Origin of the sequence: Oceanicella sp. SM1341 (assembly GCF_003448965.1) — a bacterium.
Taxonomy (GTDB): Bacteria; Pseudomonadota; Alphaproteobacteria; order Rhodobacterales; family Rhodobacteraceae; genus Paroceanicella.
On the sequence record NZ_QRGC01000036.1, the window covers coordinates 1 to 43,982 of the forward strand.

38 protein-coding genes are annotated in these 43,982 nt (G+C 62.9%); 18 read left to right on the forward strand and 20 right to left on the reverse strand.

What is annotated here, in order from left to right:
- Nucleotides 1-73: 73 nt before the first annotated feature.
- From D3P35_RS22865 to D3P35_RS22875, 3 genes are all read right to left on the reverse strand, one after another.
- Nucleotides 74-238, reverse strand: a complete 165-nt coding sequence (locus tag D3P35_RS22865; protein ID WP_198670767.1) for a hypothetical protein — start codon at nt 236-238, stop codon at nt 74-76.
- A gap of 93 nt (nt 239-331) precedes the next feature.
- Nucleotides 332-1,516 carry a fatty acid desaturase gene (locus tag D3P35_RS22870; protein ID WP_118138260.1) on the reverse strand — a complete coding sequence of 395 codons (1,185 nt, stop codon included), beginning with the start codon at nt 1,514-1,516 and terminating at the stop codon, nt 332-334.
- 31 nt (nt 1,517-1,547) lie between these two features.
- Nucleotides 1,548-1,790 carry a hypothetical protein gene (locus D3P35_RS22875; protein WP_118138261.1) on the reverse strand — a complete coding sequence of 81 codons (243 nt, stop codon included), beginning with the start codon at nt 1,788-1,790 and terminating at the stop codon, nt 1,548-1,550.
- 151 nt (nt 1,791-1,941) lie between these two features.
- Between D3P35_RS22875 and D3P35_RS22880 the strand changes: the two genes are divergently transcribed.
- Nucleotides 1,942-2,676, forward strand: a complete 735-nt coding sequence (locus tag D3P35_RS22880) for a Crp/Fnr family transcriptional regulator (protein WP_118138262.1) — start codon at nt 1,942-1,944, stop codon at nt 2,674-2,676.
- A gap of 156 nt (nt 2,677-2,832) precedes the next feature.
- Here the strand turns inward: D3P35_RS22880 and D3P35_RS22885 are convergent, their stop codons facing one another.
- The 9 genes from D3P35_RS22885 to D3P35_RS22920 form a co-directional block, all read right to left on the reverse strand.
- Nucleotides 2,833-4,614: an SLC13 family permease gene (locus tag D3P35_RS22885; protein ID WP_118138263.1), complete on the reverse strand. Its 1,782-nt coding sequence runs from the start codon at nt 4,612-4,614 to the stop codon at nt 2,833-2,835.
- Nucleotides 4,615-4,747: 133 nt separating this feature from the next.
- A complete protein-coding gene (locus tag D3P35_RS22890) occupies nt 4,748-5,620 on the reverse strand; it encodes a transglutaminase family protein (RefSeq protein ID WP_118138264.1) in 873 nt (290 codons plus the stop codon).
- 72 nt (nt 5,621-5,692) lie between these two features.
- Nucleotides 5,693-14,317 (reverse strand): GH36-type glycosyl hydrolase domain-containing protein, encoded by an 8,625-nt coding sequence (locus D3P35_RS22895; RefSeq protein ID WP_232830608.1) that lies wholly within the window; start codon nt 14,315-14,317, stop codon nt 5,693-5,695.
- 96 nt (nt 14,318-14,413) lie between these two features.
- Nucleotides 14,414-14,545 (reverse strand): hypothetical protein, encoded by a 132-nt coding sequence (locus D3P35_RS26905; protein WP_255418378.1) that lies wholly within the window; start codon nt 14,543-14,545, stop codon nt 14,414-14,416.
- A gap of 324 nt (nt 14,546-14,869) precedes the next feature.
- Nucleotides 14,870-15,529, reverse strand: coding sequence for a nucleotidyl transferase AbiEii/AbiGii toxin family protein (locus tag D3P35_RS22900; protein ID WP_232830609.1), 660 nt, complete (start codon nt 15,527-15,529; stop codon nt 14,870-14,872).
- Nucleotides 15,522-16,115: a DUF6088 family protein gene (locus D3P35_RS22905; protein WP_118138266.1), complete on the reverse strand. Its 594-nt coding sequence runs from the start codon at nt 16,113-16,115 to the stop codon at nt 15,522-15,524. The genes D3P35_RS22900 and D3P35_RS22905 overlap by 8 nt, the downstream gene beginning before the upstream one ends.
- Nucleotides 16,116-16,250: 135 nt before the next feature.
- Nucleotides 16,251-16,514: a pyocin activator PrtN family protein gene (locus tag D3P35_RS22910; RefSeq protein WP_118138287.1), complete on the reverse strand. Its 264-nt coding sequence runs from the start codon at nt 16,512-16,514 to the stop codon at nt 16,251-16,253.
- A 328-nt stretch (nt 16,515-16,842) separates the two neighbouring features.
- Nucleotides 16,843-17,460 carry a plasmid pRiA4b ORF-3 family protein gene (locus D3P35_RS22915; RefSeq protein WP_118138267.1) on the reverse strand — a complete coding sequence of 206 codons (618 nt, stop codon included), beginning with the start codon at nt 17,458-17,460 and terminating at the stop codon, nt 16,843-16,845.
- Between the two features lie 14 nt (nt 17,461-17,474).
- On the reverse strand, nt 17,475-17,792 hold the full coding sequence (locus D3P35_RS22920) for an H-NS family nucleoid-associated regulatory protein (protein ID WP_118138268.1): 318 nt from the start codon (nt 17,790-17,792) through the stop codon (nt 17,475-17,477).
- 361 nt (nt 17,793-18,153) lie between these two features.
- On the opposite strand from D3P35_RS22920, the gene D3P35_RS22925 reads away from it, so the two are divergent.
- The 9 genes from D3P35_RS22925 to D3P35_RS22965 all read left to right on the forward strand — a co-directional run bounded on the left by D3P35_RS22925 (nt 18,154) and on the right by D3P35_RS22965 (nt 25,187).
- On the forward strand, nt 18,154-19,116 hold the full coding sequence (locus D3P35_RS22925; protein ID WP_118138269.1) for an ArdC family protein: 963 nt from the start codon (nt 18,154-18,156) through the stop codon (nt 19,114-19,116).
- Nucleotides 19,113-19,508 (forward strand): DUF2958 domain-containing protein, encoded by a 396-nt coding sequence (locus D3P35_RS22930; protein ID WP_116222357.1) that lies wholly within the window; start codon nt 19,113-19,115, stop codon nt 19,506-19,508. The genes D3P35_RS22925 and D3P35_RS22930 overlap by 4 nt, the downstream gene beginning before the upstream one ends.
- A 110-nt stretch (nt 19,509-19,618) precedes the next feature.
- Nucleotides 19,619-20,107 carry a DNA repair protein RadC gene (gene radC / locus D3P35_RS22935; protein ID WP_118138270.1) on the forward strand — a complete coding sequence of 163 codons (489 nt, stop codon included), beginning with the start codon at nt 19,619-19,621 and terminating at the stop codon, nt 20,105-20,107.
- A gap of 116 nt (nt 20,108-20,223) precedes the next feature.
- Nucleotides 20,224-22,338: a ParB/RepB/Spo0J family partition protein gene (locus tag D3P35_RS22940; protein ID WP_118138271.1), complete on the forward strand. Its 2,115-nt coding sequence runs from the start codon at nt 20,224-20,226 to the stop codon at nt 22,336-22,338.
- 97 nt (nt 22,339-22,435) lie between these two features.
- On the forward strand, nt 22,436-22,765 hold the full coding sequence (locus D3P35_RS22945; RefSeq protein ID WP_118138272.1) for a hypothetical protein: 330 nt from the start codon (nt 22,436-22,438) through the stop codon (nt 22,763-22,765).
- A 392-nt stretch (nt 22,766-23,157) separates the two neighbouring features.
- Nucleotides 23,158-23,322, forward strand: coding sequence for a hypothetical protein (locus D3P35_RS22950; protein WP_156876264.1), 165 nt, complete (start codon nt 23,158-23,160; stop codon nt 23,320-23,322).
- 197 nt (nt 23,323-23,519) lie between these two features.
- Nucleotides 23,520-24,068 (forward strand): hypothetical protein, encoded by a 549-nt coding sequence (locus D3P35_RS22955; protein WP_198670768.1) that lies wholly within the window; start codon nt 23,520-23,522, stop codon nt 24,066-24,068.
- A gap of 65 nt (nt 24,069-24,133) precedes the next feature.
- Entirely contained in the window at nt 24,134-24,550 is a 417-nt protein-coding gene (locus D3P35_RS22960) for a hypothetical protein (RefSeq protein WP_076625042.1), read from the forward strand.
- Nucleotides 24,543-25,187 carry an antitoxin of toxin-antitoxin stability system gene (locus tag D3P35_RS22965; RefSeq protein ID WP_118138273.1) on the forward strand — a complete coding sequence of 215 codons (645 nt, stop codon included), beginning with the start codon at nt 24,543-24,545 and terminating at the stop codon, nt 25,185-25,187. The genes D3P35_RS22960 and D3P35_RS22965 overlap by 8 nt, the downstream gene beginning before the upstream one ends.
- An 11-nt stretch (nt 25,188-25,198) precedes the next feature.
- Here D3P35_RS22965 and D3P35_RS22970 read toward each other — a convergent pair whose 3' ends face one another.
- Nucleotides 25,199-26,743, reverse strand: coding sequence for a Fic family protein (locus tag D3P35_RS22970; RefSeq protein ID WP_118138274.1), 1,545 nt, complete (start codon nt 26,741-26,743; stop codon nt 25,199-25,201).
- A 235-nt stretch (nt 26,744-26,978) separates the two neighbouring features.
- Here D3P35_RS22970 and D3P35_RS22975 point away from each other — a divergent pair, with 235 nt between their 5' ends.
- The 3 genes from D3P35_RS22975 (at nt 26,979) to D3P35_RS22985 (ending at nt 33,580) form a co-directional block, all read left to right on the forward strand.
- Nucleotides 26,979-31,301, forward strand: coding sequence for a strawberry notch-like NTP hydrolase domain-containing protein (locus D3P35_RS22975; RefSeq protein ID WP_118138275.1), 4,323 nt, complete (start codon nt 26,979-26,981; stop codon nt 31,299-31,301).
- Complete coding sequence (locus D3P35_RS22980) at nt 31,301-32,347, forward strand: toprim domain-containing protein (RefSeq protein WP_118138276.1); 1,047 nt, start codon at nt 31,301-31,303, stop codon at nt 32,345-32,347. The genes D3P35_RS22975 and D3P35_RS22980 overlap by 1 nt, the downstream gene beginning before the upstream one ends.
- A 306-nt stretch (nt 32,348-32,653) precedes the next feature.
- Nucleotides 32,654-33,580: a DUF2493 domain-containing protein gene (locus D3P35_RS22985; protein ID WP_118138277.1), complete on the forward strand. Its 927-nt coding sequence runs from the start codon at nt 32,654-32,656 to the stop codon at nt 33,578-33,580.
- Nucleotides 33,581-33,878: 298 nt separating this feature from the next.
- On the opposite strand, the gene D3P35_RS26345 is transcribed toward D3P35_RS22985, so the two are convergent.
- The 4 genes from D3P35_RS26345 to D3P35_RS23000 all read right to left on the reverse strand — a co-directional run bounded on the left by D3P35_RS26345 (nt 33,879) and on the right by D3P35_RS23000 (nt 37,048).
- A complete protein-coding gene (locus D3P35_RS26345) occupies nt 33,879-34,451 on the reverse strand; it encodes a hypothetical protein (RefSeq protein ID WP_157982274.1) in 573 nt (190 codons plus the stop codon).
- 350 nt (nt 34,452-34,801) lie between these two features.
- Nucleotides 34,802-35,599, reverse strand: a complete 798-nt coding sequence (locus tag D3P35_RS26350; RefSeq protein WP_157982275.1) for a HipA family kinase — start codon at nt 35,597-35,599, stop codon at nt 34,802-34,804.
- 139 nt (nt 35,600-35,738) lie between these two features.
- Nucleotides 35,739-36,665: an ImmA/IrrE family metallo-endopeptidase gene (locus D3P35_RS22995; RefSeq protein WP_118138279.1), complete on the reverse strand. Its 927-nt coding sequence runs from the start codon at nt 36,663-36,665 to the stop codon at nt 35,739-35,741.
- A gap of 2 nt (nt 36,666-36,667) precedes the next feature.
- Complete coding sequence (locus D3P35_RS23000; RefSeq protein WP_118138280.1) at nt 36,668-37,048, reverse strand: helix-turn-helix domain-containing protein; 381 nt, start codon at nt 37,046-37,048, stop codon at nt 36,668-36,670.
- A 155-nt stretch (nt 37,049-37,203) separates the two neighbouring features.
- On the opposite strand from D3P35_RS23000, the gene D3P35_RS23005 reads away from it, so the two are divergent.
- The 3 genes from D3P35_RS23005 (at nt 37,204) to D3P35_RS27050 (ending at nt 40,039) form a co-directional block, all read left to right on the forward strand.
- Nucleotides 37,204-38,313 carry a multiubiquitin domain-containing protein gene (locus tag D3P35_RS23005; RefSeq protein WP_118138281.1) on the forward strand — a complete coding sequence of 370 codons (1,110 nt, stop codon included), beginning with the start codon at nt 37,204-37,206 and terminating at the stop codon, nt 38,311-38,313.
- Nucleotides 38,310-39,704 carry a ThiF family adenylyltransferase gene (locus D3P35_RS23010; protein ID WP_118138282.1) on the forward strand — a complete coding sequence of 465 codons (1,395 nt, stop codon included), beginning with the start codon at nt 38,310-38,312 and terminating at the stop codon, nt 39,702-39,704. Before D3P35_RS23005 ends, D3P35_RS23010 begins: the two co-directional genes overlap by 4 nt.
- Before the next feature lie 152 nt (nt 39,705-39,856).
- Nucleotides 39,857-40,039 carry a DUF6527 family protein gene (locus tag D3P35_RS27050; protein WP_370032355.1) on the forward strand — a complete coding sequence of 61 codons (183 nt, stop codon included), beginning with the start codon at nt 39,857-39,859 and terminating at the stop codon, nt 40,037-40,039.
- 153 nt (nt 40,040-40,192) lie between these two features.
- On the opposite strand, the gene D3P35_RS23020 is transcribed toward D3P35_RS27050, so the two are convergent.
- The 3 genes from D3P35_RS23020 to D3P35_RS23030 all read right to left on the reverse strand — a co-directional run bounded on the left by D3P35_RS23020 (nt 40,193) and on the right by D3P35_RS23030 (nt 42,348).
- Nucleotides 40,193-40,837, reverse strand: a complete 645-nt coding sequence (locus D3P35_RS23020; RefSeq protein WP_118138283.1) for a hypothetical protein — start codon at nt 40,835-40,837, stop codon at nt 40,193-40,195.
- Complete coding sequence (locus tag D3P35_RS23025; RefSeq protein WP_118138284.1) at nt 40,837-41,400, reverse strand: DarT ssDNA thymidine ADP-ribosyltransferase family protein; 564 nt, start codon at nt 41,398-41,400, stop codon at nt 40,837-40,839. The genes D3P35_RS23020 and D3P35_RS23025 overlap by 1 nt, the downstream gene beginning before the upstream one ends.
- Nucleotides 41,401-41,751: 351 nt before the next feature.
- On the reverse strand, nt 41,752-42,348 hold the full coding sequence (locus D3P35_RS23030; RefSeq protein WP_157982276.1) for a 2'-5' RNA ligase family protein: 597 nt from the start codon (nt 42,346-42,348) through the stop codon (nt 41,752-41,754).
- Nucleotides 42,349-42,445: 97 nt separating this feature from the next.
- Here D3P35_RS23030 and D3P35_RS23035 point away from each other — a divergent pair, with 97 nt between their 5' ends.
- Both D3P35_RS23035 and D3P35_RS23040 read left to right on the forward strand, forming a co-directional pair.
- Entirely contained in the window at nt 42,446-42,883 is a 438-nt protein-coding gene (locus D3P35_RS23035) for a hypothetical protein (RefSeq protein ID WP_118138286.1), read from the forward strand.
- Between the two features lie 554 nt (nt 42,884-43,437).
- Nucleotides 43,438-43,761 (forward strand): DUF736 domain-containing protein, encoded by a 324-nt coding sequence (locus tag D3P35_RS23040; RefSeq protein ID WP_009573768.1) that lies wholly within the window; start codon nt 43,438-43,440, stop codon nt 43,759-43,761.
- Nucleotides 43,762-43,982: the final 221 nt, after the last annotated feature.

Here is a 43,982-nt window from a genome sequence, read left to right on the forward strand (position 1 = left end):
GCACCGGATCGACGAACTCCTGCCGTGGAACTTCAAGCCGTCAAGCTGAACTCCGGTGGGGCGCAGACGCCGCTTACAGAAAAACGCGGTGCCAAGGCGAATTCGCCAGTCCCAACGCCAGCAACACCGCCAGGAAAAGAAGGGCACCCGCTGCCGCCTCGATTTTCAGAAAGCGTGCGAAGGGGCGCGCAAGCGTATCGGCGGCCTCATGGGGCAGAGATGCAAGTTTGTCGATCATTGGACCGATTTTCCTTTTCACCCTCGGAGGGACAGTGCCGCCGCACACGCAACCAGGGTCTGTTTCCTTGTCCCTCAGCCAAATCGCACAGTCTCAGGCGGAAAGTGCCCGAGCCTCCGCGAACGACAAAAGTCTATGGCGTTGCTCGTCCCAGAGGTGGAGGCGCGCGCAGCGGAAGCTCTCCCGAAGTGTTATGCGCTTGGTCTGCGCCAGGACATCGTGATCCCGGATAACCTCGTCCAGACGGTAGAAGGGAATGCGGCTGGCCAGATGATGCACATGGTGAACGCCGATGTTTGCGCTGATCCAGCGCAGGATACCGGGCAGCGCATAGTGTGAACTTCCGTGCAGGGCCGCGTCCTGAATGTTCCAGTCCCCGTCGTGCTGCCAGCTTGTATCTTCGAACTGATGCTGCACGTAAAAGAACCACATGCCGGTGACCGCTGCCAGAAACATCGTCGGGAGGAACACGAACAGCAGAACATCCCAGCCGCCCAGCCAGATGATCGTCATCAGTGAAAGGCCAATGGCGAGGTTTGTGCCCATCGCGCTCAGCCAGTACCGCCAGCCGGATCGCATCAGGTGCACGGGCAGGCGGTTTTGCAGGAAGAATGTATAGAACGGCACCACGCCGAACAGGAACAACGGATTGCGGATCAGCCGATAGCCTGCCCGGCCAACTCGGCTCATGTCCTGATATTCGCTGACCGTCAGGATCGGCATGTCTCCGACGCCCCGATGGTCCAGATTTCCGGTCGTGGCGTGGTGGAGCGCGTGCGTCTTGCGCCAGACATCGTAGGGAGTCAGAGTGAGAACGCCGATCACCCGCCCGATCCAGTCGCAGAGGCGCCGGCTGCGGAACAGCGACCCGTGGCCGCAATCATGCTGGAACATGAACAGACGGACGAGAAAGGCCGCATTCGCTAGCGCCAGAATGATTGCCAACGCGGTGCTGATCGACAGCGCCCACCAGGCGACAGCCCAGAGCGCCACGAATGGCGCGAGTGTAATTGTGAGTTCGAAAACGCTACGCGACGGGATAGGTTGTCGATACGCCGCCAGAGTTCGTGTCCAGTCCGATGGGGTGAACTGCGACTGCTTCGATGCGCGGTCGGTCTCGGCGGAAGAATGGCCAGCACTTTTCACCGCGTCCGCGTGTGATCCGGCATCCTGTAGGTCGGGTCCGGAGTTGCCATGTTCGCCTCTTTTGTTCGCCGTAGCGTCCTGTCGGCCACGCCGTTGAGGCTGCGTGTTGTCTGAGCGGGACGAAAACGTCATGGGTGATGCAGATCCTCTACGATTGAATGTATCATGCTGGTGGTCGGTACACTGAATTGCCCTGAGTGATGATCTGATTGATCAGGGCTGCCGCGGCCCGGTGGATTTCCGCGTCAGGCTCAGTGTCGATGGTGTTCTCGTGGGTGGACGCAGCGTCGCGGAGCACGCCAACGATCTCATTCTCCGGCAGCAATCCGTGATCATTCATGGCCAGCAGAAGCGACTCACAGATCGACAGGGCGGCCAGTCCTGCAGCGTCGTTCGACGTAGACATCCGGTATGTTCCTTTCATCGCGTCACAATCTGACGGTGAAGCGTGCCTGATGTGTTCTCCCTTCTTGCATGAAATGCTCTATGCTGGACTGATCGAGAGCAGTCCATGAGCCGATCTCGACATATCCTTCGCAACCTAAAGGGAAAGGGTCATGACACCGGCCACCACAAGCCCTCTCACCCGAAAGCTCTCGGCATTTGTCGCTTTGTCGGAGCCCGAACTTGCCGTGCTTGCGCGTCTGCACGGGCGTCGGCGGTCCTTTGTTGCCGGGCGAGACATGGCTCATCAGGGACAATCGGATCAGGCCGCCTACATCCTGTCTGCGGGCTGGGTCTGCTCCTACAAGATCCAGCCGGATGGAACGCGGCAGATCGTCGATTTTCAGGTGCCTGGCGATTTTCTGGGATTGCGAAGCGTACTCTTGCGCACCTCGGACCATGGTTTCGAGCCAATCGTGGCCATACAGGCAGCCGAAGTCTTGACGGGCGATCTGCTCGAGGTTTTTGCGCAGACACCGCGGCTCGCGATGGCAATCCTTTGGGCGGCGTCCCGGGATGAAGCGATGGTGGTTGAACATCTTGTCGGGATTGGGCGGCGGGACGCGGGGGCACGGATGGCGCATTTCCTGCTGGAGTTGGGATCGCGGCTGGCTCTGGTGGGCATGGGGAGCAAGGAGGGGTACGACTGCCCGCTCACGCAATATCACCTTGCCGACGCACTTGGATTGAGCGCGGTCCATGTGAACCGTGTATTGCGGCAATTGCGTGAACGCGGTCTGGTGACTTTCCGCGATGGTCACGTGACATTTCACGACTACAGCGGGCTGGCGGAGCTTGCCGGGTTCGATCCGGCGTATCTGGATCAGACCGGGCCGCTTTTGAAATGACAGAGTCGCCCTCAGTCTTCAGCAAGCGTCTCAGGAGGTTGCGACAGACGCCGGAATGCGACTCAAGCGCGTGTTTGGCGGCGTCGAGTTCCAGGTTCATCTCGGCTTCTTGCCCTGCTGTCTAGTAATCCAGGAGCAGGCCATTCAGCGGCTGTCTTAGAAGGGAAAGAACACCGGAATTGTCAGAACTGCGGCGGCTCCCACGATGATGTTCATTGGAAGGCCGATCTTGATGAAGTCCGTGAACTTGTAGTTGCCCGCACCATAGACCAGTGTGTTGGTCTGATAGCCGATCGGGGTCGCGAAGCTTGCGCTCGCTCCGAACATGACTGCGACAACGAAGGGGCGCGGATCAACCCCGATCTGGACCGCCAGTCCGATCGCCAGAGGGGTCACGACGACCGCGACCGCACTGTTGGTGACCGCCTCCGTCAAGGTCGAAGCGAGCAGATAGACCGCGGCCAGGGCGATGATCGGGGGCATGTCCGCAAGCGGTGGGGCAACGGCACCGACGATCAAGGCAATCGCGCCCGAGTGCTGCAGCCCCGCACCGACCACCAGCATCGAGAAGATCAGAACGAGCACGCCCGCGTCGATGGAACTCCAGGCCTCATCGTTGTCGATGCAGCGCAGGACGAGGATGAAGGCCACGGCGACGAGGGAAACAAGGCTGATATCCGCCGCGCCGATAGCGGCCAGGGCCACCACCGCAAACAGCGCCGTAAGCGTGAGCGGGGCCTTGCCGCGTCGGAAGGGGCGCCCTCCGGCCATCGTGACGCCAGCCAGGTCCCCGGCCTCGATCAGGCGCTCGTAGCTTTCGTCGGTTCCCTCCAGTAGCAGTTTGTCCGCAGGTCTGAGGAGCGTGGTCGAGAGGTCGGGGCCGAGGCTTTCCCCATGGCGATGTGCCCCCAGGACACGCATGCCATACCTGAACCCGATGGTCAGTTGCGCGATCCGTACACCGCGGCTGCGATGCGAGAGCGTGACGATCGCCTCCGCGACTGTTGTTTCGGCACTATCCCCGGCTGTCGGCCCCTGACGCAGTCCGACATCCCATCCTTTCTTGTTTCTCAACGTCAGCAGTTCGGAGGTGCGGATAACCGCGATCAGCCGGTCACCAGCGGCAAGGATGTGATCGAGCACGTCGTCACGCCTAACCTCTGCACCGGAACGTATTCCGACCACCGTCACACCCGGGCGGGTCAGATCATCGATATCCCCCAAGGAGTGACTCAGCCCCCAGAAATCATCCTTTGGGCGCAACTCGGTCAGGAAATCCGCCTCACCTGCCGCACCCAGATCCGTCTGATCCTTGCGGTTGGGAAGCAGAAGCGGTCCGAGTAGCAGCAAGGTCAATCCGCCGGTGGCCGCGGCTACCAGACCGACCGGTGTGATTTCCAGAATCGAGAAGGGCGTCAGCCCGATCTCTCTCGCAACGCCATCTACCAGCAGATTGGTCGAGGTTCCGATCAACGTGCAAGTCCCGCCGAGCACCGCCATGTAAGAGAGCGGGATCAACAGACGCGTCGCTGCGAGGCCGAGGCTTTGGGCTAGTCTTATGGCGACCGGGATCAGCACGAGGACGACAGGTGTGTTGTTCATGAGCGCCGAGGCCACGAGGGTCGAAGCCAGAAACACGCCGGTAGCCGCAATGGGGCGCTGGCCGGCGGCGGCGATGACCCGGTTTGCCAACGCATCGAGCAACCCGGTGCGGACGAGGGCGCCGCTGAGGATAAACATCGCGGCGATGGTGATCGGTGCGGGATTTGAAAAAACCGATAGAACAGTGTCTTGCGGCACCAGTCCAAAAACGACAAACAACGCCGCGACCGCTGCGGCCGTCACCTCGGGGGCGAACCGCTCGTAGAGGAAGCCCGCGAAGAGAACCAGAAGAAGCGCGAGCGCAAGATAAGGCTCAAAGGGGTACAGGTGTGTCATTCCGGGGTCTCCAGTGCATTGACGGCGGAGAGGTCCTGACGTCGCGCAATATGTGGTCTTTCGTTCTCGCTCTGCCTCGAAGACTGGCGCAGGGCCCTCCTCGATCGGTCGCCGCGGACCGGGGTCGCGGTGATCAGTATTCGATGACCGCGTGGTGCACCTCGACGGTCATGCATCGCTGGGTGTTTCCCCGCCCCGTGAAGCTCCCGGTGACCGGGACGACCTGATGAATGCCGCGGGCGACCGCGACGGGAATGAGATTCTTTGATCCGACGCTCTGATTCGTAGGGTCGAACGCGACCCAGCCGGCACCGGGAATGAAGACTTCGGCCCAGGCATGGGTGGAACCCGCCCCTTCCGACCCGACAAGGCGCGTTTCGGGATCGAAGAGGTAGCCGGAAACGATGCGCCCCCCCAAACTGAGCGTGCGCGCGGCTTCGGCAAACAACACCGCAAAGTCACGGCATGAGCCCCAACCGCGGGAAAGTGTTTCCAGCGGCGACTGTGTCCCTTCCATCTCTCGCCCCTGATATGCGATCTGCGTCGACACCCCGTTGGCTATATCCTTGAGCAGAGACAGCGTATCCGTGGGGCGTTGAAGGACGAAGCCCTCGACCCATCTGGAAAACTTGCCGTCAGGGTCGGGATATTGTGGTGCCGTCAGGGCGCCGAGGTCGGCCCAATCGTCGCCTGAATAAAGGAAGGGAAAGCTGATTGCCTCCGCCGCTATGGCGAATACCGGCCAGACCGCGGCGGTCAGATCGACCGTGGCACGGCTTTCGATGATCAGATGGTCGCTCGGCTGATTAAACTGTGCCGTGGCGACCGCATTGCCCGCAACGTCATGGGCCCAGGTGATATCGGCATGGGGCGTGAGGGTGATCTCATGCGACACCAGCCGCAGGTCCCGGGCTTCGCGCGGGCGCAGCATCATCCGATGAGGTCCAAGCAGAACGGGTTCGCCGTAGCGGTATTCGGTCTTGTGATAGGTCGTCAGCGTGGTCACGTTAGGTGCCTTTCGGCTGCAATGCGGTCACCCGGCGTCGGGTCGCTTGAGTGGCGTCGGTTGGACAGGCGGTCAATCCGGCGGGATCGGGAGCGCAGAGCTGTCGATTCCGGCTGCCGTCTCGGTCGACACAAGGCGGCCGAGAGTCAGGTTCAGGTCGTGAGACCCGCCGTCGAGGGGCAGGAACACCACCGGCCCGGCCGTGATGGGGTGGCCATCCAGCGTGGCTCTCGGATGATCCGCTCTCTCGATCCGGATCCTGCACGACGTGCCCGCCACCCTCAGCGTCATGGAAAATCCCGGCCAGTCGGGTGGCATGGTGGGGGCGATCCGCAGACGGTCTCCGTCCTGGGTCACGCCGAGGATGCCTTCGATGGCCGCGCGGTGCATCCACGCGGCCGAGCCCGTGTACCAGCTCCAGCCGCCGCGTCCGATATGCGGTGCAACGGAATAGACATCGGCGGCCACGGCGTAGGGTTCCGTCCTGTAGCGCTGTACGCCCTCGGGGGTCCGGGCGTGATTGATCGGATTGAGTATCGCGAAGAGCTCCGCAGCGCGCGCTCCATCTCCCAGTCGCGCCCAGGCCAGAATGGCCCACATCGCGGCATGGCTGTATTGCCCGCCATTCTCGCGCAGCCCCGGCGGATAGCCGGCGATGTAGCCCGGATCCTGCGAGCCCGAGTCGGGACCGATCCCGAAGGGCGGCGTGAACAGCCGCGCCAGATCGTTTTCGCGATCGACCAGCAGGCTGTCGACGGACTCCATCGCGCGCCGCGCGCGGTCGGGATCTGCCTGTCCGGACAACACCGCCCAGCTTTGCGGGATCGAGTCGATGCAACAGGCCGGGGAGCCGGCCGCTCCCAGCCATGTTCCGTCATCGAAGGTCGCGCGGCGGTACCAGTCCCCATCCCAGGTATGGGTCTCCATGGAGAGGCGCAGCGTTTCGGCCTGCTCGCGCCAGCGCCGTGCCCGGGCCGGATCGCGCTTTTCCGCAAGCGGCACGAAGGCGCCAAGCGTCTGCAGCAGCAGCCAGCCCAGCCAGACGCTTTCGCCGCGGCCGGCGGCGCCGACGCGGTTCATCCCGTCGTTCCAGTCGCCGCTGCCGATCAGCGGCAGACCGTGCTCCCCGGTCAGGCTGAGTGCGCGGTCCAGCCCCAGGGCGCAATGATCGAACAGCGCCGCACCGTGGCCCGCATCGTCGGGCAGGAAGAACGCGTCGTGCTCGGTCTCTCCGAGGCGATGCCCTTCGAGGAAGGGCACCTGTTCGTCCAGTATTGCCCTGTCGCCCGTACTCGTCACATAGGCGGCGACAGCATGGCCGAGCCAAACGCAATCGTCGGAAATGCGCGTCCGTACCCCCTGGCCGGAATGCGGCAGCCACCAGTGCTGCACGTCGCCTTCCGGGAACTGGCGGGCGGCGACCCGCAACAGATGCGCGCGGGTGCGGTCGGGGCGCGTCAGCATGAAGGCCATGTTGTCCTGCAGCTGGTCGCGGAACCCGTAGGCGCCGCTTGCCTGGTAGAAGGCCGCGCGCGCCTCGATCCGGCAGGCGAGCGCCTGATAAGGCAGCCAGCCGTTGACCATGATATCCATCGCCCGGTCCGGCGTCTCGATCCGGAGATCGCCCAGCGTGTCGTCCCAATAGGTCTGTACCGCGGCCAATTCGGCCTGCATGTCGGCGGACCACAGCCTTTTCAGAAGCGGGACGACCGCCGCCGCGTCTGCGCATTGGCCGAGAAGATGGACGAGCTCAATGCTCTCGCCAGGGGCCAGGGTCAGGGTCTTCATCATCGCGAGGCAGGGATCGAGCCCCGCTCCGACCCGCCCCGACATGACGGCGCCCCGGCGTAGTGCAGCGGGATCGGCATGGCTGCCGCACGAGCCCAGAAATTCGGTGCGATCTCCTGTCCATGCCTCGGCCGGACCGGAAGGCGCGTTGAGCGCCGCGAACATCACCCGGCCGGGAAAGGTAGTGTTCCATGGATTCTGGACCAGAAGCGCGCCAGTTTCCGGCTCGTGCGAGGTCACGAGGAACGGGGCCGAGGCGGCGCGCGATTGACCCATGACGGGTTCGCTATAGGTGACGACGCTCAACCTCCGGGGCTGCGTCCCTGTATTGCGCAGGAACAGCCGCGAGACCCTGACCGGATCGGCGCGCGGCACGAACTGGACCAGTTCGCAGTCGATGCCATTCGCCTGATGCTCGAACCGGCTGTAGCCGAAGCCGTGGCGTACTATGTGCGGACCGGCCCCTGCAGAAAGCGGCAAAGGGCGCGCAGTCGGTGAAAACAACACGCCGCTGTCGTCGTCTCGGATATAGATTGCCTCGCCCGGAGGGTCTGCCACAGCATCATTGGACCAAGGCGTTAGCTGGTTGTCGCGGCTGTTCTCGGCCCAGGTAGAACCGCTGCCGCTGGCCGACACCTGGAATCCGAAGTCCGGATTGGCGATCACGTTGATCCATGGGGCAGGCGTACTGTCTGGTGGGCCAAGGCGGATGACATATTCTCGTCCCTCCCGGTCGAACCCGCCTGTGCCATTGTAGAACTCGAGGTGCGGGCGGTCGGATAGCGGCCTGGCCTCGTCCCGCTGCGGGGCGGTTCTGTCACGTCTGTTCGCGCGCAGTCGGAGCGCATTGGCGGGTTGCGGGGCGGGGCCAATCTGTCGCATGTCTGCGATCATGGTGTCAGCTGTAACAGGATCGGCAAGAAGGGCGTCGAGCTGTTCGCCGATCATGCCGCGCCGTGCCAGCATCACCACCCGCGCCGCAGCCAGGAGAAGCGCCCGCGTATCTGGTGCGATCAGGTCGGAGCGCAGCGCAAACACGGCGCCCCGAGCCGGTCGCGTGTCGTCGCCGGGACGGGAATGGCTGCTGCGCAAGGTGATGTCTATGGCGGTCTGCAGATCCTTGACATAGGAGGCCGGGTGCTCGTTGAGGATCACCAGATCGACCGCAAGCTGCCTTCCCAGCCAGTACTCATGGGCCTGTAGCAAGGCACGAACCTGTCCGATATCGGCGGGATCGTCGATGCGCAGCACCACGATCGGCAAATCGCCGGAAATCGCGAGCGGCCAAAGGCCGGATTGACGTCCGGCGCCCCGTAACAAGGTGGCAGACGGCAGGCGGAAACGGCGATCATGATAGAGGACAGGGGCGGCGAGGCGTTGGAAGTCGGCGGCTTCGGTCGGCGAGATGCCTAGATGGCGCAGTTGCACCTGAGCCTGGGTCCAGGCCAGGGTCCGTGCGCGGTCATAGGCGCTGCGGTCGTGGTGCCGGTCGATCAGATCCATCAGCGCTTCGCGGCTGTCGGCGGCCACCATCCAGACCAGGATCCGTGCGGTGCGCCCAGGCGCGATCAGGAGCCGGTTGCGCAGTGCGAAAACCGGATCCAACACCGTTCCCGTGGTCCCGGCGAGAGGCGCCGGATCGGTTATGGCGCGCGGCTGGGCCTGGTCATGATCGCGGCCGAAAGCGCTGTTGCGATCACTGTCATATTGCAGCGGCGCGACGGTCGTCCCCTCGACCACGGAGAACTGCGCCACCCAGATTTCCGGTTCCTCCGGGCTGCGCCGCCTGCGCCACGCAATCAACGCGCCGTATTCGGGCAGGAACTCGGTCTGAACGAACATCCGCGAGAAGGCCGGGTGCGCCTGTTCGGAGGCCGGATCCGCCAGCGTCAGTTCGACGTAGGACGTTACATCCAGTTCCCGGGGTTTGCGCCCGCCATTGGTCACCGACAGGCGTCGCACCTCCGCATCCGCCTCGCCCGAGACGAGAACATCCAGCACCGTTTCGAGCTGGCCTGTCCGGGCGGTGAAAGTCGCGTGATCCTCGAAGAACTGCACGTCCTGCGCGTCGGCAGTATCCGGCGCGCCAGGTCCGAACCTCTGGTCAGAGCCGTCCGAGAGATTCCGGATGTGGAGGATGGCGCCATGCGGATCCCGGGTCGCGTCCTCGCGCCAGCGGGTGAGCGCAATATCGCCCCAGCGGCTGTAACTCCCGCCCGTGGCGGTCAGTATAACCGCGTAGCGTCCATTCGACATGAGATGAGTGACCGCGGGGCCGCCCGGGGGGCCGGCAATCCGGCGGCCCCGGTCCGCTTCGGACGGCGTCGGACCGCCGGGCCTGGCGTCCTCAAGCGGCGGCAAGGCGCGGTCGATATCGCGCGGCAGCCGTTCCTGGAGCAGCAGTTCGCTGGCATGGATCATCGGTTCATGGTGGAACCTCTGGCGCATCAGGCCGCCGGTCAGGGCGTTGGCGATGGCCACGATGGTCATCCCCTGATGATGCGCCATGTAGCTTTGCACCACGGCAACGCGGCGACCCGGCAGCACACGGTCGGGGGTAAAGTCGAGGGCTTCATAGAAGCCACAGAGCCCGAGGCCACCCATGGCCTCCAGGTCGTCGTAGTTCCGCCGTGCAGCACCGGGATCCAGCATCGCGGCCAGCCCGGTTGCATAGGGCGCGATCACCAGATCCCCGGCAAGTCCGCGCTTGAGCCCAAGCCCCGGCACACCGAAGGTGGAATACTGGTAGTTGAAATCCACATCCCGCGCGTTGAAACCGGATTCCGAAATGCCCCAAGGGACGCCTTGCGCCCGTCCGTAGGCGATCTGTCTCTCGACGACCAATCGACAGGTGTGACCCAGCTGACCGCCTTCGGGTTCTCGCATCACCAGCCCAGGCATCAGGTATTCGAACATCGAGCCGGCCCAGGAGACGAGAACGGCGCCGCCACGGGTTGCGGTGACCGTCCGCCCCAGACGGAACCAGTGCCGCAGCGGCAGATCCTGTTTGGCGACGGCGAAGAGACTGGCCAGACGCGCCTCGGAGGCCAGGAGGTCATAGCAGGACGGATCGAGACTGCTCTCATGGACCGAGTAGCCGATGGACAGCAGCTTGCGCTCGGGGTCAAGCAGGAAGCCGAAATCCATGTCCACTGCGAGCCGGCGGGCCTGCACTCCCAGCCGATGCAATTCTGCGGCCAGAGCGGCATGGTCGGCCTCGGTTGACGCGGTATCTGTCGCGGCTTCGGCCAAGCCGTCGCGAAGCAAGGACAACCATCGGGGCGCATGCGGGGGCATAGCCGCGGGCGTCGGAGTGGCGTGTTCGGCCTTGGCCGCCAGGCGTTGCAGGAAGGGCCAGTTCACTTCAGCCTGTTTCAGGCCATCGCGCAGCGATCCGATCGCCTCGGAGCAGGAGTCACTGAGCGGGGACTTTAACCGCTCTGCGTCACGCTCCACCAGGTCAAGAAGATCGGTCAGCCCCTGAGATCTCTGACGTGGCGTCGCGCCGGAATGCGCGGCCCAGTCCTCGCAGGCGTTGGCCAGTGCGATCAGGTGGCCGGCCAGATTGCCGCTGTCCACCGACGAGACATAGGGCGGGTCGAGAACCCTGCCGTCTCGCGTGTCGTACCAGTTGTAGAAGTGCCCCTTTACCCGCGGCAGCGCTTGCATCGTGCCAAGGGTCGCGGCGATCCGGCTGGCCGTCTGACGCAGGCCGATCCAGCCGAGATCGCAGGCTGTGACAGTCGACAGAAGGTAAAGCCCCATATTTGTGGGCGACGTGCGGTGCGCAAGCGTCGCGTGTGGCTGCTCCTGAAAGTTGTCGGGGGGCAGATGGCTGTCTTCTGGCGTGACGAAGGTCTCGAAGTAGTGCCACGTCCTGCGTGCGATCAGGCGCAATTCCTGTGCGTCCTGCGGGGTAAGGGCGGCGTCGGGCTGTGCACGGGAAGGCTCGCTGACGCGAAAGGCGATGAGCGGCGCGGCAAGCCAGAGGGCTGCAAAGGGCAGGATCAGGGGGAGCGCACCGGGGGCGGACAAGCCGGCCAGGCCTGTGGCTGACAGTCCCAGCAGGATCCCCGGCGCCATGGCACGTAAAAATCCCCGCAGATCGGGGCGCGGAGCGGTCGAGGCCGAGGCCGCCGTGGTCCATTCCAGGAGATGCCGCCGTGAAACCGTCAACCGCCAGAGTGTGCGGGCGATGGCATCGAGCGCGCGCCAGGCGGCGTCGGCGAGAAAGCTGACCGCCAGCCCGGTTTGCAGCACGGCAAGCGACAGGTCTTCCTGCATCAGGCGCAGGTGGTTGCCCATGTGAAGGCGGCGCTGATGCGGAACGGCGGAAAGGGCTGCGTGTAGGAAAGCGGGCAGGCTCATGGCGACCAGCGCCAGAGCCGTCGCCAGCAAGGCCGCCGGGCCAGGCAGAAGCCACCCCAGTGTCAGCAGGATAAGCGTAGCCGGGGCCAACAACGAGCGGCGCAGTGTATCCAGCACCTTGACCCGTCCCAGCGCGCCCAGCCCGCCTTCCTGGCCAAGCCAGGGCAGCAGTTGCCAGTCGCCGCGACACCAGCGATGGATGCGCCGCGCAGCGAGGTCCTGTCGGTCGGGGAAGGACTCGATCAGTTCCACGTCCGAGACGAGCCCGGCCCGGGCGAAGATGCCTTCAAGCAGGTCATGGCTGAGAAGAGCGTTTTCGGGCACGCGCCCGGCCATCGCCGCCTGGAAGACATCGACGTCGTAGATACCCTTGCCGGTAAAGGAGCCCTCGCCGAAGAGATCCTGATAGACGTCCGACGCAGCAGCAGCATATGGATCCATCCCGCCCGGACCCGAGGTCGCGCGCTGAAACGCCGTGCCTTGCCGTTCCGGGGTCAGGGCGGGCGTGATCCTCGGCTGTAGAATGGCGTGACCAGCACTGACCCGGCCGAGGGCCGTATCAAAGATCGGCTGGTTCAGCGGGTGCGCCATCTTGCCGATCAGCCGCAAGGCCGCGTCACGCGGCATCCGGGTGTCGGAATCGAGCGTCAGGACGTAGCGCACACCGGGGGGCACGGCTGGCACATGACCCTCTGCCGTGCGGTAGTCGGTATCATCGGCACCGCGCAACAGACGGTTGAGCTCGTGCAGCTTGCCGCGTTTGCGCTCCCATCCCATCCAAATCTGTTCGGCGGCGTTGTAACGGCGGTCACGATGCAGGTGCAGAAAGCGGGCACCGGCGGGACCCGCGCCGTAGACCTGGTTCAGTCGGGCAACCTCGACGTCGATCAACGCGACAAGTGGCGCATCCTCCGGCATGTCCTGTCCGGGGGCGTCCAGCCCGTCGGTCAGGATTGCAAAAGTCACGTCTCCTTGGGCGCCGGACAGATAATGGACTTCCAGCCCTTCGAGTTGTTCGGTCAGCTCTGCGCCATTTGTCAGCATTGTCGGCACAACCACGAGCGTGCGCAGCGAAGACGGCACGCCGCTCTCAAGCGCCAGTCCCGGCAATGCCGTGGCAGGTACGGCCCAGGCCACCATGCGATCAACGATAAGTTGAGCGACGGCGCTGGCCGGGATGACCGCTGCGAGGAGCCAGAGCGCAAGCATGGTCCATGACGCGGATGGGCCGGAAAGAGCCACCAGACTCCATGCGCTCAGCGCGAGCAGCCCAAGAGTGACACAAAGAATGCTGCCAAGGTATCCTGCGAGACCAGGCCGGAACTGCGGGCGATGCCATCCCCTATATCGATAGCCGATCTGGCGTTCGAACGCCTCCCGGCCCTCGGCGAGGAGATGCCAGCCCGGATCGCTTCTCCGCAGGATTTCCGGCTCGGAAATCCGGTCGCCATCCGCTTCCGGCGCAGCCACCGCCGTCGCCAGCACCTGCTCGGCCAGATCCAATTCGCTGTAGTCACTGTGGCGGGCGAGATCCTCGAGGGCATCGCGGTACAGGTTGCGGCTGGCGAAATCCATCGCCGAAAATCCCGGATGCTCCCGCAGCTTCGCATCGACCAGGCTGACACTTTCAAAGAGCTCTGGCCAGTCCGTCTCAGCGATCGTGCGCAGGCTGGTGATGACGTTTCGAACCGTGACGTTCGAGGCGCCCTGACGCTCCTGTGCATGCCGGACCGCCAGGTCGACATTCGACCCCTGCTTGGCCAGCCGATCCTCCAGCCAGCCGATGGCCGGTGTTGTGACAGGGTCGCAATCACGTAGCCGCTTCGCCAACTGCGCGGCAAAGATCTCAGAAAGTGGCTCGGACACGCCAATATCTGCAGGGATCCCGATCTCGGTCTGGCCGGCCTCCAGGAGCCGATCCGCAAGGGCATCCGCCGACAGGCGCATCCTGTGACCGAAGGTGATCTGGTCGGCCAGCCGCCGCAGGTTTTCCAGAAGGACGAGTCGGAGCGTTATCGGAACCGCCCAGAGCTCTCCTATGGTCAGGGGCTGTACCTGCTGATAGGCGCGCAAAAAGCGGGACAGTGCGGGGGCGTCGAGATGGCTGTCCGTATGGGCGACATAGGCCCAGATCAATTCGAACACTCGTGGATAACCGTGAAACGGCCCTTGGGCGAGTTTCGGCAGAAGCTTGTAGTAGCTGGGCGGCAAATCCGTACGGCAGTCGCGCACCTGCGCCTCGACCCTGTGAAAATTGTCCACCAGCCATTGGGCGGCGGGGACAATAGGTTTTCCCGACGCCAACTCTGAGAGACAGGCCTTGCGAGTGGCCCTCAGAGCCGTCGCATTGTCGTCCAGTCGCTGGCGCAGTGATGCGACACGCGGTGAAGAGGCGCAGATACGCTGCACCTCAGCCAGGCTGGCGGCGTGTTGCTCCAGCCTTTCTATACCGAAAAGCTCCGCGCGCACCGGCGCGACGCTCTTCCAGGGTGAGGTGCGTGTGCCGCGGAGGTTGAGTTGAGGTAGCGCCCAGGCCTTCATGCTAGAACCCTGTCGGCAAGCGGGCAATTTTGCCGACTTGCCGCATGGATGCACGTTCTGTTCCCAGGCCCAGGCGATCACACAAGAAGAGTTGGGTCAGGCCTTTTTCCCCTTTGGCTTTGTGTCGATCGTCAGGCCCTTGCTGAAGGAGGGCGCCGGAACCGGCTCAGCCTTCTTCTGCTTCGGCTTCTTGTCTTCTCGGCCGCGACGGCTTTTGCCCTTCGCCATGGTGTTCTCCTAAGTGCTTTGTGTACGTGGAAAATTCTCTCGCCTCGACGAGGCGAAGACCGCATGCGTCGCGGGCCAGGATTCCGAGGGCCACGCAACTCCGCATCGGTGCAATTTAGGAGTATCGCCGAGGTCGGCCGCTTCCATGCTGATCCAGATCAGCGTTCAACGAGGAGTTTTTCTGCTGCGTGTTCCTCTCGCAGCGAGACCGGTCTTCAGTCGTGCCGAATTACCGGAGTGGGGAAATCGGTCTGGCGCATGTCGCCTCCGGCGGACGGTCGTCACGATCACCGCCGCCAATTTCAGTCCCGAGGCCCCCTGAACTCAGAAGAGATGGATCGCCGTGGCCTTCTCCCAAAAGGTTTGTTCGGCATGCATCACGCGCGGTGTCGCGGTCGGAAAGGTCACGCCCTCGATCAGCCCATTCGCGTCGCAGGCGACGTCACGCAGGCGCTCCGGTTCGCCCGTAGACCTCGCGCCGAATTCCAGCATGACGCTCGGGGCGACATAGCCGGAGCCAGAAGAGGCAGCTTCGTAATCGATGAAAAGCTTGTCGCCATCTGCCCGTGTCGAGGCGGGGAGCCCTTGCGCTGCAATGGCGTCCTGGATCAAAGGCTGCGTCGTTTCGACGACCCATCTCGGCAATCGATCCCGGACAGCTTTCGACCAGCGCTTCTCCTCGCTGCGTGTGATTGGCAGGGCTTCTGCGCGGTCGCCCACCAGATCAGGCGCGACTGCCCGAATGTCATAGGTCAGATCAACATCTTCAGAAAAGCGCTGGATCACCCCATAGGCTTTGGAAAGGGAGGTTCCGCCCTTGAATACGAGGTGCTCACCAAGCTCGGAACTGAAGAGGGTCTGAAGGGCCCAGACAACCCAGACGTCCTTTTCCAGCAGGTGCGCGGGCCGCCCGGAGCGATCTGCAGCTACGGACAGGGCCTCCTTGCGGTCTGCAGACGACAACGACAGGAAGGGCTCAGACATGCGCCGCCTTTCCGACACTGCGTGCAAGCCAGGTCGGGAACTGCGGTGCGGCGGTTACCAATTCGTCAAACGCCGCTGCGGGCAGTTTTTGCTTCAGCGATCTGAGCGCGGATTCCGCCTGTTCCGGCCCGAGCCAGGCCAGGGCGCGAACGGCACTGCCTGCCGGCCGCTTCCCGAGGGCAAGCTGCCATCGGGGGGCGTGGCGCAGTTCGACGAGTTGTTTGCCCAAGGAGAGCGTGCGGCTGCGACCCGAGGTCAGATACACGGAGCGAACAGGCACTTGCGTTGTCAACCCGAGCGCATTCGCTTCGGCGGCGCCGGTTGGAACGATGACTTCGCCACGTTGCGCCGCGAGGGCCTCGACGGCCTGTTCCACGGACGGAGCGCGCGTTCCAAACCGGCTTTTGATCGGTCGCAGGTAAACGCCGCGTCCGGCACGGATCAACTGGCCGCGCTCGGCAAGGCGCGACAAGGCCTGATCCACACCGGCACGGCTGCCGAGGTGCAGCAGGCCCTTTGCGGCAAGTGGTGCTCCTTCCGGAAGTCCCTCTGCGTGGGTCAATATCTGTTCTGCAAGGTGCTGCATCATTGTTCTCCTGTCAGAAATATACGCAGTTTTCTGACAGAATTCAATCCGTACTGTTGGGCGAGATGAAGAGGGTGGTGGCTTCGTGCCGTGGGTAGCAGGTTGGCCTTCGGCGATTTTCAGAGGGGAACACGTCTACCGAAGACCCTGCAGTTGCAGGCATTCCTTGACGGCTGCAGCCCGCCTCTTGTCCAGGTACTCGGCCAGATCATCGATATGGACGCCTTTGGCGCATTTCTGGGACGCTTCCATGCGGACGAGGGGGAGGACGATGGAACCAGCCGAGACTTTGCGGATGAACTTGTCGGTGCTCAGGCCGAAAAAATCCCTGGCGACATCCTCCGCAGGAATGATCGGTCGCCCGGAATACATCGCTATCAAGAGAAACGCCGTGTTCATGATCCCGGAATGAAACATGATCGCATAGATGGGAGAAGGGCGCGCAGCCGGTTGTCGGGGAGACGGATAGCATAGAGCGCAAATCGGACGGGAGCGTTGGATCGGGGAGACTTTTGGGAGCGCATGAATGGGTAGGGTGCAGGGGCTTGGGCCTTTTGTGCGCGAGTCCCCACGCCAGGCAAAGCTACTGGAAAGAACGCGACATCAGTGCAGCATTTGCGGTGCAGACAACCCGACATACCGCTGGAGGCGCTGCAACACTGGTGATGCCGGCAAGAGGAGGGGCATCCAGGCCCTGGCAGCGCATTGAGGGCCGAACCCTCCGCGTTCACTGACCAGAAGACTTTGGCTTGGGTTGATGCAGGCGTCGGCTGGTGTTCTTGCGGAAGGTGTTGCGCAGATCCTTGTTGATCAGCTCAATGTCGAACCAGTCCGGGTCGAAATGCCCGCCGGCCCAGCGAAGGGTGGACATATGGTCTTCATGGTTCGGGTCGCGGATGGTCTCGAGGAAATCGGCATAGGACCAGGGGCCGCCGACGTCCTCGGGCGGCCGGGCACGGGCACCTTCGGTGCATTCTGCTTGGCGGGGCAGGGGATCGAGGGACAGCCACTCCTCGATCCGGATCACATGGGTCCAGTCATCGCCAAAGTCATAGAGATAAGTGAAGGTCAGATCCTGACCGGTAAAATCCGCCAGCCTGACCCCGGTGTAGTCGAAGGTCTGCGGCCCGCCGAAGCCATCCTCAAGCTGATCGGGGTCGCCATATCGCAGCCCGCCGATCCGGAACTCATGCAGATGGCTGTCGGTCCAGCTGAACGCGGCCTGCAGCACCAGATGCAGCCTGTCGAGCGTCCAGTCCGACGGCACGACAAGTCGCCGCCAGATCGGCGGGTCAATCTCCGCCAGAGAGACATGCAGGCGGACGGCATTCGCAGGCTGGTACAAGACAGGTCCCCCGGTCAGATCGCAAAATCCTCGAGCGATTTTCCCGCAGCCAGCGCTTCGGCGATCCATGCCGGTTTGCGCCCACGGCCGGACCAGGTGATTTCGGCGTTTTCCGGATGGCGGTAATTGGGCGCGGACGCCGCGCGTTTCCGGGTGGGAGCGGCTTCCGCAAGCTCGTCTAAACTGAAACCGAGCTCGCGGGCCAAGTCGTCAACCTTGGCGCGGGCCTCGGCCTTGCGACGGTCCTCGAAACTGGCGATGGCCTTCGCAACATTCTTTTGCAACTGCTTCAGCTCGGGAAGCGACAAGGCGTTAAGATCGATATCCGTCATCTGGTCCTCATTTATTGTCCGGTGGATTTGAGCCCGAGCGCTCTGGAAGGAAGGTGTCTGGCGCTGGAAAGCAGGCACCGCGATTGCGTGTGAGATAAGCGCAGATATCGTGGGGATTACAACAGGTCGGGGATTTGCGGCTCGCGGTTGGTGACTTTTGCCTTTTTATGCCTGCCTCGGCTGAATACGAGGCTTGTCTGGGGGAAAGCCTTCCCCCTGGTCGGAACTGGCGTTACCGACACACCCCCATCAGCGGGGAGACCCCGCAACGCCCCCTGAGAGGTAAAGTGCGGGCGGGTTTTCCGTGACGGGTTGAGGGCTGGAGGAGAGGCCTCCGGCGCCCGTCGCGGAGATCATCCCGATGGCGAGAGAGCATCGCCCGGCCCGCAAGAGCGGCCCGCGCACGAACCTTTATGACGACATCACCGATAAGATCATCGCCGAGCTGGAGGAAGGCAGGCTGCCCTGGGTTCAGCCCTGGGGGACGGCGGCGGCACAGGCGCCGCTCGCCATGCCTCGCAACGCCAGCACAGGTCGGCAATATTCCGGGATCAATGTCCTGATTCTCTGGGGCGCCGTCATCCAGCAGGGCTATCCAACCCAGCACTGGCTCACGTTCCGCCAGGCGCTGTCGCTCGGCGGCAATGTCCGCAAGGGTGAGCGGGGCACGACCGTCGTCTATGCCGACCGCTTCACGCCTGAAGACGAGAAGCGCCGCGCCCGGGAGACCGGGGAAGACGCCAACAGCATCCCGTTCCTGAAGCGCTTTACCGTGTTCAACGCGGCGCAATGCGAGGGTCTGCCCGAAGACATCGCCGTCGAGGCACCGCCACCGCCGCCCGGGCTGATCGAGCCGCGGGTCGAGGCATTGATCGCGGCGACCGGTATCGACTTCCGGATCAGTGGCAACCGCGCCTTCTATGTCCCCGCGCTCGATTACGTGCAGGTGCCACCTCCGCAGGCCTATTTCGAGCCGATCAACTGGCACCGCACGGCACTGCACGAGATGGGGCATGCCACGGGGCACAGCTCCCGTCTGGCTCGGGATTTCTCAGGCGGCTTCGGCACGAAGAGATATGCCTTCGAGGAGCTGATCGCCGAGATTTCGAGCGCGTTCTGTTGCGCCTCGCTCGGGATCGTCCCGACGGTGCGCCACGCCGATTACGTGGGCTCCTGGCTGGAGGTGATGCGCGAGGATTCCCGCGCGATCGTCCGCGCCGCCTCGCAGGCCAGCAAGGCGGCCGACTGGCTGCTGGCCCATCTGCCCGACGACAGCATCGATGTTGATCGGCAAACCTCGACGGAAGGGAGGGCCGCGGCATGATCCTCCTGACCGACACACAGCGTGACCGTTTGCTGGCGAATGGCCGCGATCGCGATCAGGATCACATCCCGGTCGTGAAGTTCTTCAATCCCTTCGGCGCCGGTGTCTGGCTGGCGACCGAGCTCGACGAGGACGGCGACATCATGTTTGGCCTGGCCGACATTGGCTACCCGGAGCTTGGCTCCTGGAGCCTCAACGAACTGCGTTCCATTCGGCTGCCCTTCGGCATGGGCATCGAGCGGGATCTGCTGTTCACGGGGGACTTCCCGATCTCGGTCTGGGCCGAGACCGCCCGCGAAACCGGCAGCATTCGCGATGCCGAGCGCCTGCTGTATCGTTCGGGCCACCTGTCAAACGGGACACGCTCCGATACGGAGACCTGGCATTCCTGAGGGTGTCTGCGGCTTCCACGCCGCTCTCTTCGAAGGAAGAGGGCGGCGCTTCTCCTCGTGACGCGGTGAAAGTTCGGCGCCCGGCCGGCTGCCCGTCGGAGAACAGCGCCATGACACGAAACACGAGAACACCCGCCATCGAAGCACAGCCGCACCGGTTCTCCGCTCAGGAGCAGGCCGTAGTCTACGAGGCCCGGCAGATCCTGCTGCGCCACCTCAATCAGAACCCTGTCCTGACGTCCTGGCAGGCGGTGCTCGACTATTGCGCGCTCACCATCAGGGGCGATGTGGAGCGTTTCCATGTCCTCTATCTCGATCGCAGGAACCGGCTGATCTCTGACGAATGCCTGGCCATCGGCACGGTCGATCATGTCCCGGTCTATCCCCGGGAGGTGCTGCGGCGCTGCCTGGCGCTCAATGCCTCGGCGCTGATCATCGTCCACAATCATCCGGCCGGCGATCCCGAGCCCTCGGCGGCCGACCTCGCGATGACCAAGGAAATCCGAAACGCCTGTGCGTCCCTGGGGGTGATACTGCACGACCACATCATCACCGGGGCTGGCCGGGAGACCAGCCTGCGCGCCCGCGGCGACCTCTGATGGGTATTCGCGATCATACTCGGCTCGGCCATGAGAGGGAAAGGAGGGTGGGGGTTTCGTGACGGGCTGGTTGCCGGAGAGAGAGGCTCCCCGGCGTCCGTCATGGAGACCCTGACATGGCCACTGCCACGCAGAAGATCACCCTGTCGTCCTCGCGCGACATCCCCTTCAACAAGCTGGTGCTCAGCCAATCCAACGTCCGGCGGGTGAAAGCCGGGATTTCGGTCGAGGAACTGGCCGAGTCCATCGCCCGTCGCGGGCTGATCCAATCGCTGCATGTCCGCCCCGAACTCGACTCGGAAGGCAAGGAGACCGGCCTCTTCGAGGTGCCGGCTGGCGGGCGCCGTTACCGGGCGCTGGAACTGCTGGTCAAGCAGAAGCGCCTCAACAAGACCACGCCGGTGCCCTGTATCGTCTCGGAGGCTGGAGACGACATCCTGATCGACGAGGTGTCGCTGGCCGAGAATATCGAGCGCGCGCCGCTGCATCCGCTCGACCAGTTCCGCGCCTTCCAGGTCCTTCGTGAGAAGGGCATGAGCGAGGAGGAAATTGCCGCCGCCTTTTTCGTCGACGCCAGGGTGGTGAAGCAGCGCCTGCGCCTGGTCTCGGTCTCGCCGGCGCTGCTCGAGACCTATGCCGAGGATGGTATGACGCTGGAGCAGCTCATGGCCTTCACCGTCTCGGAGGATCACGCGCGGCAAGAACAGGTCTGGGAAGCGATCAAGGATAGCTGGCAGAAGGAGCCCTACACCATCCGTCGCATGCTGACCGAGACCACGGTGCGGGCCTCCGACAAGCGGTCGCTCTTCGTCGGCATCGAGACCTATGAGGCGGCGGGCGGTTATGTTCTGCGCGATCTCTTCCAGCAGGACGATGGCGGCTGGCTTCAGGATCCGGTGCTGCTCGACCGGCTGGCGGCCGAGAAGCTGAAGGCCGAGGCAGAAACCATCGCCGCCGAAGGCTGGAAGTGGATCGAGGTCGCCGTGGATTTGCCCTATGGCCATACCAGCGGCATGCGCCGTCTGGCCGGCACCACCATCGACCTGACCGACGACGAACGTGCCGAGCGTGAGAAGCTGCGGGACGAGTTCGACGCGCTGGAGGCGGAATATGCCGAGGCTGACGAGTTCCCCGACGAGGTGGACGCGCGCCTCGGCGAGATCGAGGAGGCGCTGGAGGCCTTCGAGGCCCGGCCGATGCGCTATGACGCGGACCAGATGGCGAGGGCCGGTGTCTTCGTCAGCATCCGCCACGACGGCCAGCTCGCCGTCGAGCGTGGCTATGTCCGCCCCGAAGACGAGGTGGTGGAAGGCCAGGAAGGGCAGGGTGCTGATGGGTGTTCTCCCGAGGGAGGCGAGTCCGGTGGTGTGCAGGGCGCGGTCATCATGGTGGGTGGCACGGCGACGGAACCCGAGGAGGACGAAGAGCTTGAGACCATCCGGCCTCTGCCCGATCGGCTCGTCAGCGAGTTGACCGCGCATCGCACGCTGGCGCTCCGCGACGCCGTGGCGGCGAACCCGCATGTCGCCATGACGGCGCTGCTGCATCGGCTGGTCACCGATTGCTTCCTGCCGCACTCCACCAAGGGCTGCCTCGAGGTCCATGTCCGGGAAGTTCATTTCCCGGCGCAAGCCGACGACCTCGGCGAAAGCGTTTCGGCGCGCACCATCGCCGACCGGCACGAACGCTGGGGCGATCACATCCCTGCCGAGGATGCCGCGCTCTGGGACTGGCTCGCAGATCAGGACGACGACACTCGCATGGAGCTGCTCGCCCATTGCGTCAGCTTCGGCGTCAACGCGCTGCACGAGAAGCCCAACCCCTATGGCGGCATGGGCGTCAGCCAGCACGGGCTCGACGTGCGCCTGTCCCAGGCCGACCGGCTGGCGCGGGCAACGGGCCTCGACATGGTGGCTGTGGGCTGGCGGCCGACCGTCGGCAACTATCTCGGTCGCGTGACCAAGCCCCGGATCATCGAGGCGGTGCGCGAGGGCGCTGGCGAGCGGGCCGCCCAACTCATCGACCATCTGAAGAAGAGCGACATGGCCACCGAAGCCGAGCGCCTGCTGGCCGAAACCGGCTGGCTTCCGAAGCCGCTGCGCATGGTCGATCCCGATGCGGACGCCGGGGGCGACACCGAGGCGGATGATCTGCCTGAATTCCTTGCCGGCGATGGCGAGGATGAAGACGCCACGGAGGACGAAGAGCAGTCGATGGTCGCCGCAGAATGATCCTCAGGCGGGGTGGCCTTCGCTGCCCCGCCTCATCCCATCCGTTTCCGCAATTCGCCCGGTCCTCGTGACCGGGCTTTTTCTTTGGAGAACCCTGATGCCTGGAACGATCGATATCGACCGAATATTCCATGAAAGCCGCGCCAGTCCGCCATCCGAGCGCACGCTGCCCTGGGAGGAAACATGCGACGGCGTCACCGTAGTGGTGGAGCCGAAGCCGCATTGGGCGGACGACATGCGCGCCTTCCGTCTCGAAGCCCCCGAATACTGCCGCTACGCCGATTGGACCGCGAACGGCGGTCATGCCCGGTTCGACGGTCACATCGACACCAGCGGTAACGACGTGATGATGAAAGCGCGCGCCACGATCGCCCGCGAGATTGCCGATGGGCTCTGGGACCGAAGGCCCGTTCACGTCCGACGATAGCCGCCACCGTCTTCCTGTCATCGGCCTGTATGGCTCCGGTTCCAGCTTCACCACGGTGCCGCTCATCATGTTCGGCATCGGTTTCCGCCCCCGTCCTCGAACACATTCCTGCTGCCAGCGTGGCGGCAAGGGCTGGCCGGACGAAGCATCTGCAAGGGGGTATCCGGCGCCTGTCGGATGCAAGACACCACCCCCGCTTCCATTCGCTAACCTTGGTCTGATCCGTCTCTTTGACATTCAACCCCGGAGGGGTCGGCTTACGCATACGTGCCGCTCTCGGAGATTCGGAAAAAGTCCGAACGCCCGAGGGTGAGTGCAGATCCGGTCAGACACGTCGGGCGCCTGTCGCGCGGGGGATGGTCCCCCGCCTCCAGAGACAGGAGCCAATCCCGATGTCCTATGCAGATGCCACCGCTTTCGCCGCCAGCCTCGCCACCACTCTGATGGTCGTGATCGTCGTGTTCCAGGCCGGGGACGGAACCCACGGCGCCATGCCCGCCGACGAGTTTGACGGCGATGAGGACATGGTGAAGCTGGAACTGGATCCATGGGCCTGAGGCGCGAAAGCGCCTCATCCCCGACGGCCCGAGCGCGGTAGCCCGCGCTTCGGGCCTTCAGCCTTGCGATGATCCCCATCGTCGGCAGCGGAACCGGGAACAAGCCCGGTCAGAGAGGAAGAGTGCGGGCCTTTCGGCCGTGACGGGTTGAGGGCCGGAGAGAGAGGCTCACCGGCGCCCGTCATGGAGTGATCCCGATGACCTTTGCCCGTTCCGAAACCTTCCGCTCCATCGGCCAGATTCTGGCGGCCGATGTTCTGCCCGCGCTTTTTCGGTCGCAAAAGCTGCCGCTGCGCATCTCTTGCCTCGGCGTCGCCAGCTATGACGCCAGTGACGCGGCGAATAGCTTTGATCGCGTGATCCCGCTTGGGGAATGCCCGTCACCGGAGGAGGCCATCGAGGCCGCAGCCTTGCGCGTGTCGCGCGGTGATATTTGCACGGGGCCGAATAGCTTTCCGTATTTCCAGCCGCGCATCATGCTCATTCAGGACCGCGATCAGCGCCTGGTCCTCGCCGGCGCAATCCGCGGCGGCATTATCCTCTGGCAACAGCCGGTCGCATCCGATGCCGAGGCACGCAGGATCGTGACCAAGGCCAGCCGACTGCGCGGCATGGCATTCCGAGCCTTGGAGCCCGGTGATGCGAGACGGCTGCGTTACCGCGCCGCTGCGCTGGAGGCACGGTTGGTCGATCCCTTCTGGCGCGAGATCGCGGCCGATCTGCTCCGCCTGCCGCAGGCCGCCTGAGTTTCACCCTTTCCATCCCATTTGGCTCGGTTCCACGCCGGGCCTTGTCATGCCCGGAGACCATCATGGCCGACTATTTCACCCATTTCTCCTGCCTGCTCGATGTGGGCACCCCCGAGCAGGCCGCCCGTGCGCTCGATCTTTACAATGCGCTCTCGGATGAGAATGCCGCTGGGGATCCGCCTTCGGACGGGTTTCTGCTTTCCATTCAACCCGAGCATGGCGGAACCCAGCTCTGGATGCGCGATGATGGCACCGGCGATCCCGAGCATGTCATCCAATTCGTCAAACGCTGCGCGAAGGAGTTCGGGCTGACCGGCCTTTGGGGAATGCAATACGCCAACACCTGCTCGAAGCCGCGTGTGGACGGGTTCGGCGGTGGAGCGCACGTCCTCGATCTCGCCGCCGGCGAGACGGTGGACTGGATCTACACGGACGGCTGGCTTTCCACCGTGCTGGGTGGAGGCGATCCCTATGAGTGAGGTCATCGAGATCACTGTCTATCGCCTCGACGAGCTTTCCGATGCAGCCAGGGACAAAGCCCGCGTCTGGTATCGTGAGGGTGGCTTCGACGATGACTGGTACGATGCCGTCTATGAGGATTTCCAGCGCGTCGCCGAAATCCTCGGGCTGAACCTCAAGACCCGAACCGTCCGGTTGATGGGCGGCGGCACTCGGCAAGACCCCTGCATCTGGTTCCGGGGCTTCTGGAGCCAAGGCGATGGCGCCTGCTTCGAAACTTTCTATGCCTACCGCAAGGGCGCCCCACGCCTGATCCGGGAATATGCGCCTAAGGACACCGAACTGCACCGCATCGCCGATGCCCTGCAGGCGATCCAGCGGCGCAATTTCTACCAGATTCGCGCCGAGGCCACCCATCGCGGCCATTATTACCATGAGTATTGCATGGGGATCTCGGTCGAGCACGACAGCCCGTCGTATCAGGGCATGACCGCCGATGCTGAAGACACCATAATTGAGGCACTGCGCGATCTCGCCCGCTGGCTCTATCGCCAGCTCGAGCGCGAGTTTGACTATCTGTCGTCGGATGACGTCGTCGATGAGACCATCGTCGCCAACGGCTACACCTTCACTGAAGCCGGCCAACGGTTTGGGTGAGGAGGCTCGTCTCAGAACTCGTCCTGCAACTCCGCATAGATGGCTTCGATCCGGTCGGCCTCCTCGTCGGTCAGAGCGGCGAACTCCTTCGCTCTGGCGCGTCCGGAAAGCCTGCCACCGTTCTGGTGCAGGAAACGAAACAGCAGGTCGAGCACGCGGTCCGGCATGTCGATCAGGCCCGAGACGTGGGACTTGAACCCGTCATAGGCACGCAGGAACCGGGTCTCTGCTGGCAGGTCATGGTCGATTGTCTGGGCCACGCAGGCGAAGAGGAATTCGGCATGGGGCGTGGCATCGAAGAAGCGATAGAAATCTCCGGTGTCGTTCAGCACCTCGACGTTCCCGCGATCGGTTGGGCGCCAGCTGACATGGGGCAGCAGTCGACGCGAATAGCTCTCGAGCACCTGCCGGTAGGCGTCGATGCGCTCGAGGATCACCGCCGACACCGGGAAGACCAGCCCGGGCGGATTGAAGCCGCGCTCAGCAAGCACGTGGTGGATCAGGTAGCGATGAAGGCGCCCGTTGCCGTCCTCGAACGGGTGGATATAGACGAATCCGAAGGCGAGGTCGGCAGCCGCCAGAACAGGGTCGAGCCCCGGGGCGATATCGCGGTCGAACGCTTCGAGCCCGGCGATCAGCGCAGGCAGGTCTTCATGCCGGGCGCTGACGTGATCGGGCAGGGGGGCGCCGGTCGTGCGGTCATGCTCGCCAATGAAGCCGCCGTCCTGCCGCAGACCCAGATGGACGAAGCGGGCATCGCCGATGACGATGCGTTGCAGGCGTTCGAGTTCTGCCCGGTCGATCGGATGCCGCCCGGCTTCACCGATGATCTGGCCCCAGCGCCGGATACGATCCTGGGGCGGGTTCTCGCCTTCGATCTGGAAACTCGACCGTGAATCCTTGAGCAGCAGGAAGGCCGCCGTGCGCGCAAGCAGATCGGCGGGCACTTCGGCCAGCACCGCGCGGGCTTCGGCTGCCAGATCGCGGGCGATGAAGGCCTCGATTGCCGGAGTGCGGAAGATCATCGGGCAGAAATCCGGGGTGCCGGGCAGGTTGTTGCGGACCCGGTGGCGCGGCGAGGGGGCGCCCTCTGCGTCCCATTGGAGCCTGGCATCGACCACGGGCGCATAATTTCCGCGCGTGGCGTCGGGCAGATCCAATTCTGCGCCGAGGAGCCACTCATAGAGGAACCAGATCCTGCGCGCGTAACTGCCCGTCGGGGCAGCCTCGACAATGGCCTGGATCGGCTCCGGTCCGGTTGCCTTGAACAGTTGCTTGAGAACTGCCAGATCCAGCCCCTCGTAGCGTAGCGCGAAGGTCAGGTGACCGATGAGGCTCGCCTCGGGTGCATGGCGGGGCGTGTAGAGGCGCCAGCCGTCGGCCGCGTAGACCTTGTGACGTGGGCCGATGGCGGAAAGTGTCCGGGGCAGGGGCGTTGCGAGCGCATAGGCATCGATCAGCGCAGCATAGCCCGCAGGCGTGGCCTCCTCGGGGAGCCAGCGCTCGTGAAAAACGGTTACGGTACCTGAAAACGGATTCCTTTGCGCCTGTTCCATGAAATTCAGTTCCTGGTCCCGATGATTGATCTTAAGTCATTGCATCTCATGAATATCGATTACAATCAATGAGGTCTTACGAAAGTTGATGGCGGAGCGCTGTCGCCCTCGGGTCTGCGAGGTGATGGGGCATGAGGTGCCGAGGCAGAGAGGGGCGCCGGGACGGGGTGAGCCCCGGCGGTTGAGAGAGAGCGCTGTCCGGGCTTGTCCCTCCTGCTCTCCGAGGATCCCCGACATGAACATCTCGTCTCCCGTGACCGATCCGGTCACGCCGCTCGGCGCCGCACCCGCGATCCTGGCCGCCGCCAATCTCCTCCTTCCCCATCTCGAACGCGGCCAGCGCGTCGATACCGCGGACCTCCGCAGTGCCATGGAAAGCGCATTCGGCGCCTCCGACGCCAGTGGCGCCTGGGACTGGAAGCTCGCCTATGAGGCTTGCGAGGTCGCCACGGTTCTCTTCCTGCGCAAATACGGAAAGGCGCTGTTCCGCAAAGCCGGCTCTCCGGTTTCCCGGCTCAGGCTACTGGAGAAAATCGGGGGGTTGCTGCCCACGCAGACCCGCCGCACCGAGGAAAGCCAGAGCTTCCAGCAGTTCAGCACGCCTATGCCTCTCAGCTTTGCCGCCCTGACCGCGGCCGCGATCACGCCCGATGACGTGGTGCTGGAACCCTCGGCCGGTACCGGCCTTATGGCGATCCTGGCCCAGAGCGTCGGCGGTTCGCTGATCCTCAACGAACTCGCCGAGACCCGCGCCGATCTTCTCTCTTCCCTCTTTCCGGCCTTTCCCGTCACCCGGTTCGACGCCGCCCAGATCGACGACTATCTGGCCACTGACGCCATGCCGTCTGTAGTTCTGATGAACCCACCTTTCTCGGTCATGGCCAATGTCGAGGGACGGATGGCGGATGCTGCGTATCGTCATGTCGCCTCGGCGTTGGCCCGGCTCGCCCCCGGTGGACGACTGGTCACGATCACCGGGGCAAACTTCAGACCGGAGGCACCGACCTGGCGCGATGCCTTCATGCGCCTGCAGGACCGCGGCCGCGTGGTCTTCACCGCGGCCATCGATGGCGCGGTATTTTCCAGGCACGGCACCAGCATCGACACGCGGTTGACCGTCATCGACAAGTTGCCCGCCGACGATCCGTCAGTCTTCCCGGCCTCGCCGGGGATCGCACCCGACGTTGCCACGCTGCTCGGCTGGATCGAAAGCCAGCTTCCGCTGCGCTTGCCGGTGTCGCTGCCGAAGGTCGCTTCTTCCGAGCCGGCGGCTGCCCCGAAGACCGTGCGCGGTTATCTCGCTCGCGCCACAGCGTCCCGACCCGCCGCTGCACCAGCGTCCGATCCCGAGGGGGTGGAGCTCGAGTATGAGACCGTGGACTGGGCGCCGCCCGAGGGCGCGCGCTTGTCGGACGCGATCTATGAGGAATATGCGCTGCAATCGCTGCGCATCCCCGGCGCCGAGCCACACCCGACCAGGCTGGTGCAATCCTCCGCCATGGCCTCGGTTGCACCGCCCAAGCCGTCCTACCGCCCCATGCTGCCCGCTGACATCCGCGCGCGTCTGTCGGACGCCCAGCTTGAAACGGTGATCTATGCCGGGGAAGCCCATGCCGATCATCTCGCCGGCGCATGGACCGTGGACGAGCATTTCGACACTGTGAGCGCCGCGCCAGAGGATGCTGCCGGATCGATCCGCTTTCGACGGGGCTTCATGCTCGGTGACGGAACCGGTGCTGGCAAGGGCCGCCAGTCCGCCGCCATCATTCTCGACAACTGGCTGCGCGGCCGCCGCAAGGCGGTCTGGATCTCCAAATCCGATAAGCTGATCGAGGATGCGCAACGCGACTGGTCGGCGCTTGGAATGGAACGCCTGCTCGTCACACCGCTCTCGCGCTTCCCTCAAGGCGCAAAGGTCACGCTGTCGGAAGGCATCCTGTTTATCACCTATGCCACGCTGCGCTCCGATGACCGCGGAGAGAAGGTTTCACGCGTCAAGCAGATCGTCGAATGGTTGGGCTCAGATTTCGATGGGGTCATCATCTTCGACGAAAGCCATGCCATGCAGAATGCCGGAGGCGGCAAGGGAGACCGCGGCGAAATCGCCGCTTCGCAGCAGGGACGCGCAGGCCTGCGGCTCCAGCATGCCCTGCCGGATGCCCGCGTGGTCTATGTCTCGGCAACCGGGGCCACGACCGTCCACAACCTCGCCTATGCACAACGGCTCGGTCTCTGGGGTGGCGAGGATTTTCCGTTCCAGACCCGCGCTGAATTTGTCGAGGCGATTGAGGCTGGCGGCGTCGCGGCCATGGAGGTGCTCGCCCGCGACCTGCGATCCCTCGGCCTCTATACCGCGCGCTCGCTTTCCTATGACGGCGTCGAATACGAACTGGTCGAGCACAAGCTCACCGACGAGCAGCGCCGCATCTACGATGCTTACGCTGCGGCGTTCGCCGTGATCCATGGAAACCTGGACGCGGCGATGGAGGCGGCCAACATCACCGGCAGTGAAGGCACGCTAAACCGGCAGGCCAAATCCGCCGCGCGCTCGGCCTTCGAGAGCACCAAGCAGCGTTTCTTCGGCCATCTGCTGACCTCGATGAAAACCCCGACGCTGATCCGTTCGATCGAAGCCGATCTGGCGGCGGGCCATGCGGCCGTCATCCAGATCGTCTCGACCGGCGAGGCGCTGACGGAACGGCGGCTGGCCGAGATCCCCACCGACGAATGGAACGATATTTCCGTCGACGTTACGCCTCGGGAATATGTCGGCTCGTATTTGCAGCATTCCTTCCCGGTGCAGCTCTACGAGCCCTTCACCGACAGCGAGGGCAATCTTTCGTCACGGCCGGTGTTCCGGGATGGTCAGCCGGTCGAGAGTCGCGAAGCCGTGGCCCGGCGCGACGAGATGCTCGAACAGCTCGGCTCTTTGCCGCCGGTTCCAGGCGCGCTCGACCAGATCGTCCAGCGCTTCGGCACGGATGTGGTGGCGGAGGTCACGGGGCGCTCGCGCCGGATCGTGCGCAAGGGCGATGGCACATCGGCCCGCCTGGCCGTCGAGAACCGAGCGCCCTCCGCAAACCTGGCAGAGACCTCGGCCTTCATGGATGACCAGAAGCGCATCCTGGTCTTTTCGGATGCCGGGGGCACGGGACGCAGCTACCACGCGGACCTCACAGTGCGGAACCAGCGCCTGCGGGTGCACTACCTGCTGGAGCCGGGCTGGAAGGCCGATGCCGCCATTCAGGGGCTCGGGCGCACCAACCGCACCAATCAGGCGCAACCACCGCTCTTCCGGCCCATCGCCACGGATGTGAAGGCCGAGAAGCGTTTCCTCAGCACGATCGCCCGTCGTCTCGACACGCTGGGTGCGATCACGCGCGGGCAGCGCCAGACCGGCGGCCAGGGCCTGTTCCGGCCCGAGGACAATCTGGAATCCGCCTATGCCCGCGATGCGCTGCGCCAGCTCTATTTGGCTGTAGTGCGCGGCAAGGTCGAGGGCTGCTCGCTGGAGAGGTTTGAATCCGCCACCGGACTGAAGCTGATGGATGCGAACGGCATCAAGGACGACCTGCCGCCGATCACCACCTTCCTCAATCGCCTGTTGGCTCTGACCATCGAGTTGCAGGGCATCCTGTTCTCGGCCTTCGAGCAGCTTCTGCAGGCCCGGATCGACGGGGCGATTGCATCCGGTACCTATGACATGGGGCTGGAGACGCTGCGCGCAGAGAGCTTTATCGTCACCGACCGGCAGGTGATCCACACCCATCCGGGCACCGGCGCGGAAACCCGGCTCCTGACTCTGACCGAACGCAAGCGCAACCAGCCGGTGACGCTCGCTACAGCCCTGGCGGAACTGGATGATCCCTGCGCAAGATTGCTTATCAACGAGCGATCTGGTCGTGCCGCCGTGCAGATCCCGACCACCAGCGTGATGCTGGATGACGGCGAGATCGAACGGCGCGTTCGTCTGATCCGGCCGATGGAGGCGATGAACATTCCGGTGCGGGCGATGGGCGAGACCCACTGGGTCGAGGTGGACCACGCTGACTTCGCCACGGCCTGGAAGGCGGAGCTTGTGGAAGTGCCGGAGTTTACCGACAGCATCCTGCACATGGTGACCGGGCTCCTGCTGCCGATCTGGAAACGACTGCCGCAGGACTCCTCCCGCGTCTATCGGCTCCAGACCGATGAGGGCGAGCGCATCATTGGTCGCCGTGTCTCGCCCGCATGGGCAGCAAATGCCGCTACCAGCGGCGTCGCAACCACCATCACGCCGGACGAGGCCTACACGGCACTCATCGAGGGCCGGACGATCTTCGATTTGGCCGAGGGACTGCAACTACGCCGGTCCCGTGTCATGGGCGCGAACCGGATCGAGCTCACCGGCTTCACCGATACCATGCGCGATCGGCTGCGCGCCTATGGGCTCTTCAGCGAGATCATTTCCTGGAAACTTCGCTTCTTTGTGCCGGTCGGGGAAGCCGGGCCGGAGATCATCGGCAGACTGCTCGACCATTTCCCGGTCGAGCGCATCTCCGGGCGGGAGGCTGCATGATGGCACGTCTCAACGCTTCCGAGCTGGCGCAGCGTCTCGGCCGAGAGGCCGAGGCTGTTTGCCGCCACTATCTCTCGAACGGGCGCAAACAGGGCAATTACTGGCAGGTCGGCGATGTGCAGAACAGTCCCGGCCGCTCCATGTTCGTCCGTCTGACCGGGCCGGAATCGGGCAAGGGCGCGGCCGGCAAATGGACCGATGCGCAGAGCGGGGAACATGGCGATCTGCTCGACGTGATCGGCGAAAGCCTCGGCCTTATCGATTTTGCTGACGTTGCCGAGGAAGCCCGCCGCTTCCTCAGCCTGCCGCATCCCGAACCGGAGCCACAGTCCCGCAAGTTCCGAACACCGCCGGTACCATCCGGATCGTCCGAAGCGGCCCGCCGGCTCTGGCGCATGACCCGGCCATTGATCGGCAGCCTCGCGGAGACGTATTTACGCGGACGCGGCATTACGGATTTACGCGGAACCGCGAACCTGCGGTTCCATCCGACCTGCTACTGGCGACCCGAGGGCGATGGGCCGACAGAGGCATGGCCCGCCATGATTGCCGCGGTGACCGACCTCGATGGCAAGATCACCGGCGCGCATCGCACCTGGCTCCAACGTGACGGCTCTGGCAAGGCGCCTCTTGATCCGCCGAGAAAGGCGATGGGAGACCTGCTCGGAAACGCCGTCCGGTTTGGCGAGGCGCAGGATGTCATGGCGGCAGGCGAGGGGATCGAAACCATCCTCTCGCTGCGGCAGGCATTGCCGTTCCTGCCGATGGCCTCCGCACTTTCAGCCGGGCATCTCTCCGCCATCCAGTTCTCCCCGCATCTGCGCAGGCTCTATATCGTCCGCGACAACGATCCGGCAGGTGACGCCGCGCGGGACAGCCTGCTGGACCGGGCCATCGGGGCCGGGATCGAGGCAATCACGCTTTCGCCCATGCTGGGAGATTTCAACGATGATCTCGTCAGCTTCGGCCTGGAGGCGCTTCGGGCGCAGATCCGGGTGCAGATCGCCCCCGAGGACGTCAGCCGCTTCATGGCGCTTGCGTCATAGCCAGAGAGGGCCGTGATCGGAGATAACCGATCCCGCCATGGGCAAGGGGGTGCGGCACCTCGGCAAGGAGACCGCGCCTTGGCCTTCTTGAGAGGGCGAGCGGCCCACAAACGCTCCGGCCCGGCAATGGCGGCGCCCGACTGATTTCCGTCGGCGGCAAAGCCGCCTTTACAGCGCGAAACAAATCAGCCGGGCTTTGCCATCAAGGCCCTCGCAAAGAGCTCGGGCTGTCAGACCGGAGCGCCCGTGGGCTTGTCGTCGCCATGAAGGCCGCGACGGTCGCGGTCCAGCCGAAGGACACATCCCATGTATGCCCATGACGAATTCGAACCCGATCACAGCACATCTCCCACTGGCCATGTCATTGAAGCGCTCGAACTCTATGGCTACCGTCCAGCCGAGGGCGAGGCCGATCCCCGGATCACGCCCGAGGACACCGCCATCCAGGGCGCGGTTGCCGACATCTTCGATGCTCTGATTTCCACCATGGCCGACACCAGCCTCGATTTCGACCTCGACGAGATCATGTGGTCCACCGTCAATACCTTCCACCGCGCCGTCGAGCGGATCGAACGCAAACTCGATGATAACGAGCAGGCCCAGAAGCGCCTTCAGCGCGAACAGGACGGAAGCGAGGTGAAATCCGTCCAGCTGGAGACCCTGATCGGCATCGGACAAAACCTGATCGAGCGCCGCGACAGCATGGAGACCTTCCGCGAGACCGCCGCCGACCTCTACCTGCGCAGCACAGGCACGCCCTGGTCGCCGCGCTCCGGATCTCGGGTCAACCATCGCCAGATGACCTCGGCCATGATCGACAGCCGAGATTTTCTCGCCGCAAAACGCCGGGCCGACAATGAAGTGCATTTGCCCGCAGGGCCGAAGATTGCCTTCTCGGGCGGGGACACCACCGATCACCGGCTGATCTGGGACAAGCTCGATCAGGTTCATGCCAGGCACCCTAACATGGTGCTCCTGCACGGAGGTTCGCCGAAAGGGGCGGAACGCATCGCGGCCACTTGGGCCGACAACCGCAAGGTCGCGCAGGTCGCCTTCAAGCCCGACTGGACGAAACACGCCAAGGCCGCGCCCTTCAAGCGCAATGACCGAATGCTCGAAGCAATGCCGATCGGGGTCATCATCTTCCCCGGAACCGGCATCCAGGAAAACCTGGCAGACAAGGCCCGCAAGATGGGCATCTCGGTCTATCGCCTCGCAAAGGGCAGCGCGTGAGCGCTGCACTTCCACGAAATGACCGCGCAGCTTCCTGCTTCCGCTACGGTGGGCGCAAGCGGCCTGACGGCAGCGCGGCATGGTAACCGCAGAAACTATGTTGAAGCAGCCGGTCGCGCGACCTGCAGCAGAGGTCTACCCGGTCAGCCGATCGGGGCGGGAAGCAGCCTTACGGCGGCGCGGCACGGTAGCTCCAGCGAAGCTGAAGAGCGGTCCCTCAAGTAGCACGCGGCGAGGTGGGCGTGAGCGCCACTTTTCTGGTGGATTGACAAGGTGTCAACACTGCCTTGTGGCGGAACTATGCCGCCAATTCGTATTGCAGAACGCGGTTGCCAATGGACTGAACTGTATCGAGCGCAAGGAGGCGCAATTCTTCTTGATCGGCCTGCTGTTCAAGGTCTTCCAGCGCCTCGCTGATGTTGGCTTGCTGTTGGTCAGAAACTTGCGGGTCATCCTTCGGCGGGCGATGCAGGATCATCTCATGTGCTCTAGCCAAGATTTTGTGCGGCTCCCGATCTCGCTCGACCTTGAGGTCCCATAGACGCCGCTTGATCAGATGCACCGAGCTCGTGATGGCGCCAGCTTTCAGTGTCCCGAAATTGGCGACCAGCCTAGGTCCCGCAAAATCAACAACGACGCGGTGGCTTCCACCCTTGGAGCGCCGGGTACGCGCTTCTCTGATGTCAGTGCTGAAATACTCGCCGAAGCCTTCGCGTTGGGATTTGACGAAATCGCATACCAAGAAGGGAAGTCGGTCTCCTGCCCGTTGGCCATCGGCATCACCTACCGCCAACATAGTCGAGGACTGCACATCATGGCTGGTGCGAGGTGAATACAAAGACGAAAGCGCAGCCATCCAGCTTTGGGTCAAAGCTTCTTAGCTTGTTCCTTCTGCCTCCCGACACCTTCCAATTGTAACACCGGAAACCGGAGGGTCAGGGGAGAACAGCGCCTCAATCGACCGTTCCGCTAGGTCCTCACGCAAGCACATGCCAGCCAAGGTAATTGCGTTGACGATGGTAGGCGCGTTTTCGCCATAGAAGCATGTCAGCTTTTCATGGCTGTTAGCAAGTTCGACGTGAAATCCAGTGGCATTCGCTGCAGCAACGCCAATAACAAATCTCTCATCAGATCCTGAAATTGGCTCTAGCAGGATCGGTGCCCAATGAGCGCGGACGCTCTCCTTCAGTGATGGGAAGCGGCTGGTGTCCAGTCTAAGGGTCATAACATCACCGGCACATTAAGCGCTTTGCTGGCATGGAAAGTGACCTGAGCGCTGCGCTGCGTCAGGAACTGCTTCAGCGCGTCGACATAATCCATCGGCATCAGATCCACCACGCGGCTGGAGTTAGTGGGTTCCTCGGCATCAAACCCTGCCAGCGCAGCCTCGACCGCTTGCGCTTCTGTACGTCGTGTATCCTTTTGATCTGCACTCAGGAAAGGAGTCATCCACTCGGATAGCCGACTGGCAAACTCTTTGGCAGGGTCGAGATCGGATGGCCCCCACGTCGGTCCAGTGAAGCAATGGCCGTGATCAATCAGCCATGTATCCCCGACGCTACCGAAAAGAAGATTGCCGCAATGTCGGTCAATGTTGGCAATCCACGCGTCGAATGCATACAGTTTGCCCAAGTCTGGCCATTTCGAGACTTGGTCGATGATGGCACGTTGACCTATAGATGTAGACGCGCGAAGCCGAAATGTGACGTTCGGTACCTTCACATCGGTGCTGACGAAAACCAAACGGGAACCATCGGGCAATGTTGGTGCCTTGTTCACGCTCAGTATGTCCGGACGGACCAACCCAAGGAAACTGTCGGGGATGGGTAGGCCAAGCCAACGGGCCAGGCAGAAGGCGAGTAACTCGTTGCAGAGCTGGATCAGATCGAGATCCTTGATTATTGCCTGCCTTATCTGACCGCCATGAAGCAAGACCTGCCCACGATACGTCTCGTTGACGTTGCCGTCCGTGAAGCCTTCCGCCCCAAGCAACACTGTTGCGAAGTTGATTTCCGCCATGCCGCCCCAGCGCGATAGGTTGATTTTGTCGCTAAGTATGCATGTAAACCGCTAAAACCCAAGGCGGGCAACTAAAAACGGATTTGCGCGACCCGGGCCTAGCTGCCTGCGACATTGCCACGATGCGTGCGGAGGCAGTCTAATCCGCTGTAAGGAAAATAGGTCGCGGCGCGGCTAGCGTCTTAATCACATGGATGAGAACAAAGACTTGGTGGGTCTGTGTGAAGGACTCAGCGACGCACTCATGGCGGTCGCCGTTCCGGTCCAGCAGGACAAGGGACTTTTGCCCGGAAGACCTTTGGCCGTTGATCGGTATCAGTGCGCCGATATCGTCGTCGGGCGTGTAGAAAGGCTTCCAGTCGTGATCGCCGAAAATTGTTGTGAAGCTGTCAGATTGAACAGGACGTCGCAGGGTGGCGCGGAAGCCATCGCCCTCAACGAATTCGGGCATGTTCAGCACCACGACTGCGCAAGCGCGATGATTTTTGGATACGTACTGTCGCACGCACGCATAAATCGACGCGTCGAACTTCTTCGATAGCTTGACAGGCGTCCAGATACTGAACTTTTCGCCCTCGGCTATGTCGCTAAAGCTGTCGAGTTGGAATAGGACTTCGGCAGCGAAGACGTTGGCTTCACGATCAAAAAGCTCAGCCGCATCAGGCTCCAGAGCATTCTCACAATCCTCGACCAAAGCATACATCGAACGTTGCCATGGCATGAAGCCGTGTCCGGACTCGTGCAGTCGCACGAAGCGCTTTTTCACCGCCATCATTGTTTGATCTAGGAAGAGCAGACCAGCGCTGGCGTGAAACAGACCCATCACTTTGCCCAAAGCCCGCTTGAGGGCACCGCCCGCCTGCTCAGTACTTGACCGAAGCTTGTCGATGAAACTGGGGTTAAGGACGTCTTCCTTGACCTCTTCAACCTTCGCAACGGTCATGATCGCCTCAACTGGCGTCGGGAAGACCCCGAGCGCGCCCGCTTCTCGCAGCGCGCGCTCGGCCTCAGCGCGAACGCGGGCGAGCTGACTTGGGGTTAAGCTACAGTCGTCCGGTCGCCGCATGATCAGCCCTTCTTGGTGCGTAGGTATGCGAGGTAGTCCAAGAGGGCGGCTTCCTCATCGGCCGTTAGATTATCTACCGCGAACGTTGCGGCACGCCCATGCTTGACGTCGGCAGGGCGTTGGGCCGATGGCACGATATAGCCTGCTCGCTCCATCAGCGTCTCGTAAGGGACCGCCAAGACTGTGGAGAGGGCGTATAGAATGTGCGGAGAGGGTTTGGTGATTTTTCCGCTCTCCAATTGGCTTAAGTAGGCATTCGAAATCTCCTTGCCGGTCGCCTCCTCGACATCGCGTTGCGACATCTGAAGATCGGTACGGGCCTTTCTTATGATCTGGCCGAGGTTGGTTGGCCGGACGGTTTGGTCAGTTTCACCATCGTTCATGCGGGCTCCTCCGCGATCTGGACACGGATTCCGATGTATAGGTTATCGGCCACGTCGATAAGTTCGTCAAGCGAGCAAAGTGGGTGCTTGACAGAGTTAGCATGCATTCCCATTTTAGCTGTATCGGCGATTGGCCGGAAAAGCTGGAGTGTGAAATGACTGAGTTGAGTGAAGACGCCGCGGATCGCGATAAGCGCCGCCGCATCGAAGTTGCGGATGAGACCTTGACCTACCGAAACGTACTGATCGACGACCTGACGCCGACCGGCGCCCAGCTGGCCGCTGCAGCTGGCTTCAAGCCGAAGCAGCACGCCGTTGTGCTGCAGGTGCTTGCGAACGGCGAGCTTGAGGATGTTCGTCCGAGCGAGACCGTGGACCTGAAACGTACCGAAGGCCGGTTCGTGATCGTCGAGACTGATCGCGACTACTTCATCACGATCGACGGTCAGCGCTTCCAGTGGCCTTGCCGGATCGTCTCGGGCGCCATCGTTCGCCAGCTCGGGCAGCTGCCCGCAGGCGTCGCGGTCTACCTCGAGCAGGTTGATGCACCCGATCGCGAGATAGGTGATCAGGACCTGGTCGATCTGGACGGGTGCGGGGTCGAGGCTTTCGTAGGCCGGAAGCCGTCCTGGAAGCTTAACATTCAGGGTGTGACCATCGTGTCCAACACGCCGACCATCGTCGTGAGCGACGCGATGATCAAGGCCGGCTTCGATGTCGCCCAAAGCTGGCACATCTTCTTGAAGGTCGCTGGTCAGGCGAAGCGCGAAGTCGTCTTGACCGACGTTGTGGATCTGCGCACCCCGGGCATCGAGAAGATCCGGCTGACACCGAAGGAAGTTAACAATGGCGAGGCGCCTCTGGCGCCTCGCCGGGACTTCGACGTGCTGGAGGTGGATGAAGTCTATCTCGATTGCACCGGCTATAAGTGGGAGACAGTGAATGACGGGGGGAGGCGTTGGCTGGTCATCCACCACTATCCCGTTCCGGCCGGATTCAGCGCTACTCAGACGCGCCTCGCCCTTGAGATCCCGCCGACTTACCCGGCAGCCCAGATCGATATGTTTTACACCTATCCGCCGCTTGCGCTCGTGTCGGGCCGCGCGATCGATTGCACTCACATTCCGGCGACGATTCTGGGTGTTCCCTACAATGGCTGGTCGCGCCATCGTGGGCCGGGTTCGGAGTGGAATCCTTCGTCCGACAATGTCGTCACGCATCTGGCGCTCGTCGAGTCGGCGCTCTGCAAGGAGGTCGGGGAATGATGCCGACCTGGACGCTCAGCTTCGCCGGAGCGACGCGTGATTGTGTCCGTCGGCATCTCTTCCCTGGCGATGGCTGTGAAGCTGCGGCAATTCTTGTCTGTGCCCGCGTGCCGGGCCCTCGTCAGCGCCTGCTCGTCCGCAAAGCAGTCCTCGTGCCTTATGAGGACTGCGCGCTGCGTGAACCCGACCGCATCGTTTGGCCTGGTCTTTGGATCGAAGAGGCGATCGATCTGGCCGAGGCGGAGAATCTGTCCCTCATCTTGATCCATTCCCATCCTGGCGGCCTGTTCGACTTCTCCGAAGCTGACGACCAAAGCGACGCTCGGGTGATGCCTGGCCTGTTTGAGGCCCTCGGCTCGCTTCACGGTTCCGCCATCATGATTCCGGATGGGCGGGTGCGCGGACGCCTGTACGCCCAGGACGGAACGTGCTGGCCAATCAATCTCGTGTCAGTGATCGGTGATGACATCGACCTAATCTGGACTGGCGAACATCCACCATCCAAATTCGCTGATCGGCCCGTCGCATTCACAAGCGGTATGACCCGTGAACTGGGGCGCCTGCGTGCTGTGGTGATCGGGGTGTCGGGCACTGGCTCGATCATAGGTGAGCAAGCCGCCCGTCTGGGCTTCGGCAGAGTTGACCTGATCGATTTCGACCGCATCGAACCCCACAATTTGAATCGAATTTTGAACGCCACCCGGGCTGATGCCGAGGAGCGTCGGCTCAAGGTCGAAATGTTCGCTTCCGCCGTCGCAAGTTATCGCGGCGAAGGTGTCGCGATGGCCATACCGGCATCCATCACGAGCCGGGAGGCGGTGCTGTCGGCCAGTCAGGCCGATGTGCTGTTCTGCTGCGTTGATACGCTTGAAGCTCGCCAGATGGCCGACTTCATCGCCCAAGCGTTCTTGCTTCCACTCTTCGATATGGGCGTGGTGATCCCACTCCGCAAAGCTACACGAGGAATGGCGATCGCAGATGTATGCGGTCGTGTGGATTACGTTCAGCCAGGCGGTTCCACGCTACGTGATCGTGAAGTGTACTCACCCACCAGCTTACGCGCTGAGTACCTGCGCCACACTGCTCCTGGTGCGCACCAACACGAACTCGAAGCGGGTTACATCAAAGGCATGATCGAAGAGGCCCCGTCAGTGATTACGCTTAATATGCGGGTCGCGACGGCAGCGATGAATGAGTTCATTGCGCGCGCTTATCCTTTCCGCTTGGACCCCAACGGTAATTATGCCCGCACACAGTTCAGCTTGGCTGCGGGTGAAGAAGAGTTCACTGCGGAAGCAGCATTTCCCAGATCTAATCTTGACCTCTTCGCGCGCGGTAATATGGAGCCGCTGCTTGGCCTTCCAATACTTAAGCCGCGGAGGGCGGATTGATGATGGACATTCGGAAGTGGTGGCGCGACGTTTGGGCACGGTTCGGACCCGCACGGCGATTGATCATAATTGAAGGGGACAGTCTGCCTCAGTCCATGCCGCGTCGTGATCTCGTGCTGGCGCGCGAAGACGGTGAAGACTGGTGTGTCGGCATGCGCTGCCCTTGTGGTTGCGGTGACATCATCGAACTCCTAATCATCGCTGAGGCTAAGCCTCGCTGGGACGTTAGACTTGACCGAGAGAACAGGCCGACATTGTCACCCTCCGTGTGGCGCAAGACTGGATGCCGGTCGCACTTTTGGATGCGGCGAGGTCGGGTTCAGTGGTGCGATTAGCCACGCCAGAGTTCGCTTCTATTAGGGTGCAGGCGCCGCGAGCTGCAACTGTGTCCCAAATACGGAGCATCGCGCGGACGAATTTCTGCGCCACCCGTCGAACGACAGTGTCCGGGCGCGCCGCGCAGCATTCAGTTCGCCGCATCCATCTCGTTAGATTGGGCTGAGCAGCGATGCGAAGTAGTCAAAATCATCCGCCGCCCTCTCTAGCATCGAGCGATGCTGTAGGCTCAGGTACTCCGCAAAGGCTCGGGCTTGGCAGTTGACTTGTTTTTCGGGGTTGAACTCAACGTCCGTGAAGGCCCCATAAGGCACCTTCCTGCGGATCCAGTCACTGTGCGCCACCAAGGACCGAATATACAGCCAGTCATAGAATGCGTTCTTGGGTGACAGCGGGAAGTCCCGATCGAGCAGGTGAAACCGGATGAGATCGCCTTGGGCATTCTCGCGTATGAACCGCTTGGCCTCTCGCGGCGCGAAGCTCATTATCTCCGTAAATGGGCCGGATTCCCTGAACACCTTCGCCCCCTGATACACGCTCTCAAGCGGCAGCATCTGCCCACCTATGTCGATTTTCAGGCTGAATGCGCTGAGCTTCCGGCCTAGTTCCTCGTCGGACTTTGAAGATATTTCCAAGAGGCCGTCTATGCCCGCCCGGTAGGCAGCATCGTGCAGCGCCCGGACGTTCTTTTTCTTCTGGACTTCTGCAAACCCAGATGACCAGGGGAAGTCAAAACTCCGCTCTCTAACCAGAAGCGGGCCGTCCTCGGTTGGCAGGAACACGGGGCGCGTAGCCATCAAAACACCTTGGGAATGAGACTAACAGGAACGTGGTTTGGGATTAAAAGCTCCATCTTCTCCGCTTCTCTCAGTCGGCTGTTGATTTCCGGGTTCCGCCAATCCGTCTGCGTGTAAAGAACCTCCAGGTCCATGTACTGGATAGCGTCCGCAAGATCACGGATTTGAACATCGTTCTTGTTCGCTACGCCAAATGCCACCCTGACGCCGGGGAGTCTGAGTACTTCCGTACTGATCCCTAGGTATCGGGGATTGGGTAGCCGACCATCTCGATTTGCTAGGAACTTCATGGGGTGGTTCCGGGTGAAACACAGGCTGACGTAGTCGGGGATTCCTCGATGATCATCCAGACTGTGGCTTAGCTCGTTCCCTCCTGTGGCCGCAGGCCACCACCCGCCGGCGCGCATTCGGTTCTTTGAAAGCAGACCGTGCTTTCCGATTGACTTGAAATTCGCCTCGTCTGTGAAGTGGTAGACATAACGATGATGGGTACTGGCATTGATGTACTTCACCAATTGGTCGATTGTCACTTGTTCCCCCGGCCGTTCTGTCTCCTTCAGCATATGGGATTCCGGTGCCGCAGATCAAACCAAAACCCCCTCCCAGCCGCCGCCGACCGATGGCACAGCAGCTTCCGCCGGTGCTCAGACCGCTGTGCTCCGCTTTCTTAAGATAATGGATGCTCAGAAGTTTGAGGAATGTGGATTGAACCTGCGAACTTGAGTGTCTGCTTTGCCCTCATCTCTACCATCTTGGCCGGGTCTTTGCTACGGCGCATGACAAATGGCCGCTTTCAGGAATGCGGCAGTGCAGCATTTGTCTGCGGCGACCAGCGGCTATGGGCCGGAGGTGAAAGAGCGCAGCGCGGATCACGCACGACCGCCTGTCGCGCTTCCGCAAGCCGCCTTCGAACCCTAGCCCGACTTTCCGAACGGGGTGGTGCGAAGGTGGTGTAGCCTCCCGTTCTCAAGCTTAACCACCTCCAGGGCCCGGATGGTTCCCAAGAGCGGGAAGCCTCCGAGGGAAGACGTCTCTAAACGCTCGATAATCGTTCGATCAGGGTTCGTCGCGACCGTCATGTGTGGGCGGTAGGGAATATCGTCCTTTCGCTCCGCCCTCTGAGCACCATCGTAGAGCTGGTCATGCAGTGCCGCCAACAGGGAACTTCCGGTCGAGCTGACGAGAAGCAGTTTATGGGTCTTTTCAAAGGGATCGTGTGTAATCTCATCAGAAACGAAAGAGATCTCAAATTGCGATGACCTGCTGGCCACTGCCTCGCAGTGTTCCTGGAACTCTTGAAGGCGAATGTTCGTCAGCCCGAACACGAGAGTTACGTGTGGGGGGACGAGCTCGGCTCTGGCCGGCTCGTTCTCGGTCCGAAACCGACGAATGCGTTCGGCGACACTCGGCTCAAACTGTGGATATGCCAGGACGTAAATCATCACGACAAAGTGGGGAAATCTGCACCATGGGTCAACGATGGGCTGGCTTCGCTCAGGGAGGCGGGTCACCTTGTGTCTCGCCCAAAGACAAGAATTCTGCTAACTTTCAGGTTGCGCCATGGTGGTGGTAGGCGCGACCGTTCCACGTAAAACGGGAGACACCACCATGTTTGTTCTCGGAATCCTTGCATCTTTTGCCGCCATCGCAGCCATGTGCTGGTTGCTGTTCAACCTCGCCGTCTTCGCCCTGCCGTTTCTCGTCGGACTTCATGCCGGCATCTGGGCTTATGGCACCGGCGCAGGCTGGTTCGGTGCAATCCTCGTCGGCGGCTTCGCCGCCGGCCTGACGCTTGCCATCGGTCAGGCGCTGATCATGCTCGTGCGCCCGCTCTGGGCGCGGTTTGTCATCGCGCTGATCTTCGTGGTGCCGGCGGTGCTCGCTGGCTTCCACGCCACCCAAGGGATCGCCAGGGCCATGATGCCCTCGGAGACCTGGCAGATGATCTTCGCTGTTATCGGCGCTGGCGCTGTAGGCGTGTCCGCCTTTCTCCGCATTGCCGGTTCGGCAGCCGAGCCTTCGGGCAGCTTTCCCGTGAGCGCCTGACACTGCAGGCGATCCGATGAGGCGGGGCCTGATCAGTGCTGGACTGCCATCCCAATCGTCAGATTGCCGGTATGGGGCGGTGTGCGGATCGGCGTGAGACCCGCGTCGCTGCCCTTGGCCGTGCGGTGGGAATGGCGGACCGTTCGAGCGGCAGACTGCACCTGCGATCGCGGGGCACGTCGGGCGGGGCGCCTGGAGAGTGTTGCGCATGGCCTGTCGCGGGTGAGCCAATCCGTCGGTGAAAGGCCGGTCGGGCTGATGAGCATCCGCGGTTGCCATCGTCTCCGTTCCTTGCCCGTCCCATGTCCGCTCCATACGGCCCTTTCAATGGCCTGATCTGGCCGAATACCGGCTGTGCCTCGACCGGCTTGGCGCAACAGCGCCGCCATAACTTTCTTCCCCTGGGCTGCGCCCATTCCGCGCGAGACAAGAAAGTTCTGCCTTTGCTGTCCAGCCCCCGGCACGCCGGGGGTGCGCCGTCGGTCGTCTCCGGCCTGTCGATCGCCATCGGGCCGCAATGGTGCGGACCCGGAAACGGAAAACGGAGACTTAAAATGGCAACCATCGGCACCTTCAAGAAGACCGGCAACGAATTCACCGGCGAAATCGTCACCCTCAGCGTTCAGGTCCAGGGCGTGCGCATCGTTCCCGACACCCGCGCTACCGGCGAGAACGCCCCCAGCCACCGGGTCCTGGTCGGCCGCGCCGAAATCGGCGCCGCCTGGTCCAAACGCTCGGGCGAGGGCCGCGACTATCTGGGCCTCAAGCTGGACGATCCGAGCTTCACCGCCCCGATCTACGCCAACCTCTTCGACGACGAGGACGGCGAGAGCTACGCTCTGATCTGGTCCCGCCCCAACGGTCGCCGCGGCGAATAACGCCGTCGCGAGGCCTCGGTCGAAAGGTCGGGGCCGACCGCCAGACCGGGTAACCGAATCAGTTTTCCCGTTTGGCGGTGCCAAGACGAAAACGCGATATAAACGCAGAAGAAATCCGGTAGAGATTCTTCTGGGAGCGACTATAATAGATGGAGTATTCGGTCGTTCCCGCGCGACGGCTTCGAGCCCTTACTCGCCACGCGAAAACGCGATGGTCTTGG

Excerpts from the sequence above, each read along its gene's own strand:
- D3P35_RS22945 (WP_118138272.1), top strand. The coding sequence starts at position 22,436 with ATGCCTGGAACGATCGATATCGACCGAATATTCCATGAAAGCCGCGCC.
- radC (WP_118138270.1), top strand. The coding sequence starts at position 19,619 with ATGACACGAAACACGAGAACACCCGCCATCGAAGCACAGCCGCACCGG.
- D3P35_RS22975 (WP_118138275.1), top strand. The coding sequence starts at position 26,979 with ATGAACATCTCGTCTCCCGTGACCGATCCGGTCACGCCGCTCGGCGCC.
- D3P35_RS22870 (WP_118138260.1), bottom strand. The coding sequence starts at position 1,516 with ATGACGTTTTCGTCCCGCTCAGACAACACGCAGCCTCAACGGCGTGGC.
- D3P35_RS26350 (WP_157982275.1), bottom strand. The coding sequence starts at position 35,599 with ATGGCGGAAATCAACTTCGCAACAGTGTTGCTTGGGGCGGAAGGCTTC.
- D3P35_RS22980 (WP_118138276.1), top strand. The coding sequence starts at position 31,301 with ATGGCACGTCTCAACGCTTCCGAGCTGGCGCAGCGTCTCGGCCGAGAG.
- D3P35_RS22955 (WP_198670768.1), top strand. The coding sequence starts at position 23,520 with ATGACCTTTGCCCGTTCCGAAACCTTCCGCTCCATCGGCCAGATTCTG.
- D3P35_RS23040 (WP_009573768.1), top strand. The coding sequence starts at position 43,438 with ATGGCAACCATCGGCACCTTCAAGAAGACCGGCAACGAATTCACCGGC.
- D3P35_RS23005 (WP_118138281.1), top strand. The coding sequence starts at position 37,204 with ATGACTGAGTTGAGTGAAGACGCCGCGGATCGCGATAAGCGCCGCCGC.
- D3P35_RS22880 (WP_118138262.1), top strand. The coding sequence starts at position 1,942 with ATGACACCGGCCACCACAAGCCCTCTCACCCGAAAGCTCTCGGCATTT.
- D3P35_RS22960 (WP_076625042.1), top strand. The coding sequence starts at position 24,134 with ATGGCCGACTATTTCACCCATTTCTCCTGCCTGCTCGATGTGGGCACC.
- D3P35_RS22885 (WP_118138263.1), bottom strand. The coding sequence starts at position 4,614 with ATGACACACCTGTACCCCTTTGAGCCTTATCTTGCGCTCGCGCTTCTT.
- D3P35_RS23010 (WP_118138282.1), top strand. The coding sequence starts at position 38,310 with ATGATGCCGACCTGGACGCTCAGCTTCGCCGGAGCGACGCGTGATTGT.
- D3P35_RS22965 (WP_118138273.1), top strand. The coding sequence starts at position 24,543 with ATGAGTGAGGTCATCGAGATCACTGTCTATCGCCTCGACGAGCTTTCC.
- D3P35_RS23035 (WP_118138286.1), top strand. The coding sequence starts at position 42,446 with ATGTTTGTTCTCGGAATCCTTGCATCTTTTGCCGCCATCGCAGCCATG.
- D3P35_RS26905 (WP_255418378.1), bottom strand. The coding sequence starts at position 14,545 with ATGGCGAAGGGCAAAAGCCGTCGCGGCCGAGAAGACAAGAAGCCGAAG.
- D3P35_RS22900 (WP_232830609.1), bottom strand. The coding sequence starts at position 15,529 with ATGTCTGAGCCCTTCCTGTCGTTGTCGTCTGCAGACCGCAAGGAGGCC.
- D3P35_RS22940 (WP_118138271.1), top strand. The coding sequence starts at position 20,224 with ATGGCCACTGCCACGCAGAAGATCACCCTGTCGTCCTCGCGCGACATC.
- D3P35_RS22920 (WP_118138268.1), bottom strand. The coding sequence starts at position 17,792 with ATGACGGATATCGATCTTAACGCCTTGTCGCTTCCCGAGCTGAAGCAG.
- D3P35_RS22875 (WP_118138261.1), bottom strand. The coding sequence starts at position 1,790 with ATGTCTACGTCGAACGACGCTGCAGGACTGGCCGCCCTGTCGATCTGT.
- D3P35_RS22865 (WP_198670767.1), bottom strand. The coding sequence starts at position 238 with ATGATCGACAAACTTGCATCTCTGCCCCATGAGGCCGCCGATACGCTT.
- D3P35_RS22895 (WP_232830608.1), bottom strand. The coding sequence starts at position 14,317 with ATGAAGGCCTGGGCGCTACCTCAACTCAACCTCCGCGGCACACGCACC.
- D3P35_RS22970 (WP_118138274.1), bottom strand. The coding sequence starts at position 26,743 with ATGGAACAGGCGCAAAGGAATCCGTTTTCAGGTACCGTAACCGTTTTT.
- D3P35_RS22930 (WP_116222357.1), top strand. The coding sequence starts at position 19,113 with ATGATCCTCCTGACCGACACACAGCGTGACCGTTTGCTGGCGAATGGC.
- D3P35_RS23000 (WP_118138280.1), bottom strand. The coding sequence starts at position 37,048 with ATGAACGATGGTGAAACTGACCAAACCGTCCGGCCAACCAACCTCGGC.
- D3P35_RS23020 (WP_118138283.1), bottom strand. The coding sequence starts at position 40,837 with ATGGCTACGCGCCCCGTGTTCCTGCCAACCGAGGACGGCCCGCTTCTG.
- D3P35_RS22985 (WP_118138277.1), top strand. The coding sequence starts at position 32,654 with ATGTATGCCCATGACGAATTCGAACCCGATCACAGCACATCTCCCACT.
- D3P35_RS22995 (WP_118138279.1), bottom strand. The coding sequence starts at position 36,665 with ATGCGGCGACCGGACGACTGTAGCTTAACCCCAAGTCAGCTCGCCCGC.
- D3P35_RS27050 (WP_370032355.1), top strand. The coding sequence starts at position 39,857 with ATGCGCTGCCCTTGTGGTTGCGGTGACATCATCGAACTCCTAATCATC.
- D3P35_RS22905 (WP_118138266.1), bottom strand. The coding sequence starts at position 16,115 with ATGCAGCACCTTGCAGAACAGATATTGACCCACGCAGAGGGACTTCCG.
- D3P35_RS22925 (WP_118138269.1), top strand. The coding sequence starts at position 18,154 with ATGGCGAGAGAGCATCGCCCGGCCCGCAAGAGCGGCCCGCGCACGAAC.
- D3P35_RS23025 (WP_118138284.1), bottom strand. The coding sequence starts at position 41,400 with ATGCTGAAGGAGACAGAACGGCCGGGGGAACAAGTGACAATCGACCAA.
- D3P35_RS22910 (WP_118138287.1), bottom strand. The coding sequence starts at position 16,514 with ATGAACACGGCGTTTCTCTTGATAGCGATGTATTCCGGGCGACCGATC.
- D3P35_RS22950 (WP_156876264.1), top strand. The coding sequence starts at position 23,158 with ATGTCCTATGCAGATGCCACCGCTTTCGCCGCCAGCCTCGCCACCACT.